Origin of the sequence: Roseomonas elaeocarpi, assembly GCF_042433915.1 — a bacterium.
GTDB lineage: Bacteria > Pseudomonadota > Alphaproteobacteria > Acetobacterales > Acetobacteraceae > Roseomonas > Roseomonas elaeocarpi.
In genome coordinates this window covers 112,097-167,600 of record NZ_JBHLUN010000014.1, presented here as the reverse complement: position 1 = coordinate 167,600, position 55,504 = coordinate 112,097, and the positions used below count along the sequence as shown (strand labels likewise).

General features: G+C 71.8%; 51 protein-coding genes (2 of these 51 cut by a window edge). 21 read left to right on the top strand and 30 right to left on the bottom strand.

Annotation, left to right across the window (positions count from 1 at the left end; translation table 11 throughout):
* Both ACFFGY_RS19065 and ACFFGY_RS19060 read left to right on the top strand, forming a co-directional pair.
* Positions 1–697, top strand: the 3' portion of a protein-coding gene (locus ACFFGY_RS19065; protein WP_377046112.1) for an SDR family oxidoreductase. It extends 353 nt beyond the left edge of the window; 697 of the gene's 1,050 nt are visible here — the last part of the coding sequence; its start codon lies beyond the left edge, outside the window; its stop codon occupies positions 695–697.
* Between the two features lie 91 nt (positions 698–788).
* A complete protein-coding gene (locus ACFFGY_RS19060; RefSeq protein WP_377046111.1) occupies positions 789–983 on the top strand; it encodes a hypothetical protein in 195 nt (64 codons plus the stop codon).
* A 104-nt stretch (positions 984–1,087) separates the two neighbouring features.
* On the opposite strand, the gene ACFFGY_RS19055 is transcribed toward ACFFGY_RS19060, so the two are convergent.
* Genes ACFFGY_RS19055 through ACFFGY_RS19045 form a run of 3 tightly spaced genes read right to left on the bottom strand, consistent with a single transcriptional unit; the run spans position 1,088 to position 3,131 of the window.
* Positions 1,088–1,915, bottom strand: a complete 828-nt coding sequence (locus ACFFGY_RS19055; protein WP_377046110.1) for an alpha/beta fold hydrolase — start codon at positions 1,913–1,915, stop codon at positions 1,088–1,090.
* 48 nt (positions 1,916–1,963) lie between these two features.
* The gene (locus ACFFGY_RS19050; protein ID WP_377046109.1) at positions 1,964–2,341 is read right to left on the bottom strand and encodes a nuclear transport factor 2 family protein; all 378 of its coding nucleotides are present in this window, start codon (positions 2,339–2,341) and stop codon (positions 1,964–1,966) included.
* Between the two features lie 37 nt (positions 2,342–2,378).
* Positions 2,379–3,131, bottom strand: coding sequence for an SDR family NAD(P)-dependent oxidoreductase (locus tag ACFFGY_RS19045; protein WP_377046108.1), 753 nt, complete (start codon positions 3,129–3,131; stop codon positions 2,379–2,381).
* 112 nt (positions 3,132–3,243) lie between these two features.
* On the opposite strand from ACFFGY_RS19045, the gene ACFFGY_RS19040 reads away from it, so the two are divergent.
* The 4 genes from ACFFGY_RS19040 (at position 3,244) to ACFFGY_RS19025 (ending at position 9,707) form a co-directional block, all read left to right on the top strand.
* Complete coding sequence (locus tag ACFFGY_RS19040) at positions 3,244–4,167, top strand: LysR family transcriptional regulator (RefSeq protein ID WP_377046107.1); 924 nt, start codon at positions 3,244–3,246, stop codon at positions 4,165–4,167.
* Between the two features lie 196 nt (positions 4,168–4,363).
* Complete coding sequence (locus tag ACFFGY_RS19035; RefSeq protein WP_377046118.1) at positions 4,364–6,406, top strand: hydantoinase/oxoprolinase family protein; 2,043 nt, start codon at positions 4,364–4,366, stop codon at positions 6,404–6,406.
* Positions 6,406–8,394, top strand: a complete 1,989-nt coding sequence (locus ACFFGY_RS19030) for a hydantoinase B/oxoprolinase family protein (RefSeq protein WP_377046106.1) — start codon at positions 6,406–6,408, stop codon at positions 8,392–8,394. The genes ACFFGY_RS19035 and ACFFGY_RS19030 overlap by 1 nt, the downstream gene beginning before the upstream one ends.
* Complete coding sequence (locus tag ACFFGY_RS19025; protein ID WP_377046105.1) at positions 8,391–9,707, top strand: NAD(P)/FAD-dependent oxidoreductase; 1,317 nt, start codon at positions 8,391–8,393, stop codon at positions 9,705–9,707. Before ACFFGY_RS19030 ends, ACFFGY_RS19025 begins: the two co-directional genes overlap by 4 nt.
* Here ACFFGY_RS19025 and ACFFGY_RS19020 read toward each other — a convergent pair.
* The gene (locus tag ACFFGY_RS19020) at positions 9,646–10,665 is read right to left on the bottom strand and encodes a LysR family transcriptional regulator (protein ID WP_377046104.1); all 1,020 of its coding nucleotides are present in this window, start codon (positions 10,663–10,665) and stop codon (positions 9,646–9,648) included. The two genes, ACFFGY_RS19025 and ACFFGY_RS19020, sit on opposite strands and share 62 nt — an antisense overlap.
* A gap of 120 nt (positions 10,666–10,785) precedes the next feature.
* Here ACFFGY_RS19020 and ACFFGY_RS19015 point away from each other — a divergent pair, with 120 nt between their 5' ends.
* The gene (locus tag ACFFGY_RS19015) at positions 10,786–12,357 is read left to right on the top strand and encodes an ABC transporter substrate-binding protein (protein ID WP_377046103.1); all 1,572 of its coding nucleotides are present in this window, start codon (positions 10,786–10,788) and stop codon (positions 12,355–12,357) included.
* Positions 12,358–12,591: 234 nt separating this feature from the next.
* Here ACFFGY_RS19015 and ACFFGY_RS19010 read toward each other — a convergent pair whose 3' ends face one another.
* Both ACFFGY_RS19010 and ACFFGY_RS19005 read right to left on the bottom strand, forming a co-directional pair.
* On the bottom strand, positions 12,592–13,464 hold the full coding sequence (locus ACFFGY_RS19010; RefSeq protein WP_377046102.1) for a GNAT family N-acetyltransferase: 873 nt from the start codon (positions 13,462–13,464) through the stop codon (positions 12,592–12,594).
* Between the two features lie 36 nt (positions 13,465–13,500).
* Positions 13,501–14,544 carry a tartrate dehydrogenase gene (locus tag ACFFGY_RS19005; RefSeq protein ID WP_377046101.1) on the bottom strand — a complete coding sequence of 348 codons (1,044 nt, stop codon included), beginning with the start codon at positions 14,542–14,544 and terminating at the stop codon, positions 13,501–13,503.
* A 230-nt stretch (positions 14,545–14,774) separates the two neighbouring features.
* Here ACFFGY_RS19005 and ACFFGY_RS19000 point away from each other — a divergent pair, with 230 nt between their 5' ends.
* The 3 genes from ACFFGY_RS19000 (at position 14,775) to ACFFGY_RS18990 (ending at position 17,963) form a co-directional block, all read left to right on the top strand.
* Positions 14,775–15,443, top strand: coding sequence for a septal ring lytic transglycosylase RlpA family protein (locus tag ACFFGY_RS19000; RefSeq protein ID WP_377046100.1), 669 nt, complete (start codon positions 14,775–14,777; stop codon positions 15,441–15,443).
* A 353-nt stretch (positions 15,444–15,796) separates the two neighbouring features.
* Positions 15,797–16,150, top strand: coding sequence for a DUF6481 family protein (locus ACFFGY_RS18995; protein ID WP_377046099.1), 354 nt, complete (start codon positions 15,797–15,799; stop codon positions 16,148–16,150).
* A gap of 256 nt (positions 16,151–16,406) precedes the next feature.
* A complete protein-coding gene (locus tag ACFFGY_RS18990; RefSeq protein ID WP_377046098.1) occupies positions 16,407–17,963 on the top strand; it encodes a serine hydrolase domain-containing protein in 1,557 nt (518 codons plus the stop codon).
* A gap of 90 nt (positions 17,964–18,053) precedes the next feature.
* Here the strand turns inward: ACFFGY_RS18990 and aroQ are convergent, their stop codons facing one another.
* From aroQ to ACFFGY_RS18975, 3 genes are all read right to left on the bottom strand, one after another.
* A complete protein-coding gene (gene aroQ, locus ACFFGY_RS18985; RefSeq protein WP_377046097.1) occupies positions 18,054–18,500 on the bottom strand; it encodes a type II 3-dehydroquinate dehydratase in 447 nt (148 codons plus the stop codon).
* Positions 18,497–19,621: a UDP-galactopyranose mutase gene (gene glf, locus ACFFGY_RS18980; protein WP_377046096.1), complete on the bottom strand. Its 1,125-nt coding sequence runs from the start codon at positions 19,619–19,621 to the stop codon at positions 18,497–18,499. The genes aroQ and glf overlap by 4 nt, the downstream gene beginning before the upstream one ends.
* Before the next feature lie 258 nt (positions 19,622–19,879).
* Positions 19,880–20,554, bottom strand: a complete 675-nt coding sequence (locus ACFFGY_RS18975; protein WP_377046095.1) for a Crp/Fnr family transcriptional regulator — start codon at positions 20,552–20,554, stop codon at positions 19,880–19,882.
* Positions 20,555–21,750: 1,196 nt separating this feature from the next.
* Between ACFFGY_RS18975 and galE the strand changes: the two genes are divergently transcribed.
* A complete protein-coding gene (gene galE / locus ACFFGY_RS18970; protein WP_377046094.1) occupies positions 21,751–22,767 on the top strand; it encodes a UDP-glucose 4-epimerase GalE in 1,017 nt (338 codons plus the stop codon).
* Positions 22,768–22,851: 84 nt separating this feature from the next.
* Here the strand turns inward: galE and ACFFGY_RS18965 are convergent, their stop codons facing one another.
* The 6 genes from ACFFGY_RS18965 to ACFFGY_RS18940 all read right to left on the bottom strand — a co-directional run bounded on the left by ACFFGY_RS18965 (position 22,852) and on the right by ACFFGY_RS18940 (position 28,757).
* The gene (locus tag ACFFGY_RS18965) at positions 22,852–23,160 is read right to left on the bottom strand and encodes a hypothetical protein (protein WP_377046093.1); all 309 of its coding nucleotides are present in this window, start codon (positions 23,158–23,160) and stop codon (positions 22,852–22,854) included.
* A gap of 163 nt (positions 23,161–23,323) precedes the next feature.
* A complete protein-coding gene (locus ACFFGY_RS18960; protein ID WP_377046092.1) occupies positions 23,324–24,460 on the bottom strand; it encodes a glycosyltransferase in 1,137 nt (378 codons plus the stop codon).
* Positions 24,461–24,781: 321 nt separating this feature from the next.
* A complete protein-coding gene (locus ACFFGY_RS18955) occupies positions 24,782–25,648 on the bottom strand; it encodes an SDR family NAD(P)-dependent oxidoreductase (RefSeq protein WP_377046091.1) in 867 nt (288 codons plus the stop codon).
* Positions 25,648–26,481: an aldo/keto reductase gene (locus ACFFGY_RS18950; RefSeq protein ID WP_377046090.1), complete on the bottom strand. Its 834-nt coding sequence runs from the start codon at positions 26,479–26,481 to the stop codon at positions 25,648–25,650. The genes ACFFGY_RS18955 and ACFFGY_RS18950 overlap by 1 nt, the downstream gene beginning before the upstream one ends.
* 210 nt (positions 26,482–26,691) lie before the next feature.
* Positions 26,692–27,765, bottom strand: coding sequence for a WD40 repeat domain-containing protein (locus ACFFGY_RS18945; protein WP_377046089.1), 1,074 nt, complete (start codon positions 27,763–27,765; stop codon positions 26,692–26,694).
* The gene (locus tag ACFFGY_RS18940; RefSeq protein ID WP_377046088.1) at positions 27,765–28,757 is read right to left on the bottom strand and encodes a CobW family GTP-binding protein; all 993 of its coding nucleotides are present in this window, start codon (positions 28,755–28,757) and stop codon (positions 27,765–27,767) included. The genes ACFFGY_RS18945 and ACFFGY_RS18940 overlap by 1 nt, the downstream gene beginning before the upstream one ends.
* Before the next feature lie 696 nt (positions 28,758–29,453).
* Between ACFFGY_RS18940 and ACFFGY_RS18935 the strand changes: the two genes are divergently transcribed.
* Positions 29,454–30,422: a DMT family transporter gene (locus ACFFGY_RS18935; protein WP_377046087.1), complete on the top strand. Its 969-nt coding sequence runs from the start codon at positions 29,454–29,456 to the stop codon at positions 30,420–30,422.
* Positions 30,423–30,611: 189 nt separating this feature from the next.
* Here ACFFGY_RS18935 and ACFFGY_RS18930 read toward each other — a convergent pair whose 3' ends face one another.
* Positions 30,612–31,208: a GNAT family N-acetyltransferase gene (locus ACFFGY_RS18930; protein ID WP_377046086.1), complete on the bottom strand. Its 597-nt coding sequence runs from the start codon at positions 31,206–31,208 to the stop codon at positions 30,612–30,614.
* A 325-nt stretch (positions 31,209–31,533) separates the two neighbouring features.
* Between ACFFGY_RS18930 and ACFFGY_RS18925 the strand changes: the two genes are divergently transcribed.
* Positions 31,534–31,974: a DMT family transporter gene (locus ACFFGY_RS18925; RefSeq protein WP_377046085.1), complete on the top strand. Its 441-nt coding sequence runs from the start codon at positions 31,534–31,536 to the stop codon at positions 31,972–31,974.
* A gap of 33 nt (positions 31,975–32,007) precedes the next feature.
* Here the strand turns inward: ACFFGY_RS18925 and ACFFGY_RS18920 are convergent, their stop codons facing one another.
* The 4 genes from ACFFGY_RS18920 to ACFFGY_RS18905 all read right to left on the bottom strand — a co-directional run bounded on the left by ACFFGY_RS18920 (position 32,008) and on the right by ACFFGY_RS18905 (position 35,350).
* Positions 32,008–32,493 carry an opioid growth factor receptor-related protein gene (locus ACFFGY_RS18920; protein ID WP_377046084.1) on the bottom strand — a complete coding sequence of 162 codons (486 nt, stop codon included), beginning with the start codon at positions 32,491–32,493 and terminating at the stop codon, positions 32,008–32,010.
* Between the two features lie 120 nt (positions 32,494–32,613).
* Complete coding sequence (gene yghU / locus ACFFGY_RS18915; RefSeq protein WP_377046083.1) at positions 32,614–33,480, bottom strand: glutathione-dependent disulfide-bond oxidoreductase; 867 nt, start codon at positions 33,478–33,480, stop codon at positions 32,614–32,616.
* Positions 33,481–33,739: 259 nt separating this feature from the next.
* On the bottom strand, positions 33,740–34,720 hold the full coding sequence (locus ACFFGY_RS18910; protein ID WP_377046082.1) for a 2-keto-3-deoxygluconate permease: 981 nt from the start codon (positions 34,718–34,720) through the stop codon (positions 33,740–33,742).
* A gap of 213 nt (positions 34,721–34,933) precedes the next feature.
* Positions 34,934–35,350: a winged helix-turn-helix transcriptional regulator gene (locus ACFFGY_RS18905; protein ID WP_456316175.1), complete on the bottom strand. Its 417-nt coding sequence runs from the start codon at positions 35,348–35,350 to the stop codon at positions 34,934–34,936.
* A gap of 84 nt (positions 35,351–35,434) precedes the next feature.
* On the opposite strand from ACFFGY_RS18905, the gene ACFFGY_RS18900 reads away from it, so the two are divergent.
* Complete coding sequence (locus ACFFGY_RS18900) at positions 35,435–36,046, top strand: FMN-dependent NADH-azoreductase (protein ID WP_377046081.1); 612 nt, start codon at positions 35,435–35,437, stop codon at positions 36,044–36,046.
* A gap of 316 nt (positions 36,047–36,362) precedes the next feature.
* On the opposite strand, the gene ACFFGY_RS18895 is transcribed toward ACFFGY_RS18900, so the two are convergent.
* Complete coding sequence (locus ACFFGY_RS18895; protein WP_377046080.1) at positions 36,363–37,427, bottom strand: glycosyltransferase family 4 protein; 1,065 nt, start codon at positions 37,425–37,427, stop codon at positions 36,363–36,365.
* A gap of 470 nt (positions 37,428–37,897) precedes the next feature.
* Here ACFFGY_RS18895 and ACFFGY_RS18890 point away from each other — a divergent pair, with 470 nt between their 5' ends.
* Complete coding sequence (locus ACFFGY_RS18890) at positions 37,898–38,116, top strand: hypothetical protein (protein ID WP_377046079.1); 219 nt, start codon at positions 37,898–37,900, stop codon at positions 38,114–38,116.
* 148 nt (positions 38,117–38,264) lie between these two features.
* Here the strand turns inward: ACFFGY_RS18890 and ACFFGY_RS18885 are convergent, their stop codons facing one another.
* The 6 genes from ACFFGY_RS18885 to ACFFGY_RS18860 all read right to left on the bottom strand — a co-directional run bounded on the left by ACFFGY_RS18885 (position 38,265) and on the right by ACFFGY_RS18860 (position 45,249).
* The gene (locus ACFFGY_RS18885) at positions 38,265–38,891 is read right to left on the bottom strand and encodes a flavin reductase family protein (protein WP_377046078.1); all 627 of its coding nucleotides are present in this window, start codon (positions 38,889–38,891) and stop codon (positions 38,265–38,267) included.
* 552 nt (positions 38,892–39,443) lie between these two features.
* Positions 39,444–40,694, bottom strand: a complete 1,251-nt coding sequence (locus ACFFGY_RS18880; RefSeq protein WP_377046077.1) for a YeeE/YedE family protein — start codon at positions 40,692–40,694, stop codon at positions 39,444–39,446.
* Between the two features lie 265 nt (positions 40,695–40,959).
* Positions 40,960–42,666, bottom strand: a complete 1,707-nt coding sequence (locus ACFFGY_RS18875; RefSeq protein ID WP_377046076.1) for a Na/Pi cotransporter family protein — start codon at positions 42,664–42,666, stop codon at positions 40,960–40,962.
* 97 nt (positions 42,667–42,763) lie between these two features.
* A complete protein-coding gene (locus ACFFGY_RS18870) occupies positions 42,764–43,417 on the bottom strand; it encodes a Maf family protein (RefSeq protein ID WP_377046075.1) in 654 nt (217 codons plus the stop codon).
* Positions 43,418–43,809: 392 nt separating this feature from the next.
* Positions 43,810–44,229 (bottom strand): hypothetical protein, encoded by a 420-nt coding sequence (locus ACFFGY_RS18865; RefSeq protein WP_377046074.1) that lies wholly within the window; start codon positions 44,227–44,229, stop codon positions 43,810–43,812.
* 99 nt (positions 44,230–44,328) lie between these two features.
* On the bottom strand, positions 44,329–45,249 hold the full coding sequence (locus ACFFGY_RS18860) for a pyruvate, water dikinase regulatory protein (protein ID WP_377046073.1): 921 nt from the start codon (positions 45,247–45,249) through the stop codon (positions 44,329–44,331).
* A 782-nt stretch (positions 45,250–46,031) separates the two neighbouring features.
* On the opposite strand from ACFFGY_RS18860, the gene hemE reads away from it, so the two are divergent.
* From hemE to poxB, 5 genes are all read left to right on the top strand, one after another.
* On the top strand, positions 46,032–47,078 hold the full coding sequence (hemE, locus tag ACFFGY_RS18855) for a uroporphyrinogen decarboxylase (protein WP_377046072.1): 1,047 nt from the start codon (positions 46,032–46,034) through the stop codon (positions 47,076–47,078).
* Between the two features lie 180 nt (positions 47,079–47,258).
* Complete coding sequence (locus ACFFGY_RS18850; RefSeq protein WP_377046071.1) at positions 47,259–48,407, top strand: trypsin-like peptidase domain-containing protein; 1,149 nt, start codon at positions 47,259–47,261, stop codon at positions 48,405–48,407.
* An 18-nt stretch (positions 48,408–48,425) separates the two neighbouring features.
* Complete coding sequence (locus tag ACFFGY_RS18845) at positions 48,426–49,409, top strand: hydroxyacid dehydrogenase (protein WP_377046070.1); 984 nt, start codon at positions 48,426–48,428, stop codon at positions 49,407–49,409.
* 365 nt (positions 49,410–49,774) lie between these two features.
* Positions 49,775–50,050: a hypothetical protein gene (locus ACFFGY_RS18840; RefSeq protein ID WP_377046069.1), complete on the top strand. Its 276-nt coding sequence runs from the start codon at positions 49,775–49,777 to the stop codon at positions 50,048–50,050.
* Positions 50,051–50,073: 23 nt separating this feature from the next.
* Positions 50,074–51,801, top strand: a complete 1,728-nt coding sequence (poxB, locus tag ACFFGY_RS18835) for a ubiquinone-dependent pyruvate dehydrogenase (protein WP_377046068.1) — start codon at positions 50,074–50,076, stop codon at positions 51,799–51,801.
* An 86-nt stretch (positions 51,802–51,887) separates the two neighbouring features.
* Here poxB and ACFFGY_RS18830 read toward each other — a convergent pair whose 3' ends face one another.
* Positions 51,888–52,601, bottom strand: a complete 714-nt coding sequence (locus ACFFGY_RS18830) for a class I SAM-dependent methyltransferase (protein WP_377046067.1) — start codon at positions 52,599–52,601, stop codon at positions 51,888–51,890.
* Positions 52,602–52,975: 374 nt separating this feature from the next.
* Between ACFFGY_RS18830 and ACFFGY_RS18825 the strand changes: the two genes are divergently transcribed.
* Complete coding sequence (locus tag ACFFGY_RS18825) at positions 52,976–53,488, top strand: YciE/YciF ferroxidase family protein (protein ID WP_377046066.1); 513 nt, start codon at positions 52,976–52,978, stop codon at positions 53,486–53,488.
* Positions 53,489–53,667: 179 nt separating this feature from the next.
* Here the strand turns inward: ACFFGY_RS18825 and pyk are convergent, their stop codons facing one another.
* Both pyk and ACFFGY_RS18815 read right to left on the bottom strand, forming a co-directional pair.
* Positions 53,668–55,113, bottom strand: a complete 1,446-nt coding sequence (pyk, locus tag ACFFGY_RS18820; protein WP_377046065.1) for a pyruvate kinase — start codon at positions 55,111–55,113, stop codon at positions 53,668–53,670.
* A 149-nt stretch (positions 55,114–55,262) separates the two neighbouring features.
* Positions 55,263–55,504, bottom strand: partial view of a glycerate kinase type-2 family protein gene (locus ACFFGY_RS18815; protein WP_377046064.1) — the end only. It continues 1,048 nt past the right edge of the window; 242 of the gene's 1,290 nt are visible here — the last part of the coding sequence; its start codon lies off the right edge, out of view; its stop codon occupies positions 55,263–55,265.

Below are 55,504 nucleotides of genomic sequence, written 5' to 3'. Positions count from 1 at the left end.
CCACCTGGGCCCCGTGCCCAGCCCCTTCTACGAGGACGACAACCCCACGCATCTGGGGCCGAACTTCTACCAGACGCAGGAAGCCGAGTTGCGATCCCGCCAAGCGCAGGGCCGCTACGACTGGTCGATCCTGCGCCCCGACGTGGTGGTCGGCGATGCCGCCGGCAACGCCATGAACATCGCCACGGTGATCGGTGCCTACGCCGCGCTGTGCCGCGCGCGAGGCGCCGCCTTCCGCTTTCCCGGCAGCGAGCATGTTTACCGCGGCGTGCTCGCGCAGGTGACGGACGCGCATGCGCTGGCGCGTGCCAGCCTCTGGGCGGCCACCGCCGGGGCGGCGCGGAACCAGGCCTTCAACTACGTCCACGAACCGTTCCGCTGGGAAAGGATCTGGACGGGGATCGGCGCCGCCCTCGACCTGCCGCCCGGCCCGCCGCTGCCGATCACCCTCGCCCGGCACATGCCGCATCAGGCCCCGGTGTGGGACCGGCTGCGCGCGGAACAGGGCCTGCCCCCCGTGCCGCTGGAGCGGGCCGTCGGCTGGGGCTTCGGCGACTTCGTGTTCAAGTCCGAGTTCGACGTGATCTCCGACATGGGAAAGATCCGACGCGCGGGCTTCACCGAAACCGTGGACACGGAGGCCGCGCTGCTGGCCGCGATAGGTCGACAGCAGGATGCGGGTGTCCTGCCGCGCTGAGACTGCCGCCGCCTCCCCGATGGCATCACGAGGCACGCGAAACCTGCCTCGCGCCATCAGCGCATCATCGTGACATCCGAAAGGTAGCCGAGTGACAGAGCCGACGACCGCCGCCAATCCCAACGAGATGACCGCGCAGGTGGACCTGCAGATCGGCAGCAGCGTCGTGCTGCAGGCCAGGGCACGGGCCACGCCGGCGGGGCTGATGGCCATCGGCGTGCTGGTCTCGTCGATCATCCTTTCCGTCGCGCCGCTGGTGTGGTCGGCGCGACGGCGGCCCTACTGACCGGATTGCTTCTCGGGTGGCCTCGGTGACGAGGCACACCCGATGAACGACCCGATGCGGCCCAACGCGCCCCTTCGAGCGGAGACGCGTCGGTCGCGCGCCGCTCACCCGCGGGCGAAGTCCAGCAGATCGGCGTTGAGCTGATCCTGGTGTGTGGCGGCGAGGCCGTGCGGCGCGCCCGCGTAGACCTTCAGCGTCGCACCCGGCACGATCTTCGCGGTGAGCGCGCCCGCATGGCCGATCGGCACGATCTGATCGTCGTCGCCGTGGATCACCAGCGTGGGCACGTCGATCCGCCGCAGGTCCGCGGTGTAGTCCACCTCGGAGAACTCGCGGATGCAGGCGTACTGGCCGACGATCGAGCCCATCATGCCCTGGCTCCAGAAGCTCTGCCGCAGCCCTTCGTTCACCGCCACGCCCTCGCGGTTCATGCCGAAGAAGGGAATGGCCAGCTGCAGAAAGAAGTCGGAGCGGTTGTCGGCCACGCCCTTCCTGATCCCATCGAACACCGAGATGTCGAGGCCACCCGGCCACTCGGCGGTCGACGCCATGATCGGCGGCACCGCGCCCACCAGCACCACCTTGCGCACCCGGCCCGTCCCGTGCCGGCCGATGTAGTGGGCGACCTCGCCGCCGCCGGTGGAATGACCCACCATCACCGCGCCCCGCAGGTCCAGCGCCTCCATCACCGCCGCGAGGTCGTCGGCGTAGGTGTCCATGTCGTTGCCCTGGCCGGGCTGGTCGGAGCGCCCGTGCCCGCGCCGGTCATGCGCGACCACGCGAAAGCCATGCTGCAACAGGAACAGCATCTGCCCGTCCCAGGCATCCGAGCTCAGCGGCCAGCCGTGGCTGAACACCACCACCGGCGCCTCCTTCGGCCCCCAGTCCTTGAAGAAAATGCGCGTGCCGTCCGCAGCAGTGACGTGGCTCATGGGCGTAGGCTCCTTCATCAACGGGATGGAAAAGGTGGCGAGGCTGGATCAGCCAGGACCGGCGTCAGGCTTGTCGAAGAATAAGTAGAGGGCAGTGATTCGGCCATCGCGGGCGACGATGATGTCGGTCCCGGCATAGGCCGGCGCCGCGTCCGGCGGGCCGGAAACCCAGCGGAGGCGACCGGCCGCGTCCTGAAGTTCCTCCGGCTCACCCAGCGGCGTGTAGCGGAACTCCGGATGGGTGGCGCGGATGACGCCGGCGATGCGCGCGATCTCGTCGGGCCCGCGATAGATGCCGCTCGGCTCAAAGAACGCGGCATCCTCGGTGAAGATCTCGGCCGCCGCCGCCCGCCGACGGTCGGGGTCATTTTCCCCGAACACGTCGTGCAGGTTGCGGATCAGCAGCGTGGCGATGCTGTAGGGCATGGTGGGTTCCTCCGTTGGATCCGCAACCGGCGGGCGTTCAGATCTGGGCCTGCCCGCCATCGACGAAGAGTTCGACGCCGTTGACGAAGCTTGCCTCATCGGAGGCGAGGAACAACACCGCCTTCGCGATCTCCTCGGGCTGCCCGACGCGGCCGGCGGGGATCAGGCTGGCCAGGTAGTCCTTGGTGCCCTTGGCCTGCTCGCCGCCGCCGAACAGCTCGTTCAGCCCGGCCGTTTCGGTGACGCCGGGGCTCACCGCGTTGACACGGATGCGGCGGTCCTTCAGGTCCAGGATCCAGTTGCGGGCGAAGTTGCGCACCGCCGCCTTGGTGGCGGAATAAACGCTGAAGGCGGGCGTGCCGGAGATGCCCGTGGTGGAACCCGTCAGGATCACCGAGGCACCGTCCTTGAGCAGCGGCAGCGCCTTCTGCACGGTGAAGAGCACGCCCTTCACGTTGGTGTCGAAGGTGCGCTGGTAGTGTTCCTCGGTGATGCTGCCCAGCGGCGCGAACTCGCCGCCGCCGGCATTGGCGAAGACCACGTCGATCTGCGCGTGCTGCTGCTGGACCGCGTCGTACAGCCGGTCGATGTCCGCCAGCTTGGCCATGTCGCCGCGCACCGCCGTCACGCGCCCGCCGATCCGCTTCACCGCGGCATCCAGCGCTTCCTGCCGGCGGCCGGTGATGAACACCGAGGCACCCTCGGCCGCGAAGGCCTGGGCGGTGGCGAGGCCGATGCCGCTCGTGCCGCCGGTCACCACCACCACCTTGTTGTTGAACCTGTTGGTCATGATCGCTGCTCCTTCTTCTTCGGCTCGATGCCGTCGGGAAGAGGATGTCGGCAGGACGATGATGCGGGTAGCCAGCAATCATGGCACTCAGCGTTCCACCAGGGGAACGCTGATGCAGATCGACCTCAACGACTACCGCTACTTCGCCGAGGTGGTGGCCCAGGGTGGCTTCGCCGCCGCCGGCAGGGTGCTGCGGCAGCCCAAGTCCAAGCTCAGCCGGCGCGTGGCCGGGCTGGAGGCACGGCTGGGGGTGCGGCTGATCGAGCGTTCCAGCCGCCGCTTCCGGGTGACCGAGGTGGGGCAGGCCTTCTACGCCCGCTGCCGCGCCATGCTGCTGGAAGCGGAGCGGGCGGAGGCAGTGGTGGCCGAGGCGCAGGCCGAGCCGCACGGCCGCATCCGCTTCAGCTGCCCCACCGGCCTGGTGGAGGTCATCTCCGGCCCCGTTTCCGCCTTCCTGGAGCGCTTCCCCAAGGTGCGTCTGCAGATCCTCGCGGTCGACCGCCCGGTGGACCTGATCGAGGAACGGATCGACGTCGCGCTGCGCGTGCGGGCGACGCTCACCAGCGATGCGGCGCTGACCATGCGCTCGCTCGGCTACTCACGGCGCATCCTGGTGGCGGCTCCGCAGGTCGCGAGCCGGCTGGGCAGCGACATCACGTCGCTCGCCACCCTTCCCACGCTCGGCACCAGCGACGAGGTGGGCGAGATCGAATGGCATCTCCAGGGCGAGGGCGACGCCGCGCACGTCCTGCGCCACGAGCCACGGATGAGCTGCGGCGACTTCTCGGCCGTGCGCCAAGCCGCCACCGCCGGCCTCGGCGTGGCCCTGCTGCCCGACCACGTCTGCGCGGAAGCGCTGGCGAAGGGGCAGCTCGTTCACCTTCTGCCAACCTGGTCCGGACACCGGGGGATCGTGCACCTCGTGTTCACGACCCGCCGCGGCCTGCCGCCGGCGGTGCGGGCGCTGATCGACCACCTGGCGGCCTGCTTTCCCAGGGACGGTGCCCCCAGGGTAGGCACTCCCAACCACGGCTGACCTTCCGGCGCGGCCGGGCGCCGCGGCCCGAACCTCCGCGCCGGACCGGCCGGCAACCGTCGGGCAGCAGGTCGGTGCCCTGCCCGCGCGGCGGCGCCGGGCCATAACTTCATGTCATGGCCTCCGCCCATGACCGCTGTGGACGGGCATTCCGGCCAGTGCGCAAATCCCTCGCGTGTCTGGAGACTGCGTGCCCATGATGGTCGGGGTGGATATCGGCGGCACTTTTGCCGACTTCGTGGCGCTGGAGCCCGGCAGCGGGCGGGTGCGGACGCTCAAGGTCCTCACCACGCCGCTGACGCCGGGCCGCGACGTGGCGGCCGGCCTCGACCGCCTCGCATCCGAAGGGGTCGATCCCGCCGACGTCACGCGCTTCGTCCACGGCACCACGGTGGGCGTGAACACGATCATTCAGCGTCGCGGCGCCCGGCTGGCGCTGTTCACCACGGCCGGCTTCACCGACATGCTGGAACTGGCGCGGCTGCGCATGGCCGATCCCTACAGCCTGTTCTGCGAACGCCCGGCACCGCTGATCCCGCGCGAGCACGTCTTCGGCATCGTTGAGCGCATGGGCGCCGACGGCACCGTGCTGCAAAGCCCCGGAGAGGCCGACGTGGCGGCGGCGCTGGCGGCGGCACAGCGGGCCGGCTGCGAAGCGGTCGTGGTGTCCTTCCTCCACGCCTGGCGCAATTCGCGGCACGAGGAGCTGGTGGCCGACACCATTGCGCGGCTGGCGCCCGGCATGATGGTGTTCCGCGGCAGCGAGGTCTGGCCCGCCATCCGCGAGTACGAGCGCACCACCACGGCGGTGCTCAACGCCTACGTCCATCCGCGCATCTCCCACTACCTCGACCGCGTGGCGGCGGAGCTGCGCGAGGCCGGCATCCCGGCGCCGCTGCTGCTGACCACCTCGGCCGGCGGCACCATGACGGCCGCGGCCGGGCGCCGGGACTGTGTCGGCATGCTGCTCTCGGGCACGGCCTCGGGCGTGGTGGGCGCGGGCGTGGTGGCCAAGGCGGCCGGCGAGGCGGCGGTGCTGACGCTCGATATCGGCGGCACCAGCGCCGACATCGCCCTGCTGGAGGACGGGCAGCCCTCCTTCGCCACCGGCCACGCGATCGGCGAGTTCCCGCTGGCCACCACCACGGTGGCCGTCACCTCCTCCGGCCAGGGCGGCGGCTCGGTGGTGCGGGTGGACGCGCAGGGCGTGCTGCAGGTGGGGCCGGAAAGCGCCGGCTCGACGCCGGGGCCGGCCTGCTTCGGGCGCGGCGGCACGCGGCTGACGGTGACCGACGCCGCGCTGCTCTGCGGCATCCTGGGCCATGGCGACCTGGGCTTCGGCGCCATCCGCCCCGACATCGCCCTGGCCGAGGCGGCGGCGCGGCCGCTGGCGGAGCAGCTGGGCCTCGACATCCCGACCCTGGCCGAAGGCGTGCTGAGCGTGGCGATCAGCGGCATGCTGGTGCCGGTGGAACAGCTCCTGGCCCGCGCCGGCCTCCATGCCAGCGAGCTGACGCTGATGCCCTTCGGCGGCGCCGGGCCGATGCTGGGCGCGCTGACGGCGGATGCCGCCGGCATGAACCGCGTGCTGGTGCCGGCGGTGCCGGGCACGCTCTGCGCCCTGGGCGCGCTGGCGGCGGCCATCCGGCGCGACACGATGCGCACGGTGCTGCTGCCGCTGGATGAGCACAACTGGGCGGCGATGCAGACGGTGCTGGAGGATCTGGCGCGCGAAGCCTCGGACGCCGTCGAGGCGATGGCGGGCCCCGGCGAGACCGCGGTGCTGCGCGCGGTCGACGTGCGCTATCGCGGCCAGTCCTTCGAGCTGACGGTGCCGGTCGAGGCCGGCGCGGATGCGGACACGGTGACGCGGCTCTTCCACGCGGCGCACGAGCGCAACTTCGGCCATGCCGAGGAAGGCGCGCCCGTGCAGGTCGTCAGCCTGCGTGCCTCCGCCTCCCGCGCCGCGCCGCCCATCGCCATGCCGCGCGAGGAGGCGGTGCCGCACGTGGTGGAACCGCAGGCACGCGGTCGGCTCTTCACCGGCGGGCGCTGGCAGGATGCCGCGCTGTTTGACCGCGCGGCGCTCGACCCCGGCGCGGGTTTCGCGGGGCCGGCGGTGGTCACGCAGTCCGACTGTACCATCCTGGTGCCACCCGGCTGGTGGGCCGAAGTGGACGGGTTGCGAAACCTCGTCCTGCAACGCGACGTGCCGGCCGCTGCCGGGGAGCAAGGCTGATGCGCACCAATCCCGTCATGCTGCAGGTTCTGCGCAACCATGCCCGCGCGGCCGCAGAAAGCATGGCCACCACGCTCTACCGCACCGCGCATTCCACCTTCGTCAAGGAAACCGAGGACTTCACCATCCAGCTGCTGGATGCGCACGGAAAGTCCTGCGCCGTGCCGATCGACCTCGGCGCCACCTGGTATCCGGGGCTGGACTACGAGGCGGCGCTGGCGCTGGTACCCGGCGGCTACGAGCCCGGCGACATCGCCATGACCAACGACCCGTATTCCGGTCACCTGGCGACGCATTCGCCCGACATCGTCATGTGGAAGCCGGTCTTCCACGAGGGGCGGATCATCGCCTTTGCCGGCGGCCACATCCACAACGTCGACGTGGGCGGCGCCGTGCCGGCCAGCCTGTCGCGCACCCTGACCGAGGTGCACCAGGAAGGCATCCGCATCCCGCCCGCCAAGCTTTACCGCGCCGGCGTGCTGGATGAAGGGCTGGTGCGCCTGATGCTGGCCAATGTCCGCGTGCCCGAGCAGAACTGGGGCGACCTCAAGGCGCTGGTGGCCGCCGTCAATACCGGCGAGCGCCGCGTGCTCGACCTCGTGCGGCGCTTCGGCGTGGACACGGTGGTGGACGGGCTGGCCGACCTGCTCGATTACGCCGAGGCGCAGGCCCGCGCCGTGCTGGCCGGCATCCCCGACGGCGAATACGAGTTCACCGAGTACGCCGACGAGGACGCGGCCGGCGGCAACCCGCTGCGGCTCTGCCTGAAGCTCACGATCCGCGGCGACGCGGCGGAGCTCGACTTCAGCGGCACCGATCCGCAAACGCTGTCCTCGCTGAACGTGCCGACCGGCGGGCATCCGCGCCACTCGCTGCTGCTGGTGGGCGCCTATTACGTCCTGTCGGCGCTGCACCCGGGGATCACGCTGAACTTCGGCACCACGCGCGCCTTCACCTGCCACGTGCCGGAAGGCAGCGTGCTCAACCCGCGCTTCCCGGCGGCGGTGGGGATGCGCTCGCTCACCTGCGGGCGGCTGCGCAGCCTGATCTTCGGCGCCTTCGTGCGCGCGGCCCCCGACCGGCTGCCGGCGGCCCCGGCCGGGGCCACCTGCATCGTGAACATGGCGGCCGAGAACCCGCGCACCGGCCAGCGGAGCATCTCCGCCATCGCGCCGATCGTGGGCGGCGGCGGCGGCATGCCGCACCGCGACGGCACGGACGGCGCCGGCGCGGATGCGGCCTACCTCAAGAACAGCCCGATCGAGATCACCGAGGCCGAGGCGCCGGTGCGCATCCTGCGCTACGGTCTGATGCCCGATACCGGCGGCCCCGGCGCGCATCGCGGCGGCATGGCGCAGGTGATGGAATTCCGCACCACCGCGCCGGACGCCTTCGTCACCGCCCGCAACCGCGACCGCTCGCTGTTTCAGCCCTGGGGCGTGGGCGGCGGCCAGCCCGGCTCGGCCGGCAGCTTCACGCTGAACCCCGGCACCCCGCAGCAACAGGACCTGGGCAACACCGACGCGCTCCGCCTCACCTCGGGCGATACGCTGCGCATCGTCTCGCCCGCCGGCGGCGGCCGGGGTGATCCCTTCATCCGCGACCCGGTGGCGGTGCTGCGCGACGTGCGGGCCGGGCTGGTGAGCGTGGAGGGCGCCGCGCGCGACTACGGCGTGGCCATCGCGGACGATGCCGTGGAGGCGGACCGCACCGCCGCGCTGCGGGCCGGCCGTCGCGCGCCGCCGAACTTCACGCCGGGACGCTTCCGCACCGAGCACGAGGCGCGCTGGACGCCCGCGGCCTACGCCACGATGCACGAGCTGCTGCGCACCCTGCCGGCGAGCTGGCGCCCGCCGATGAAGTCCGCCTTCTTCGCCGCCGTGCGCGCGGAGCCGGACCGTCCGGCCGAGGAGGTCATCCGCGACGCCTTTGCCCGCCAGACCGCGGGCGAGGCGCGGAGCCAAGCGCAGCGGCAGGCCGCGGAATGACGATCTTCACCGAGGATTTCTCCACCGAACCCTGGTGGTGGCAGGGTTTTCGCCCACCCGAAGCGGCGGGCGGAGAGCTGCCCGCGCGGGCCGGCACGCTGGTGATAGGCGCGGGCTATGCCGGCACCGCCTGCGCGCTGCGGCTCGCCGAGGCGGGCGAGGACGTCGTGGTGCTCGAGGCCGGGGCGCTGGGCCAGGGGGCGAGCACGCGCTCCGGCGGGCAGGTGTCGGGCGGCGTCAACGTGGGCAAGAGCGCTTCGCGGCAGCCCATCCCGGCGCACCGCAAGGCGGCGCTGCTGCGCGACGCGGCGGCCGGCTTCACCCTGTTCGAAACCCTGCTGGAGCGGCATGGGATCCGCTGCGGCTATCATCGCACCGGCCGGGTCAACGGGCTCTGGTCCCCCGCCCACGCGGCGGGCTGGGCCAAGCGCCTGCCGGAGCTGAACGAGCACGCGCGCTCCGAGGCCCGGCTGATCGACCGTGACGAGGTGCGCGCCGAACTCGGCACGAGCTTCTATCACGGCGGCGTGGCCATCGACCGCGCCGGGCATGTCCAGCCGGCGGAGTTCTACGGCGGGCTGCTCCAGGCGGCGCAGCGGGCCGGGGCGCGCTTCATCGGCACCACCCCGGTGCGCCGGCTGACCTGCCTGCCGGCCGGCTTCCGGGCCGAAACGTCCCGCGGCACCGTCACGGCGGACCGCGTGGTCTTCGCCACCAACGCCTATACCGCCGAGGTGGCACGCGGGCTGGAGCCCGCGCTGCGGCGCGGCCTGGTGCCCGTCACCACCCACATGATCGCCACCGAGGAAATGCCGGAGGACCTCGCGCGCACGGTGCTGCCGACCAACCGCGGCGTGTCGGAAACGCGGCGGGTGATCAGCCATTACCGCCTCTCCCCCGACGGCCGGCGGCTGCTGTTCGGCGGCCGCGCCAGCTTCTTTCCCCTGGAGGAACGCCGCACCGCCGCCATGCTCCACCGCGCCATGGTGGCCCGCTTCCCGCAGCTGGCGGGCTTGCGGATCAGCAACAGCTGGGGCGGGCGCGTGGCGATGACGCTGGACCGCCTGCCGCATATCGGCGGTGGCGAGGGCCGCTACTTCGTGGCCGGTTGCCAGGGCAGCGGCGTGACCATGATGACCTACCTGGGCCACAGCCTCGCGGAGAAGATCCTGCGCGGCAGCGCGGAGCCGGTGAACAGCTACGACGACGGGCTGCCGCCGCACCACCCGCTGTACGACGGCACGCCCTGGTTCATGCCCGCGCTCGGGAGCTGGTACCAGTTCCTGGACCGGCGGGAGCGCGTGGCGGCCTGATCGCCTCCGCCCCGGCCGAATGGGTCCCGGGCGGATGGGTCCCGGCCGGATGGGTCCCGACTTGGTGCGCCCCGGCTCCCTGGGCCTGCAGCGCCGCGTTGACCTGCGCGACGAAGCGGTTCGCCAGCCGTGAGGCGGGCCGCGTCGTCGAGGTGACGATGTTCACCGGCAGCAGCACCTGCGGCGCGAAGGGACGCCAGGCGAGCCCGGGAAAGCCCGCCTCTTCCATGTAGCCGTCGACCAGCGCCACCCCGGCTCCCTGGAGAACCAGCGCCGGCGCCTGGATCGCGGTCGCCAGCTCCACCGCGATGCGCCGCTCCGATCCTTCCCGCGCGAAGGCGTCGTCCAGCAGCTGGCCGAAATAGGTGCCCGAGCCGAAGGAGATGAGCCGCGCCGCCGCGAGGTCGCGCGGGCGGATGACCTCGCGGCCCGCCAGCGGATCGTCGGGATGCAGCGCGCAAACCATCGGCACCGTGCCCAGGCTCTGCGTGACGGTGCCGGGATTGCTGACCGGCGACAGGCACAGCGCGAGGTCGACGTGGTTGCGCGCCACGAGCTGCGCGCCGGCGCTGGCGCGAACGAAGTGCGACACGACCTTCACCCTGGGGAAGGCCCGCATGAACGCCGCCACGGCGGCGGGCACCACCGAGATGCCGAGCGAGGAGGAGGCCGCCACGCGCAGCAGCCCGCTCTCGCCGTCGCGCAGCTCCGCCGCGGTGTTGCTGAGCCGGGCGATCTCCCCCATCAGCCGGGCGCTCTCCGGAAACAGGCTTTCCGCCTCGGTGGTGGGGTGCAGCCGCCCCTTGATGCGGCGGAACAGCGGCATGCGCAGCTTGTCCTCCAGCCGCTTCAGCGCCTTGCTCAGCGCCGGCTGCGACACGCCCAGCGAGGCCGCCGCCTCGGTGAGCGAGCGCGACGACATGACGGCATGGAAGATCTCGAGCTCGCGCGATGTCACCGGATGCAGCCCTCCGGCGGAAAGCATAACCGCATGTTATGGGCGGGCGAAGCATCGTTGCTCGACAGCGGTTGCGCGGGCGCCGGAGACTGCCACGATTCAGCAACGGAAATCCCGCGCATGCCGATCCGTCCTTCCCGTCTCGTTCTGCTCGCGATGCTCGGACTCTCGGCCGGGATGGCCGCCGCTGGCCCGGCACGGGCCGCCGACCTCAGGATCGGGACGCAGAACGTCGCCACGCTCGACCCGCACTTCCTGCTGCTGGACTCCAACATCGCCTACAACCAGCACATCTACGGCGCGCTCACCGACACCGACGAGCACGGCAAGCTGGTGCCCGACCTGGCCACCGCCTGGACCTCGGACGGGGTGAACACCTGGCGCTTCACCCTGCGGCAGGGCGTCACCTTCCACGACGGCACGCCCTTCACCGCGGACGACGTGGTGTTCAGCCTGAACCGGGTGCCCAACGTTCCCAACAACCCCTCGCCCTATAGCGGCCAGCTGCTGGGCGTCACCGAGGTCCGCAAGATCGACGACCACACGGTCGACATCGTCACCGACGGCTTCCTGCCGCTGCTGCCGGCGCAGATCGCCAAGCTGTCGATCCTTTCGGCCCGCGCCATGGCCGGACGCTCCACCGAGGATCTCAACGCCGGACGGGCCGCCATCGGCACGGGCCCCTACCGGGTGGTGCAGGTGCAGGGCAAGGAGCGCATCCTGCTCAGCCGCTTCGACAACTACTGGGGCAAGAAGCCGGACTGGGAAAAGGTCGAGTTCCGCATCCTGCCCACCGAGAGCGCCCGCAGCGCCGCGCTGCTGTCGGGCGACGTCGACCTGATCGAGTTCGTTCCCCTGCAGGACGCCGCGCGGCTGGCCAAGACGCCGGGCATCGCGGTGCACAGCGGCGGCTCGGCGCGCGTCATGTACCTGGGCGTCAACGTCGATCCGAAGCTGGAGGTGCCCGGCGGCCGCAACCCCATGCAGGACCCCAAGGTGCGCCAGGCGGTCTCGATGGCGATCAACCGCGACGGGCTGGTGCGCAGCACGCTGGAAGGCTACGGCCGGGTCGCCACGCAGATCGGCGTTCCCGGGATGCTCGGCTACCTCGACGACGTGCGGCCCGATGCCTTCAGCCCCGACGCGGCGCGCAAGCTGCTGGCCGAGGCGGGCTATCCTGACGGCTTCTCCACCAGCCTCGTCTGTCCCAACGGCCGCTACGTCGCGGATGCGCAGACCTGCCAGGCGGTCGGGCAGATGCTGGCGCGGGTCGGCATCAAGACGGGCGTGGAAACGCTGCCGGCCTCGGTCTTCTTCAGCCGCATCCGCACCGGCGCCAACCCGGCACCGCTGTTCCTGACAGCCTGGAGCAACGTGATGGGTGACGGCGGCTACACGCTGAACAACCTGTTCCACAGCTTCAACCGCGACACCAAGATGGGCAGCACCAACCGCTCCGGCTACTCGGATGCCGAAACGGACCGGCTGATCGACGCCGCGCTGCACGAACCGGACGCGGAGCGCCGCCTCGGCCTGCTGCAGGCGGGGAACCGGCGCGGGCTCGAGGCGCGGGTGCTGCTGCCGCTGTTCACCGCGCCCGTCGTGCTCGCCTCCCGCGCCGACATCCGCTACGACGTCGGCGACAGCGGAAGCTCCGAGATGACCTCGGCGATGCGCGCCCACCCCCGGTAAGCGGGCACCCTCCAGCAGCGCGTCACGCCGGGTCGCACGGCCGGTGCCGGCCCGGTTCCGCGGGCGCGGCATTCACCACCCGGACGCCACGTTGCCGGGTCAACTCCCCCGGGTGGGCCCGGTCGGGCCTGCTGCCAGGACACCTCGCACGGTGCTCCCCGGGCTGGCTTCCCCGAGCCAAGTCCCCCCGGGTTGTTCCCTGGGACCAGCTTCTCCGAGTCAGGCTTCCCTGGGCTAGCCCAGCGCCTGGCTGGCCAGCGCGAAGACCTGGAAGGCAGGGGTGCCGGCCGGTGTCGAGGGATCGGGGTACGAAGACACAGGGTCCGAACCCGGGCGACGCATGGCGACGCCGCCATCGACCTCCACGAGGCCCCGCTCCGCGAGCCAGGGCCCGAGCGTCGGATAAGCCGGCGTGTCGACGCGCACGAAAGCACCCGCGCGGGCATCGATCAGAAATCCCAGGATCGCGCGCGCCACGCCCTCGTTCGCCGCGACCACCGGCCCCACCACCTCGCCCCGCCCGAAGGGGCGGAGCGCGCCGTAGCCCAGCACCCGCCCGCCACGCCGCAGCACCGCGATCCGGCCGTCGCGCGCCAGCACCTGCAACAGCGCCGCGCGGTCCAGCTCCAGCGCCGCGGCATCGGTGGCGCCGATCGCGGCGAGATCGCCCTCCCCCGCCCATTCCACCCCGGCCTCAGCCCTGGCCCCGCTGGCGGGGCTCACGATGCCCTGGTGCTGCCGGACCTCGTGCGTGTCCCGGAAGCCGAGCTTGCGATACAGCGGCAGCCCCTCGGGCGTGGCGATCAGCCGGGCTTCGCGCGCCCCGCAGGCGGCGATCGCCGCCTCCATCAGCCGCCGGCCGAGGCCGTGCCCGCGCAGCGCGGCGTCCACGATCACCAGGCTGACCGTCGCGCCCCGGCCGAGGGGCGTCACCATCACGGTTCCGGCCACCCTGCCCTCCCGCAGCGCCACCGTGCCCTGCCCGAGTGAGAGCACGGTCGCCCAGTCTTCCCGCCGGTGCGGCCAGCCGGCCTCGCGCGACAGGCGGTGCGCGCCGTCGAGGTGGGACGGCTCGAAGGGGGTGAGCCCGATTGCGCCCGGAACCATCGCGCCGCCGCCCTTCCCGCCCCGGACGGCCTCTCCTCAGCCCATGGCCTGGAGCACGGCGCGGGTGATCTCGTCGGTCTTGTGCCGGCCCGGCACCGCGCCGATGCCCTGCGCAGTGGTGCGCTCCACCGCGCGCAGCACCGCCGCGGCGGCCTCCGCCTCGCCCAGGTGGTCGAGCATCATGGCGCCCGACCAGATCGCGGCGATGGGGTTGGCGATGCCCAGGTGCGCGATGTCGGGGGCGGAACCGTGCACCGGCTCGAACATCGAAGGCGCGGAGCGGTCGGGGTTGATGTTGGCCGAGGCCGCGAAGCCCAGCCCGCCCTGGATCGCCGCACCGAGGTCGGTGAGGATGTCGCCGAACAGGTTGGACGCCACCACCACGTCCAGGCTTTCGGGCGCCATCACCATGCGCGCGGCCATGGCGTCGATGTGGTAGCGGGTGACCTCGACATCCCCGTACTCGGCCGCCAGCTGCTCGGTGACCTCGTCCCAGAACACCATCGAGTGCTTCTGGGCATTGGACTTGGTGACCGAGGCGAGCTTGCCGCGACGCCGCCGCGCCTGCTCGAAGCCGAAGCGCAGGATGCGCTCCACGCCCTTGCGCGTGAAGATCGAGGTTTCCACCGCCACCTCGTCCGCCGTGCCGCCGTGCACGCGCCCGCCGGCGCCGGAATACTCGCCCTCGGTGTTCTCGCGGATGCACAGGATGTCGAACTCGGTGGCGCGCAGCGGCCCCTCGACACCGGGCAGCAGGCGGTGCGGGCGGATGTTGGCGTACTGCACGAAGTTCTTGCGGATCGGCAGCAGCAGCCCGTGCAGCGACACGGAATCCGGCACCTCGGCCGGCCAGCCCACCGCGCCCAGCAGGATCGCGTCGAAGCGGCGCAGCGTCGCGATGCCGTCGGCCGGCATCATCGCGCCGGTCTCCCGGTAGAAGGCGCAGGACCACGGGAAGCGCGTGCCCTCCAGCGTGAAGCCCCCCTGCCGCGCCGCGGCGCCCAGCACCTCCCAGGTGGCGTCCACCACGGGGCCGCCGATGCCGTCACCGGGGATCAGGGCGATCTGGTAGGATGTCATGCTGGTGTCTTCCTCCATACGGCGAGCGGCACGCTCTTGCGGCGGTACTGTGCCACGAACGCCCCGTCAGCCCAGCCCCTGCCGGAGCGCCCGCGGGCGGGTGGTTCCCGCCGGCCGCAGCCCGGTTGGAAGCGGCAGGCTGGCCGATCCGCCGCCGGCTCCCCAGATACCACCCCGCAACGTCGTTCGGCAAAGGAGGGGGAAGATTGCGCAAGGGCTGGAAGCGGAGATTGCTGGGAACGATGCTGAGCCTGTGCCTCGCCCAGGCCGAGGACGCGCTGGCCCGGGGAGCGGACGGTCACGGCCGGCCGGCACGGGTCGCGGCCGCGCATCACGGCACCGGCCCGGCGGCGCGGCACCGCGCCCCTTCCCGCGCCGCGCATAAGTCTCTGGCCGCCGCCCCGCGCCGCGCGCGCGTTCAGCCCGGGCGCGCGGCGCGCGCCGCCACCGTCCGGCACGCCCGTGAACAGCATGGGCGCGCCTCGATCTATTCCCGCCGCTTCACGGGGCGCCGCATGGCCGATGGCGGACGCTTCGATCCCCGCTCCGACAGCGCCGCCAGCCGGACGCTGCCGCTGGGCACGCGCGCCCGGGTCACCAACCTGCGCAACGGCCGTACCGCGATCGTGCAGGTGCGCGACCGCGGGCCGCATACCGGGGGCCGCATCCTCGATGTCAGCCCCGGCACGGCCGAGCGCCTCGGAATGGCCGAGGCCGGCATCGCGCCGATCCGCATCGTGGCCCTGTCTCCGGTGGCGGAGGCCGCCCCCGCACCGGCCGCCTCCGCGCGCGCCAGCGCCGCGCACATCAGCTCCTCGAGGGCCCGTTCCGCGCGAGCCTCTTCCGGGCGCGCGGCAACCACGCGCCGCACGGTTCACGGGCGGCCAGGGCGGTACTGAGGGGCGGCGCTTCGCCGCTCGGCTCCGGCACCGCGCAGCCGCCACGCCGACCGCGTGAGGCAAGGCTTTCGCGAACCGGTTGACGGGGCGGTGGCCGGAGGTCGTCGCACTTCCCTGCAGCGGCGGAATCCTCGCGAAAGCCGGGGGCCGCAGGGCATGATCCGCAGGGCCGCGAGGCGATTCCCGAAAGCTTCATGCGCGCCTCGCAACGAAGCGATGCAACATCGGCTGACATCTGCGAAATTTGCACCATTTACAGGAGGCGCGGACGGACCGAAGAGGCGTTTGCGCGTTCGACTCGCCGCGCGATGCGGCAGCGCACCCACACAGAACCGAAGGCCTGACCGTCAAGCATGAGCAGACATAACCCCGGAAACTTCGCTGATCGCCTGGAGAACGCCGCCAAGGCGAAGCAGGCGCTGATGGAAAGCTTCCGCAGCAAGCCGGACCTGAACGACCCCGAGGTCGCGGCCCGGCTGGCGGAGCGGAAGGCCGCGGCCGAAGCCCGGGAAGCCCGTGAAGCCGCCAAGCGCGAGGCCAAGCACGCGGAGATCGCGCGCCTCAAGGCCGAGAAGCTGGCCGCCGCGGAAGCCAAGGCCGCCAAGCTGCGCGAGGAAGCGGCGCGCAAGCCCGCCGGCCGCGCGCGGCTGAGCTCGATCCTGGCCAGCCACCAGGCGATGCGTGAGGCCCGCAAGGGCCGCGCCTGAAGCACCCGGCCTTCCCGCGGGAAGGCCGTTCCGGTCGCAAGACACCGGAACATGGAGGGCCGGTCCGTGACCGGCCCTTTTCCGTTGCGCGGGCTCCAGGCCCCGTCGCTCCGCTCACCGACGGCCGTCCTCCCCGCCCCAAGGCGTGCGCCCACGCCGCGCACCGTTCCCCCTCCTCTCCTCCCCTGCCTCCCGAGATTGACAGCGCCGGGCGAATACGGCTGAGCGGAAGGGAGGATCGAAGGGGAACGGGCGGATGGAGCAGCGAGTGGGCGAGCCCGACTGGCAGCGGGCACGGGACGCGGCGCTGGCGCTGCTGGCACCCTGGCAGGCGAGCGAGCCGGGCGGCACGATCCTGGGCTTCGACACCGGCGACGCGCGGCTGAGCCTTTCCGCCGGCCTCGCCAGCCTGGAGCACGGCATCGCCTGGGGGCCGGACACGCGCACCCGCTACGCCTCCATCACCAAGCAGTTCCTGTGCACCGCCGTGCTGCGCGCGGGCCTGCCGCTCGAGGCGCCGCTGGGCAGCCTCGTGCCCGGGTTGCAGGCCGTCGGCGCGGTGCCGCTGGCGCGGGCGCTGGGCATGACGGGCGGGCTGCCGGACCTGGGCGAGACGCTCTCGACCCTGGGCCTGCCCACCACCAGCCAGTACGGGCGCGACGCGCTGTTCGCGCTGGCGGCGGCGCTGCCGGCGCTGAACTTCCGGCCGGGCACCGAGATCTCCTACACCAACACCGGCTACCGCCTGGCGGAAACCGCCCTGCCCGCCCCGCTGCTGGAATCGCTGGCGCAACACCTGCCGGGCCTCGACCTCCACTACCCCGAGGACGAGACGGAACCGGTGCCCGGCCTTTGCACGGGCTACTGGCTATCCGAGGGGCACGACGGCGAGCGGGGCTGGCGGCGCGGGCGCTACGGGCTGCACTACTCGGCCTCGGGCGGGCTGGCGGGCTCGGCCACGGCGCTGATGCATTGGGGGCAGCGGCTGCTGGGTGGCCGCGACGGCGCCGAGGGCCTGCTGCCGCTGCTGGCGCGCCCGGCACGGCTCGAGGACGGCACCGAGGTCGGCTACGGGCTGGGCCTCAGCCGATCCCGCCTCCGGACGCCGGGTGGCGTGCTGGAACTCTGGGGCCATGGCGGCTCCCTGCCCGGCTACCGCAACTACCTCCTCTTCGCCCCATCCCTGGGCGCCGGCGTGGTGGTGCTGAGCAACCGCGACGAGGCCGAGGCCTATCCCATGGCGCTGCGGGTCATGGCGGCGCTGGCCGGCGCCGAGATGCCCGTGCCCGCCACGCTGCCGCCCGGCCTCTACGCCGAGACAGGCGGGCCCTTCTGGGCCGAAAGCACCGGCGGCACCCTGTTCGCGCTGGGCAGCGGCGAGGCGCTGTTCCGCGGCGACGCCGACGGGACGCCGGCCCCGGGCGGTGAATGGGCCGTCAGCCTCGCCTCGCACCAGCCGATACGGTTGCGGGCCACGGCGGAGGGCGCGCTGGAAGGCTCGCTCGGCGGTCGTCGCTGCCGGCTGGAGCGGGTGTCCGGCGACGCACCGCTCGACCCTGCCCTGCACGGGCACTGGCGTGCCGAACTGGCCGGGCTGCGGGCGGCACTGCGCGTGGATGTGGACGGGCTGCTGCACCCGCCGGGGCAGCCGGCACCCGCGCCGGTGCGACTCAGGTCACTGGGCAGCGGACGGGCGCTGGCGGAAACCGGCCATGGGCCCACGAAGCGCCGCACGGCGCTGTGGCTGCAGGCACCGGGCGAGCTGTGCCTGGTGGGGCAGCGCAGCCGGACCGTGGTGTTCCACCCGGCCTGAACCCTTCCCGGTGAAGCGGCGCAACCGAGGCGCACGCATTCAGGCATCCCGGCCGGAACCCCCAGCCAGGATGCCCCGGGTCAGGCCGCCTCAGCCCAGCAGCTGCGCCGCGCGCCGGAGGGCGAAGTCATAGCCCTGCGTGCCGAAGCCCGCGATGATCCCCGTCGCCATCGCCGACACGTAGGAATGGTGACGGAAGCTTTCGCGCGCGTGGATGTTGCTGATGTGGACTTCAAACACCGGAAGTTCCGCCGCCTTCAGCGCATCCAGGATCGCCACCGAGGTGTGCGAGAAGGCGGCCGGATTGATCACGATGGCCGCCGCGGTCTCGCGCGCCTCGTGGATCCAGTCGATGATCTCGTACTCGCGGTTGCTCTGATGCCAGCGCAGCGCGAAGCCCAGCCGCGTGGCGAGCGCCGTGCAGCGCTCCTCCACGTCGCGCAGTGTTTCGTGCCCGTAGATCTCCGGCTCGCGCTTTCCCAGCAGGTTCAGGTTGGGACCGTTGAGCACGAAGACCGTGCGGGGCGCGTCGCTCATTCCGCGGCCTTCACCGACGGCACGGCGTCCTCGATACGGCGGAAGGTGCTCAGCGCCTGCGCCACCACCTGGTCCATGTTGTAGTAGCGATAGGTCGCGAGCCGGCCCACGAACCAAGTGTCGGGCGTGGCGTCGGCCAGCGCCTCGTACTGCTTGTACAGCGCCGCGTTCTCAGGCCGCGGGATCGGATAGTAAGGGTCGCCCTCGGCCGCCGGGTATTCCCGGGTGATCGTGGTCTTCGGATGCACCTGGCCCGTCAGGTACTTGTACTCGGTGATGCGCGTATAGGGCACGTCCTCGGCCGGGTAGTTCAGCGTGCCCACCGGCTGGAACCATTCCTGCTCCAGCGTCTGGTGGTCGAAGCGCAGCGAGCGGTAGGGCAGCTTGCCGAAGCGGAAGCCGAAGAACTCGTCCACCGGGCCGGTCCAGATCAGGCGCCGATGCGGGTGCCGGTCCTTGACCTCGGCGTAGTCCGTGCCGGTCATCACCGTGATGTTGGGATGGTCCAGCATCTTGCGGAACATCTCGGTGTAGCCGTCGCGCGGCATGAACTGGAAGCTGTCGGTGAAGTAGCGGTCGTCGTCGTCGGCGCGCGTCGGCACGCGCGAGGTGACGGACTTGTCGAGCTCGCTCGGATCGAGGCCCCACTGCTTGCGCGTGTAGCCGCGGAAGAAGGTCTCGTAGAGCTCACGTCCCACGCGGCCGACCACCACGTCCTCGCTGGTGCGCACCGGCGAAGCGGGCTCGGCGCGCGCCTGGAAGAAGTTCTCGACCTCTTCCTCGGTGGTGAAGGACAGGTCGTAGAGCCGGTTCACCGTGGTGCGGTTGATCGGCATCGGCACCAGCTTGCCATCCTGCACCTTGGCCAGCACGCGGTGCTGATAGGCGCGCCAGGCGGTGAACTGCGACAGGTGGCGGAACACCTGCTCGCTGTTGGTGTGAAAGATGTGCGGGCCGTAGCGATGCATCAGCACGCCGGCCGCGTCGTACTCGTCGAAGGCATTGCCGCCGATATGGTCGCGACGGTCGATCACCAGGACCTTCTCGCCGCGCTGGCTCGCCAGGCGTTCCGCCAGAACGGCGCCGGCGAAGCCGGCACCCACCACGAGCCAGTCAAACATGCGCGTCGCTCCGCCGGGTCTTCAGGCGAATCACGGTGCCGGCGCCGCGCGATGCGCGCCCGGGCGGGACTTCAACGGAGTGCATCGCGGAGTGTCGTTTCCTGATCCGAGGTGCGCCCGCGAGGGCGCGTTCCGGACGGTCGCACTAAGCGGCGGCAGCGGCAATGGTGCGCAGCGGCAACGCACGCAGAGATGAAGGCACCACGGCTTGGCAAGCGCGAAACCTGCACGGCGCTTCGTTCAAACTCCCGCTCCGCGTTAAACGAAGTGCAACGCTCCCCGCCTGGCGGACATCGGACCGATCAGCCGCTCGTACTCGGCCTCCGCCACGCCGTAGCCCGTTCCCGCCGCGGCTTCCAGCGCCGGGCGGTTCAGGATGGTGATCAGGCTGCGACGCGCGCGTATGAGGCCGGCACCTTCCAGCACGTGTACCGCGAGGGTGACGCCCGGCCGGCGCACGCCCAGCATCAGGGACAGGAAGGTGTGGGTCAGCGGCAGTTCGTCGCCGTCCAGCCGGTCATGCGCCATCAGCAGCCAGCGCGCGAGGCGTTCCTCGATCGTGTTGCGGTTGTTGGACAGGGCCGTGCAGGTGATGCTGACCATGAAGCAGTGGACGTAGCGCAGGAGAACCGTGCGCAGCCCAGGCAGTTGCTCAACCGCGTCGCGCAGCGCCGGAGCCTCGATCCGCAGCCAGGAACCGCCCACCTGCATCAGGGTCTTGTGCGGCGTCTGCCCGGCGCCGAGCACCACCGCGAGGCTGCCGACCCCTTCATTACCGTAAAGCCCGACTTCCTGCTGCCGCCCGTCATCCGTGCTGGCGATCACCGAGGCGATGCCGCTTTCGGGAAACCAGGCCTGCGTCAGTGGCGTGTGGGCCGGGATCACCACCTGACCCTGGCGCAGTGACACGCGCTCGAGCTTCGGAAGCAGCACCTCCAGCTCCTCGGCTGGCAGGCTGCGGAGAAGCTGGTTGCGAATGCCTCGAGCCGTGCCTCCCAAAGAGGTTTGCCTTTCCGACAAGCCCGAAGGGTCGCCACACCGTGCGGGGCCGCGATGCGCCTGCGGTCTGATGCGCCAAGGGTGAACAGGCAGCACGGATGCTGACTGACGATGCAAACAGGTTATCCGCCGGATGCAGCGTTTACATTTACATGGATCAACACCACGCGTGACGTCGCGGGAGCGGCCGCTTCCTTTATCGTCGCGGTTTCAGCGAAGCGTTCCGCGGGCTCTCCTTCCGCGCAACGCGGCGCGGAGAAGTTCCTTGTTCCGACCCGCGGGTTCCGGCAACCGCTTTCGGTCCGTGACGGTCCCGCTTCAGCTCGGGCCGGAGGCGGAGCGCATTCGCGACCTGCGGGTGCGGCGCTGTCCGGACGCGTGCCGGATGGCCGGCTGGCTCACCTGCGCGTCGCGGCCGGGCGCTGAATGCCCGCTTCCCGGCATGCCCGTCGGTGTTGCGCAGATCCCGCCGCCGCTCAGGATCCCGGCTGACCGCCCGCGACGCAGCCGGCGTGCTGCCGGAACTGCGCGGTTGTGCACGGAAGCATCGTGACCTCCGCCGCGCCCGGATAGGTTGTCGTCGCAGCCGGGCTCGCAGCGGCAGGAGAACCCGCTGTCTCCAGCGGCGTCACCACCCTGCTCCTCAGCAGCACCCGCGCGGGGAAGTAATCCCGGCCAGCGATGCGCTCGATCTTTGACACCGTTCCATACCCCGACGGAGAAGCCACAGCATAGCGGTGCAAGTTATGCTGAATCGTGAATCGGCAAGCATCGCGGACGCGCTGCTTTTTCAGGAGCCCTGCTCCGGCGCGGGCAACGTGAACGCCAGGTCACGCGCCGCGCAACGTGCTGCGCGGCGCCGCGATACGAACGCGTCAGGAAGCGTGACACATCGTCCGGCAACGTCATGCCGTGAACGTGTGTGTGCCAGGCACTTGTTCTCGTATTTGTGCGAACGGAACGATGACAATACCCCGTATAGCGTTGCTGTACTTGAACAGTCCGCCGCCATTCGCTTCCGTGCCGGAGAGTGTGCCTGACGCGAAGATAAGGGTTCACGCCGCTGCTCTCGCATCAGCCGCTGACACGGGTTGGAAGCGGATCTGTCCCAAGCAAGGAGAAGACGCAGCATGGCCCGCTTTCTAGTGACCGGAGGCGCCGGCTACGTCGGGAGCCACACGGTGCTCGCCCTGCGCGATCGCGGCGACGACGTCGTGGTGGTGGACAATCTGCGGCAGGGGCATCGCCGCGCCGTGCCGCGCGGCGTGGACCTGATCGTCGAGGATGTCGGTGACCGCCGGCGCATGGATGAGGTTTTCGCGTCCTGGCGCTTCGACGGCGTGCTGCACTTCGCCGCGCTGTCGATCGTGGGCGAGAGCATGCGCGAGCCGATGCACTACATCACCCAGAATCTCGGCAACACGCTGTGCGTGGCGGATGCGGCGGTGAAGGCGGGATGCCGCCGCTTCGTGCTGTCCTCGACCGCGGCGCTGTTCGGTTGCCCGCAAAGCCTGCCGATCGACGAGGCCGCCACGCTCTGCCCCGTTTCGCCCTACGGCGAGTCCAAGCTGATGGCCGAGCGCGGGCTGGAATGGATGGAGCAGGCGCACGGGCTGCGCTCGGCAGCACTTCGCTACTTCAACGCCGCCGGCGCCGATCCCGGCGGCCGCCTGGGCGAGGACCACGATCCCGAAACGCACCTGATCCCGCTCGCCATCGACGCCGCGCTGGGCCTGCGGCCGGAGCTGGTGGTGTACGGGCAGGACTACGACACGCCCGACGGCACCTGCGTGCGCGACTACGTGCACGTGAGCGACCTGGCCGCGGCGCACCTCCATGTGCTCGACGCGCTCGATCGCACCGGGTCCTGCCGCTACAACGTCGGCAACGGCACGGGCCACAGCGTGCGCGAGGTGATCGCCGCGGTGGAGCGCGTGAGCGGCCGCCGCGTGCCGCATCGCTACGGCGACCGTCGTCCCGGCGACCCGGCGGCGCTGGTGGCGTCGAGCCGCCGCCTGCGCGAGGAAACCGGCTGGACGCCGCGCTACGCCGCGCTGGACGAAATCGTGCGCACTGCCTGGAACTGGCGCAGCCAGCATCCCGCGGGCTACGGCGAGCTGAGCGTCACGCGCGCGCTGGCTTCCTGACACGAAAATGCCGGAGCCCTTCTCAGAGCTCCGGCACGGATATCCGGCGATGCGGTGACGACGGCGCCTTGACGCCGCGCGTCGTCAGACGCCGTGCTTGCCCATTCCCGTGGCGCGTTCCCGCGAATGCTCGTCGACGCCGGCATCGGTGGGTGCCTGATCCTGGTTCTCGCCACCGCCCTTGACGCGGATGTTGACCGGGCCGCCGGGGGCGTCGGGGTCCGTGCGGTTGTTGTTGTCGCCGGGCCGCGGCTTGTACTGGTGCTCGGGCGACTTGTCGCGCGGCAGCGGGTAGGGACCTTCCGGCCCCGTGGCGCTGGAAACGGCGTTTTCCTCGGGGATGATGTTGCTGGTCGTGCTGACGGGCACGGACTTGTCGGCTCGGTCGGACATGATTCTGCCCCCTGTTCTGAACAGAGGGGAAACGCCCGGCCCCGCCGCAAGGTTCAGCGGCCGCCGCCAGTGTTTACCCACGTACCGCCCGGCGGGTGCCGCCGCGCCGGTGCGAAACGGGGCGCGGGGACACCCGGCGTGAACCCGCGCGGGGCAGGGTGGTTCAGGCGTGCCCTTGTTGGGCCGCCGCCTGCTGGATCAGCGACTGCATCTCCGCCCAGGTCTTGTCCCAGGACTGGTGGCGCAGCGTCTCGTCCACCCGGGCGAGCCAGGCGGGATCGCGGCGGTGCGCGGCGGCACGGTCCAGCGCCGCGGCCGCTTCCTCGGCACTGCCCGCGATCTCCACCAGCCCGTCCTCGCCCCAGGGGCGCACCACGTCGGTGATGGGGGTGGAAACCGGCGGCACGCCGGCGGCCAGGTATTCCGGTGTCTTTGTGGGGCTGATGAAGCGTGTCGCCTCGTTCAGCGCGAAGGGCATGAAGCCCGCATCCCAGCCGGCGAGGTAGGCCGGCAGCTCGTTGTAGTGCTTGCCGCCCAGCCAGTGGATGTTGTGCGGGCGGGGCAGCGTTTCCGGGTCGATCTTCACCACCGGCCCGATCATCACGAAGTGCCAGTCCGGCCGCAGCGCCGCCACCTGCCGCAGCAGGTCGAGGTTCATGCGCTCATCCACCACGCCGAAGAAGCCGAGCTGCGGCCGGGGGATCGGCGCCTGGTCGGGCGGCATCGGCTGCTCGGCGCGGGCGCGGCTGAAATGCGCCGTGTCGATCGAGGAGGGGAAGCAGTGGACGCTGCGGTGACGCTCGCGCTTGGCCTCGTAGAGCGAGCGCCCGCCGGTGAAGACGAGGTCGGCGCGCCGGAACAGCTCGGCCTCGCGCGGCAGCAGCGTGGGCGGGGCGCCCAGGAAGCCGCTCAGCTCGTCCATGCAGTCGTAGACTGTGATCCGGCCCTGCACCTCATCGGCGAAGCCCAGCGCCATGGGGGTGTAGAACCAGGTGACGGCGGGCTGCTCGCCGCCGAGGAAATCCTTCAGCAGCTGCCGCTGGGTCGCCTCGAAAGCGGCCTCGTCCATCCCGTGCGGCAGCTTCGGCACGACCACCGTGACGTCGCTGTCGCCCTGCGGGAACTGGTCGAGGCGCGGCTCGACGTGGTCGTCCAGCAGGGGCTCCTCCCAGTACACCACGTGGTACTGGGCGGCGGCGCGGCGCAGCAGGTGCTGCGGCCGCTGCGTCACGAACCCCCAGCGCAGGTGGGAGAAGCAGAGCAGCAGCGGCTTATCGCCGGGGGCGGAGCGATGGCTCAAGCGAGGTCCTCTCATCACGTTGCCCCCGGGAACGAGACGTTCTTCGCGGGAAGAACGGGGCCGCAACGGGCAGGGCAGGGCAGGCGACCGCGCGGAACCCCCATCCCGCCCTGGCTCCACCCCCCGCGGCACGCCTGGCGGCGACCCGGGAGGGAGCAGGAAGAGAGCATGGAAAGGACGGCGGTGCTGCCTTCCCGTCCTGTAACATGCTCCGCAAGAGCTTGCTCGCGCCCGCCGGGCGCCTCGTCATCACAGCTTCGACAGCAGCGCCACCCCGCCGGCGCCGATGTGGCCGCCGCCGATGGGTCTCTGAGCGGCCCTTCAGTCCTTCCGGCCGGCCATGAAGCGCGCGAAGGCCTTCGCGTGGTCGGGGTGCCAGCGCGACAGGGCAGGGCGGTCGGCCACGATGTCGCCCGCGGCCCAGAGGATGCGGCGCTCGTCCATCTCGCGCGTGACGTCGTTGTCGGGGCACAGGACGTAGAAGCTGCCGCGCCCCATCCCCTCCAGCAGGAAGTCCGCCACCTGCTCCGCCGTCCAGGCAGCGGCGGGCTTCTTGTGGACCTGGCGCCGGCGGGTGAAGCCGGTGAAGGTGAAGCCGGGGATCAGCAGGTGCGCCGTCACCTGGCAGCCGGGGATGTTGCGCAGCTCATGCGCCAGCGCCTCGGTGGCGAGCTTCAGCGCCCCCTTGGACACGTTGTAGGCGGCATCGCCCGGCGGCGCGGTGATGCCCTGCTTGGAGCCGGTGTTGACGATCGCCCCGGGCCTGCCCGAAGCCGCCATCGCCGGCCCGAAGAGCTGCATCCCGTGCACCGCGCCGAACAGGTTGGTGTCGAGCGTCGCCGTCCACACCGCCGGGTCGCCGTTCAGCAGCGCGCCGCCGCCCTCGCGCCCGGCATTGTTCATCAGGAAGGCGACCTCGCCGAAGGCCTCCAGGGCACGGTCGCGCAGGGCTTGCACCGCCTCTCGCCGGGACACGTCGGTGGGCACCGCGATCACCTCCGCGCCCGTGGCGGCGAGCTGCCCGCGCGCCGCCTCCAGCGCCGCGGCGTCGCGGTCGGCCAGGCACAGGCGCATCCCGATCGCCGCCAGCCGCTCCGCCACCGCGAGGCCGATGCCGCTGGCAGCCCCGGTGATCACCGCCGCGCGGCCGCGCTCCAGCGCCGGGTGGCGCATCGCATCCTCCGGCATCAGCTGTTCCAGTCCGGGGCGAAGGCCGGGTTCACCAGCCGGTTGTTGCCGGGCAGGCGGGCGATCGCCGCCACGTCCTCCTCGGTCAGCTTGGCCGCCAGGGGCAGGGCGTCGAGGTTGGCACGCTGGCTCGACTCCCGCGCGGCCTTGGGGATGGCCACCACCGCGTCCTGCCGCAGCAGCCAGGCCAGCGCGACCTGGGCCGGGGACGCGCCGTGGCGCTCGGCCACCTGCCGCAGCACCGGCTCCTCCAGGATCTCGCCGCGTCCCAGCGGGGAATAGGCTTCCAGCACCATGCCGGCCGGCCGCACCACCTCGAGCAGCCGGTCCTGCGACAGGCCGATGTGGTATTCCACCTGCACCGCGGCCAGCGGCACGCCGGTGTCGAGGGCGCGCCGCAGCATGCCGGCGGGGAAGTTCGACACGCCCACCGCCTTTGCCTTGCCGCTCTCGCGCAAACCGTTCAGCGCCTTCAGCGCCGAGTCGAGGTCCATCTCCGGCGAGGGCCAGTGGATCAGGTACAGGTCCAGGTAGTCGGTCTTCAGTGCACGGAGCGAGGCGTCGATCGCCCGCCCCATGGCGTCGGGCGCCAGGTTCTCGTGCCAGACCTTGCTTGTGATGAAGAGGCTGTCGCGCCGCTTGCCCGAGGCCGCCACCGCCGCGCCGACCTCGGCCTCGTTCTTGTACATCTCGGCCGTGTCGAGATGGTCGTAGCCCAGCGCCAGGGCGCTCTCGACCGAGCGCTGGCCTTCCGCGCCGCTCAGCCTCCAGGTGCCATAGCCCAGGCGCGGGATGCTGAGGTGCTGGGTGTCGATGCGCGGAATGGTGGGCATGGAGCGTGTCCTTGTTCGGCAGCCGCCCCGCACGATGCCGCCGCGCCCCGAAAGAGGGCAAGGCGGGCAGCGCGAGGCGCCAGGCTGGGGTGCCAACCCTGGCGGGGCCGGCCAAGGCTGCCACCAGGGGACGGCGCCACCGCCCGCCCAACCCCCATGCGTCCACCGGGATCATCCGGATGGGTCCGCCGGGGGCGGGGCGGCCTCGCGTCAGCGCCGCGTCAGGTCGATCAACGCGGCGAAGCCGGTTTCGCTGCCGAAGGCCAGGTGCGAGCCCGTGTGGTTCCAGGCCAGCGCCGACACCGCGCCGCGCCCGGGGGCCGCCAGCGGTACGATCCGGCCCGAGGCGATCTCGGCCATCAGCACCAGCCCGTCCGAGAAGCCGGCGGCGAAGACCTCCTGCGACGGGTGGCAGGCCACCGCGGTGCACAGCACGCCGTCGCCGCCCGCGATCTCCTCGGGCGCCTTGCCCATCGGGCCGCCGCCGAAGAAGGGCCAGCACACCACCGCCTCGCTCCCCGATGTCGCCAGCCAGCGGCCCTTGGGCGTGAAGCTCAGGAACTTGGTCTTGGCCGGGTAGCCCGCCATGCGCATGTGCTGCCCGTCGGTCAGGCGCCAGCCGTGCAGCGCGGCCTCCTGCATCGCCGTCACGACGTGCGTCCCGTCCGGCGAGAAGGCCACCGCGTGGTGGCTGCCCTTCCATTCCAGCACGCGCGGCGCGCCTTCCTTGGCCGCCACGAACCAGATCGAGGCGCCGTTGTAGTGGCTGGCCACCACCCGCTTGCCCTTGGCATCCAGCGCCACGCCGCCGATCGTGCTGGGGGTGGTGAGCGTCTTGAGCGTGGCGCCCTGCTTGTCCATCAGGTGCAGCGCCTTGCCCACCGCCACGGCGCGCAGGCCCGAGGGATGGGTGGCCAGGTGCTCCACCCACTTCATCATGCCGAAGGATGCGACCTGCTCGACCGTGCCGTCCGGCGCCGTGCGGACGAGGCGCCCGTCATCGCCGCCCGACAGGACGCCGTCGGCAACATCGGGCACCAGCGACAGCGCGGCGCCGTCATGCGCCTCGATCCGCCGCCAGTCCCCCTTGGGGGCCGCCGGGTCGGCCAGGTGGATCGTGCCGTCGCCCAGCGCGAAGGCGGCGCTGCGCCCTTCGCGCCCGAAGCCCACGCCCACCACCCAGGCACCGAGCTCCTGCCCCGCGCCGCGGCTGTCGAGGATGAAGTCGACCTCACCCGTTCCCGTGGGACCGGCCGGCCCGGCAGGGTTCGTCACCTCGGACATCAGCTGGCGACCGTGGCTTCGAAGCCGCGGCGCAGGCGCGGGCGGTTGATGTTGCGGCCGATAAACACGATGCGCGACTTGCCCGGCCCCGTCTCGTCCTTCGCGGCCGGGATGAAGTCCCCGTCGGCGATCATGTGCACCGCCTGGAAGGCGAAGCGACGATCCTCCTGGCCCTTGTAGTAGAGGATGCCCTTGGTGCGCAGCAGGTCCTGCCCCTGCGTCTGCAGCACCTCGCTGATCCAGGCGTTGAACTTCGCCTCGTCGATCGGCTTGTCCACCTCGAAGGACACGCTCAGCACCTCGTTGTCGTGGCTGTGCGTGTCGTCGCCATCGAGGAAGTCCGGCTCGCGCGCCAGGATGCGCTCGAGGTTGAAGGCGTCGCGGCCGATCACCGCGTCGATCGGCACGTCGGACTTGGTGGCGCGGCGGATCTCGACGGTCGGGTTGATGGCGCGGATGCGACGCTCAACCTCGTCGGCCTGCTCGGGCGACACCAGGTCCATCTTGTTCAGCACGATCAGGTCGGCAAACGCCACCTGCTCCTCGGCCTCCGGGCTGTCGCCCAGCCGCTGCGCGAGGTTGAGCGCGTCCACCACGGTGACGATGGCATCGAGCCGCGTGGCGCGCTTCACGTCCTCGTCGACGAAGAAGGTCTGCGCCACCGGCGCCGGATTGGCGAGGCCGGTGGTCTCCACGATAATGCCGTCGAACTTGTCGCGGCGCTTCATCAGCCCGCCCAGGATGCGGATCAGGTCGCCGCGCACGGTGCAGCAGATGCAGCCGTTGTTCATCTCGAACACTTCTTCGTCGGCGTCGATCACCAGATCCTGGTCCACGCCGAGCTCACCGAACTCGTTGATCACCACGGCGAACTTCTGGCCGTGATTCTCGGTGAGGATGCGGTTGAGCAGCGTGGTCTTGCCGGCACCGAGGTAGCCGGTCAGCACGGTAACGGGAACGGTGTCGGGCAGGTCACCCTGAACGTCGGACATGAGGCTTGGCTCCTCGGATAGGGGGCGGGCCGGGCGGTGGAGCGGGGCCCGGCGAAACGGGTCAGAGCGTTATATGGTACGGTCCGGGCGCAAGGTCACGGGGGGCGGTTGCTGCGGTTGCACCCGGCCTCCCCGGGGGATGGCTCCGCCTTCCCCCGGAACCCCCAGCCGCCAGGAACCTGAGGTTCCTGGACCTCCCGGGAGTTGGCGCCTCCACGATCAGGCGCTTGCCCGTTCCCCGGTCGGCTCACGCCGGAGAGCTTGGCTCTCCGGCGACTGCCAGGGCAGCCCGCGTGGCCTCATAGATTCTTTCCTGGCCCTTTGCCGGCAGCGTTTCGCCCGCTTCCGGATTGGCACACGCGTTTACGGCGCAGCGCGCTTCACGGCCCTGCCTGAACACGCGCATCACCCGATCGGACCGCAGCGCCTCCGGCTGCCACGCGGCACCAAACCCCCGGCGGGGTCTCGGGGTGGCCCGGCCACCCTGAGCCGAGAGGGTCCGGGAGAGGCAGAGCCTCTCCTGGCCACGGCGCAACGGCGCAACGCCACCGCCGCGCCACCCTGCACCCGCCCCCATGTTCTGCCCAACACTCACCGGTGATACCGCCCCCGGTCGACTTGCCCTAGTCTCCCGCCGCCCGCCGGCCCGAACCTGCCGCGACGGGCCAAAAACGCCCACGGCCAGCGAGTTCTTCAGTGTCAGACCTGTCTTCCACCCTTCCCGCCCGGCGCGAGCGGGGGGCCATCGCCCATGATGCGGACCGGGCGCGGTCCGGGGCTGCCGCGCGGGCGGCCAATCTCGCCGGCGTGGGGATGATGCTGGCGGGCGTGCTGCTGTTCGCGGTGAACGACACGCTGGGCAAGTGGCTGGTGGGCAGCTTCGGCGTCGGGCAGCTGATGCTGATGCGCTCGATCGCGGGGCTTTGCGCGCTGTCGCCCTTTATCGCCCGCACCGGCGCGCCCGCCTTCCGCGAGGGCACGCAGCGGCCCTGGCTGCAGCTGCTGCGGGTGGCCTGCTCCACCGGCGAAAGCTCGCTGTTCTTCTGGGCGCTGACCACGCTGCCGCTGGCGGAGGTGATGACCTACTACATGGCCGGCCCGATCTACGTCACCGCGATGTCGCCCTTCCTGCTGGGGGAGCGCGTGGGCTGGCGGCGCTGGCTGGCGGTGGCGGTGGGCTTCGTGGGCGTGGTGCTGGCGCTGCACCCCTCGCCCAGCTCGTTTTCCTGGGGTTCGGTCTGCGCGTTGGCGGGCAGCCTGGGCTACGCGCTGTTCATGGTCACGACGCGCCGGCTGGCGGGCACGGCGGGCACGGTGCTGATGACCTGGCAGCTGACCGGGGCGCTCGCCTTCGGCACGGTGCTGGTGCTGTGGAACGGCTGGACGCCGACCGGCCTGGTGGACTTCGTGCTGATGCTGTTTCTCGGGCTCGGCTCGCTGGGCGGCAACATGCTGGTGACGCAGTCGCTGCGGCGGGCCGCGGCCTCGGTGGTGGTGCCCTACCAGTACACGCTGATCCTGTGGGGCATGCTGTTCGGCTGGCTGATCTTCGGCGAGGTGGTGGACACCCTCACGCTGCTGGGTGCCGCGGTGATCGTGGCGGCGGGGCTGTTCATCTTCCTGCGCGAGCAGACGCTGCAGCGGCGCGAAGCGCTCACCGGCTGAACCGCGCCCGGAGGCCTCGCCGGGCTCCCGGGGCCCCGACAGGTGGGGCGTGCCACCAGCGCCGCCAGGGGTTCCGGCGTGGTTCGCGGCCGCTGCGTCACGAGGAATCCCGGCGGCCGCGCTGGCTTCGTTCCAGACTTCGGGAAAAACCTGGCTTCCTTCGGGAAGGCGCCCGACGCTCAGCCGGGCTCAGGAGGGGGGCAGGGCAGGGGTGGGGATGCGGAAGCGCAGCGCCTCGGCCCCGCCATGGGACGCGGTCTTGCGGAACCGCTCCACCAGGATGCCGCCGCAGCGCCCGATCACGCGCTGCGAGGCGAGGTTCCCCGGGTCGGTGACCAGCTCCACCCAGCGCAGCCCGCGACGCCGGGCTTCCGGCAGCAGCGCCCGCAGCGCCACCGTGGCATGGCCCAGCCCGCGCCGCTCCGGCACGAGCACGTAGCCGACATGGCCCAGAACGTGCGGCGGCAGCACCTCGGTGCCCGCCTGCCAGCGCAGGCTGATCGTGCCGCAGAAGCCGTCCTCGCCGGCGGCCGCGTCCCAGATCCAGCGGGTGATCCCGGGCAGGCGCGGCACGGCCGTGCCGTCGGGCAGCACCACGGGCGGCCCCGATCCGTCCGGGTCCTCCATCTCGCGCAGCACAGCCTCCGCATCCTCCGCCAGCCGGCGCAGCAGCGCCTGCCGCGCGGGCTCGGCACGCACCGTGGTGGGCGACCAGCCGCGCTCCAGCGCGGCGCGGAAGGCCGGCAGCGCCGCGGGGCAGGGGAGGATCAGGACGGCATCCGGCATGGTGGCGCGATCCTGCGCGGGGCTTGGCGGCGCGTCCATGCCGCAGAGGGCAGGGGGGCGGGCAGGGGGCGGGTTGCCACCCGGGACCGCGGATCATCTTCGCCACGCCCGCGCCCGGTGCGCCGGCGCCGCGCGGCCGGGGAATTCGGGAGTGCAGGAGGGGCGAGGACGCGGGTGCGGGAACCGGGGACGCCACGGAACGCTGTGTTCCCGGCGGGCTCCCACCGCCCTTCCGATGCACGGGTCCGCGACCGAGAGGCCCGGGCAGCCGGGCGCGTCTTCCTGGCCCTGCCATCCCGGCGCGGCCGACCACGATGGAACCGCAATGGCCTACCTCCTCGCGATCCTGGCCGGCATCCTCAACATGCTGCAGTCGGGCAGCAACGCCACGCTGGCGCAGAAGCTGAACGTCGGCCCGGTGGTGCCGGCGCTGATCACCTACAGCGGTGGTATCCTGGCGGTGCTGGTCGCCTCGCCCTGGATCGGCAGGTCGCTGGACGGGCTGGGGCGCAACGCCGCCACGGTACCGTGGTGGGGCTGGATCGGCGGGCTGATGGCCTCGGTCTACGTGGTCGCTACGCTGACGGTGGCCAAGGGCATGGGGGCAGGCGTGTTCACCGCGATCACGCTGACCGCCGCCATCATCACCTCGCTGGTGCTGGACCATTACGGGCTGATGGGTTTCGAGGTGCGGCAGATCTCCACCTGGCGCGTGGTGGGCGGGCTGCTGATGGTGGCGGGCGTCGGGCTGATCGCGCGGTTCTGAGCGGCGGCCCCGCCCGCCACCCGCGCGGGAGGTTCAGCGCAGCGCGGCCTGCCAGTGGCGCAAACTATTGTCATTGATCGGCGCGCCGGCTGCCTGGTTGCGCGCCGCGACCGCCGCGTGAAAAGCCCGCGCGGCCTCCTGCCCCAGGATCGCCCGCGTGGCGCGCAGGATGCGGCTGATGCGGAGGTGGTTGTGGTCGAAGCGCACCAGCCAGCCGTCGGTGTCGCCGTAGAAGCGGCCCATGCGCTCCAGCCCGGCGCGGAAGCCCTCGACCGCCCGCGCGTCGCCACGGATCGCCTCCGCCTCACCCGGCTGCAGCACCGGGGAGCCGGGCACGGCGCGGCTGGGCTCAGGCAGGGGAAAGAGCCACTGGATGAAGTCGTGCACCCCCTCGATCGCCCTGTCGTCGAAGCTGAGGACCTCCGCCAGCAAGCGCCCCCGGCCGTCGCGGCCCTCGCCGCGCAGGAAGCTGTGGATCGCGCCGCGCTTCGGCGCACCGCTCGGAAGGGTGTGGGACATGGGGTTCTGCGCTCCGCTCCAGCAGGACAACGCGGCAGGCGCCCCGCGGTGGCGTGCCGGGTCGGGTAGGGATGGCGGCAGTGGCTCCGTGCCGGAAAGGCCGCCGCCCGCCGCCGCGGCCTACTGACCGCTGCCGATCTTGTCCTGCGTGCGCGTTTCGAAATCCGCCGCGTCGTGGCGCTCGTGCAGCTGCTCCGACGGGTCGCCGTTCACGCGGTTGACCATGCGGCCCCGCTTCACCGCCGGCCGCTGCGCGATCGCCTCGGCCCAGCGCAGGACGTTGCGGTACTCGCCCACCGACAGGAACTCCGCCGCGCCGTAGAGCTGCCCGCGCACCAGCCCGCCGTACCAGGGCCAGACCGCGATGTCGGCGACCGTGTAGTCCGCGCCGCCCAGGTACTCGCTCTCGCCCAGGTGGCGGTCCAGCACGTCGAGCTGCCGCTTGGCCTCCATCGCGAAGCGGTCGATGGCGTACTCGATCTTGGTGGGCGCGTAGGCGTAGAAATGCCCGAAGCCGCCGCCGAGATAGGGCGCGCTGCCCATCTGCCAGAACAGCCAGCTCAGGACCTCGGCCCGCCGCGCCGGGTCGGTGGGCAGGAAGGCGCCGAACTTCTCGGCCAGGTATACCAGGATCGCGCCGCTCTCGAACACCCGCACCGGCGTGGGGCCGGAGCGGTCCAGCAGCGCCGGGATCTTGCTGTTGGGGTTCACCGCCACGAAGCCGCTGCCGAACTGCTCGCCCTGGCCGATCCGGATCAGCCAGGCATCGTATTCCGCGCCCGCGTGCCCCAGCGCCAGCAGCTCCTCCAGCAGGATCGTCACCTTCTGCCCGTTGGGTGTGGCCAGCGAGTAGAGTTGCAACGGGTGCACCCCGACCGGCAGTTCCTTGTCATGCGTCGGGCCGGCGATGGGGCGGTTGATGCTGGCGAACTGGCCGCCGCTTTCCTTGTTCCACTGCCACACGGCGGGCGGGGTGTAGTCGGTCATCGCGAAATCTCCCGTTGGAGGATGTCGCGCGCAGCCTCGCACGACCATGCGCAATGCGCAGGGGGGCAAAGCATCAAGCAGCCGCGCGCTGCCCCGCACCGAGGCAGGAACCGGCCCCGAACCTGTTCCCGCCTCTGACGCAGCCCGCGCGGGGGCCGGTCACGGGCTGCCCGCCCCGTGACCGGCAGGACGGCGCCGCGGCGGGTGCTGCGATGCGCGCCGTGCGATGCCTTGCCGGAGCCAGGACAGGCAGGCGGCCTCAGCCGCGCGCCGTGTCCTCCGCCACGCGGCCGGGCGCCCGGCGTCGCGCGACCCAGGCGGTCAGCAGCGGCACCAGCACCGTGGTCACGATCACCGCCGCCGCCACCAGGATCGTGGCCGGTGCCGCGGCGGGGGCGTAGGCCGGGTTGGCCGCCGCCACGATGGCCGGAACCGCCGCGGCGTTGCCGGCGGTGGAAGCCGCCGCAACGCCCGCCACGCCCGTGCCGCCCGTCGCCCGGTCCGCGAGGTAGAGTGGAATGCCGGTGACCACCACCACCGCCACGCCGAGACCCAGGCCCAGCAGCCCCGCCTGCCACACGCGGCTGAGGTCCAGCCCGGCGCCCAGCGCGAAGGCGAAGAAGGGGATCATCACCGGGATGGCGCGGCTGAGAAAGGCGCGCATCTCGCGGTCGAGGTTGCCGATGATCATGCCCGCCAGCAGCGGCAGCACCGCGCCCACCAGCGCCTGCCACGGAAAGGCGGACAGGCCGGCGATGCCCAGCGTCAGCATGGTTAGGAAGGGGCCAGATTCCAGCGTCATCACCGTATAGGCGCCGACGTCCCGCGGCTCCCCGTACTGGCCCATCAGCGCCATGTAGAGGCCGCCATTGGTGTCGTTCATCGCCGCCACGATGGCCAGCGTCGACAGGCCCGCGAACATGCCGCCGCTGACCGGCAGCTCTCCCAGGATCTGGCCGGAAACGATGCCCAGCACTGCCGCGACGGCGATCTTCACGAAGAGCAGCGTGCCGCCCTTCTTCAGGATATAGGGCGTCGCGCGCACGTCGATGCTGGCGCCCATGCAAACGTAGAACACGGCGAGCACCGTCAGGGCACCGCTGAACAGCGCCCCCGTGAAGGAGCCGAAGAACTGCGGCGTACCCGGTGCGAAGGTGGCGAAAAGCGCGCCGATCAGCAGCGGAACCACCATCATGCCGCCGGGAACGCGCTCGATGGCGCGCTTGATGGGAATTTGCACGGGTGTTCCTTCAGGAGAGTCGATAGGCCGCTCTCCTAAAGGCTGGCCCCGCATCCGACGACCCCGACCCGGCCGCGCCGGACGCGGGCATGCTCCGCTCCGGCGATATGGCCGTGCGGAGCGCCGGACATCCGGTCGGACCCGGACGACCTTCGCCCATCGGTGTTGGCTTCCTTCCGGAACCTCGTCCGGAGCGGCACCCGAAGGCCAGCGCTACCCGCCGCCTTCCTCCCGCACCTCGTCGAAAGCCTTCTGCGCCGCCTCGATCCGGCGGTAGTTCTCCATGGCCCAGCCGCCCAGCGCCTCGACCGGCTGGCGCAGCGAGTGCCCCAGCTCGGTCAGCTCGTAATCCACCCGCGGCGGCACCGTGGGCGTCACCGTGCGCAGCACCAGCCCGTCGCGCTCCAGCCCGCGCAGCGTCAAGGTCAGCATCCGCTGCGACACGCTGCCGATCGAACGCTTGAGCGCGCTGAAGCGCTTCGGCCCCCCGCTCAGCTGCATCACCACCAGGACCGACCACTTGTCGCCGATGCGCGACAGCACGCCGCCCACCGCCCGGCAGCGGTCGGGCAGGTGAAGCACCTGCTGGGTCACCTCGGTGAAGGTGACATCGGTGTTCCCGGGTATCACGGCTGTGCCTCCTTGCGGCTGCCTGCGGCGGCTATCTAATGCGCGGCGGTATCAAATCCATACCACCCGTACGAAGGCACTCCCATGAAGCTCCTCCACCTCGACTCCAGCATCCTGGGCGAGAACTCCGTCAGCCGCGCCCTGTCCCATGCCGCCGTCGAGCGCCTGAAGAACGAGATCCCCGGCCTCGAGGTCACCTATCATGACCTGGTGGCCAACCCGATCGCTCACCTGACCGGCCGCTACCTCGCGGGGCAGAGCGCCGACGTGCAGCACGACCAGGCGCTGCAGGAAGACCTGTCGCTGGGTGGGCGCGTGCTGGAGGAATTCCTGGCCGCCGACATCGTGGTGATCGGCGTCGCCCTGTACAACTTCGGCGTTCCCAGCCAGCTGAAGGCCTGGATCGACCGCGTCACGGTGGCGGGCAAGACCTTCCGCTACACCGAGAAGGGTCCTGAGGGCTTGGCCGGCAACAAGCGGGTGATCCTCACGGTCTCGCGCGGCGGCTTCTACGGCCCCGGCACGCCGGCCGCCCCCTTCGAGCACGCGGAACACTACCTGCGCGCGGTGCTGGCCTTCCTCGGCATCACCCAGCCGGAGGTGATCGTCGCCGAGGGCGTGGCCACCGGCGCGGAGCAGCGTGAGAAGGCGAAGCAGGACGCACTGGCCGAAATCGCCACGCTGAAGGCGGCCTGATCCGGCGGAGGGCGCGTGTCACGGGGGAGAGAAGGAGTTCTCTCCCCCGGACCCCCACTCATCTCTTTCTGGGACGCTGCCGCAGGGCGGTGGAAGCCGGTCGCGGAACGGCCGCCGCCGGTGCTGCCAGAAAACCAGGACTTCCTGTCAGCCCTGACCGACACGTCCCTCGCTCCGGCTCCGTGAGCCGGAGCGCACAGCACCAGCCACGTTCCTGCGGCAGCGTTTCAAAGAAAGATGAGGGTGGAGGGGTCCGGGGAGGCGGGAGAATTCCTTCTCCCGCCTCCCCGAAACGCCGCCCCACCGGAGCGCGACGCTACCGCGCCACCTCGCGGTAAACCTCCAGCATCGCCGCCGCCATGCGCTCCGCCGTGTAGCGCCCGGCCCGCTCGCGCGCCGCCGCGACGACGGCCTCGCGCCGCGCCTCATCCGCGCACAACGCGTCCACCGCGGCGGCGATCGCGGCGGCATCGCCGGGCGGCACGAACACCGCCGCGTCCCCCCAGATCTCGCGAAAGCTCGCGATGTCCGACAACACCGGCGCGCAGCCGGCGCGCACCGCTTCCAGCACCGCGAAGCCGAAGGGCTCGTACAGCGCGGTGGACACGAAGACCGACGCCGCCGTCATCCAGCCGCCCAGCACCGCCTCGGGCATCCGGCCCAGCAGCTGCAGGTGCGGCAGCACCGCGCGCGTGCCGTTGGGGCCTTCCGCAGCACCCGCTGCCAGCACCGGCACGCGGCAGAGCGCGGCCGCCGTGTCCAGCGCCGCCATACCCTTGCCCTCGTCCCACAATCGCCCCGCGGTCAGCGCGAAGCGCGCCGGCGCCCCGTCCGCAGGCGCGCGCACGGGCAGGAGGCGCCGCCCGTTATGCACCGCCACCGGCCGCCGCGGCAGCGCGTAGACCCGCGCCGTGTCCGCCCCGAAGGCGTCGCTCGGCACCACCAGCCGGTCCACCGCGCGATAGCCTTCGGCCGTCAGTGCCGCGCGCCAGCGGAAATCTTCCGGCAGCGGCCCTTCCTTCACGGCGTCCCACCAGGTCGCCACGCAGGAATGCGCGACCCCCACCACCGGCACGGGCCAGCGCACCCCCGCCGCGTTGGCCGGGCTGTTGAGATGGACCACCTCCGCACCCGCGTCAGCCGCCAGACCCGCCAGCGCCTCGCCCGCCGCGCGGATCGAGCCGGCATCCTCGGCCAGCCAGTCCAGCGGCAGCGCCGTGCGCAGCACCCGCAGCCCCGGCACGGCGAGGGCTTCGGCCTCCTGATCCGGGGCGGGCGGCGGGCCCATCACCGCCAGCGTGGTGTCCACCCCCAGCGGCGCCAGCGCCCCGGCCAGGTCCAGCACGTAGGGCCAGACGCCGCCCACGGCGTCGGTGGTCATGAACAGCCGCATCCCGAACCCTCTTTTCCACCCGCGACGCCGGGAGGCCCGGCCCGCGGCGCCGTGGCGCAACCCCGCGAGCCTATCCCAGCTTGGTGCCCTGCTGACCAGGGCAGGAAGCCGGGAACTGGGCCCGGCACGGCTGGTCATGGCCGTTCGCAAGCGGCACGGGCGTTCAGGGCCATGAGCGGACAACGGCGGGGCGGGCCCGTCCGGTCAGGAGCAGTCGGGGGCCAGCACGTACCGCACCGGCACGGAACCGGCCTTGCCCGGACAAACCCTTTCGCCCAGCCCCTCGGCCTGGCACCCCTCGCACCACCCACCCGGCAGCCAAGCCTTTCGCAACGTTCCACGGGAAACAGTTCGCTCCCGATGCCGTGCGGATCACGCGGGCATGGAACCCGAACCCCCGATGCTCGCTTTCAAGGAACAGCAACGCACCGCGGGTGCCGCAGCAGGGACGGGACGAGATGAAACAGCCGGACAAGCCCATCGAAGGCGACAAGAAGGACTGGGACCACGTTGCGAAGAAGTCGGACCAGGACTGGCACACGCCACCCACCGGCAGCCAGGGCGACGTGCCCGAGGAAACGATGGACCGCATGCGCGAAGGCTACGGCATCGGCAAGGACGGCGCCGACCCCGCGAATGACAAGGCGGGCCGCCATCCGGACAAGCCCGCCGGCTGAACCGGCGCCCCAGGACCGGCGGTCGCGGCATGCCTCCAACACGGTGACCCTGCCGCGCCCGGCGCGACCCGGCGGAAAGCCGGACCGCCCTTTCCCGCGCGCCCGGTCCCGAACTATCCCCCGGGACGGCCGCCGGGAGGGATCACCCTCAACCCGGGCGGCGCATGTCGAAGCGCGTGGCCGGGCCGATCTCGGCGTAGGCCGTGGGCCCGCCGGCCCGCAGCACGATCCCGGCGCCGAAGGTGTCGAAGATGCCGTCCTTCAGCAGGTCGCGCCGGATATGCACCGCCACCACCTCGCCCAGCACCAGCGAGGCCGGCGTCGCCGCGCCGTCGGCGCCGCGCAGCGCCACGATCTCGGTGACGCGGCACTCGAAATGCACCGGGCTCTCGGCCACGCGCGGCGGTGACACGAGGCGCGAGGGCAGGGCCCCCAGGCCCGCCAGCCCGAACTCGTCGGTGCCGTAGGAGACCGGCGCGCAGGTCTCGTTCATCGGCGCCGCGATCTCGCGCGTCACCAGGTTCCACACGAACTCGCCCGTCTCGCGCGCGTTGCGCAGGCTGTCCTTCTCGCCGGTCGAGGAAAAGCCGATGATCGGCGGCGTGTAGTTGAAGGCGTTGAAGAAGCTATAAGGCGCCAGGTTCACCGAACCGTTCCGCCCGCGCGTCGACACCCAGCCGATCGGCCGCGGCCCCACGATGGCGTTGAACGGGTCGTGCGGCAGCCCGTGCCCGTGCCGCGGCTCATAGAAATGCGTGCTGCTCTCGTCGCTCATCGGGCATCCTTCAGGTCATGGGGCACCGCACGGCCTGAACCGCCACGGCGCCGTTGCCGGCAACTTGCGACGGATCGCGCGGCGTGGCGATCACCCGGGGGCGTATCGGTGGTGCGTGGTCGGGCGTTGCGCTGTGTCGGGGGATGGCTCCGCCTTCCCCCGGAACCCCCATCCGCCAGGAACCTGAGGTTCCTGGACCTCCCGGGAAGGGGTGCCTCCGCGATCAGGCGCTTGCCCTTTTCCCGGTTGGCTCGCGCCGGAGAGCCATGCTCTCCGGCGACTGCCAGGGCAGCCCGCGCGGCCTCATAGATTCTTTTCACTACCCTGTTTGAACAGCCGCACGGCCGGATCGGTGTTGAACACCTTGCCTGACTGGCACCACCAGTCACCTGAACACGCGCACGGCCCAATCGACCCGCAGCGCTTCTGGCAGCCAAGCGGCACCAAACTCCCGGCGGGGTCTCGGGGTGGCCCTGCCACCCTGAGCGGAGAGGGTCCGGGAGAGGCAGCGCCTCTCCCGGCCACCACGCAACGCCGAACTAACCACCCCCCTCAGCAGGCCGTCTCGCGCGGCGTGCGCTCCACCTCCAGCCCGAAGAGCGGCCGCAGGCGCGTGCCGACGAGGTTGCCCGCGAAGGCCGCCGCCATCCACACCCAGCCATGCAGGCTGCCCGACGCGATGCCGGAGAAGTAGGCGCCGATGTTGCAGCCGTAGGCCAGCCGGGCACCGTAGCCCAGCAGCAGCCCGCCGAGCACCGCCGCGACCGCCGAGCGCAGCGGCACGCGCCAGCCCGGGCTCCAGCGGCCGGCCAGGGCGGCCGCCAGCAGGGCGCCCACGATGATGCCGAAGTCCATCACCGAGGTGACGTCGCGGAACACGCTGCCCTCCAGCGAGGCGCGGGCCGCCGGCGAGGACCAGTAGGGCCAGCTCGCCACGTCCAGGCCGAGGCCGGCCGCGATCTTGGAGCCCCACAGCGCGAAGGCCGAGGTGATGCCCCAGGGCCGGCCCGACAGCGCCAGCGTGGCGAAGTTCAGCACCGCCAGCGCCACCGCGCCCGCGACCACCGGCCAAGGGCCCTGCAGCAGACGATCCCACCCCTGCCGGGCCGAGGCCGGGCGGGTGAGCAGCCGCCCGTGCCGACGGCGCTCCAGCACCACCGTCACGGCGGCGATCAGCGCGAAGACCACGAGTTGCACCGCGATGCCACCCCAGGCGCCGAAGCTTTCCACGGCCGAGATGCGTGGAAGCGACGGCAGCGCCGCCCACCAGTGCAGGTGCGCCGCCCCCAGCGCCGAGCCGGCGATAAAGGCCGCCAGCGTCAGCAGCATCCGGGTCGATCCGCCGCCCACGGTGTAGAGCGTGCCCGAGGCGCAGCCACCGCCGGTCTGCATGCCGATGCCGAAGATAAAGGCGCCGAACACCACCGACACGCCTGCCGGCTGCACCAGCCCCGCCACCGGCTGCCCCCACAGCGAGCCCGCGGCCAGCACCGGGAAGAACAGCACCGTGGCGATGGCCAACATCAGCATCTGCGCGCGCAGGCCCTCGCCCCGGCGGTCGCTGATGAAGACCCGCCAGGCGGAGGTGAAGCCGAAGCTCGCGTGGTACAGCACCAGCCCCAGCGCCCCACCCAGTGCGTAGAGCGCCCCCTGGCGCGGACTGACGGCGGCACCGATGAGCACGATGCCCAGGATCAGCAGCGCCCCGGCCGCGGCGGTGATACCGCCCTGGATGCCCGGTGGCGCAGCAGGGCGGAACGGAAGCCCCGGCGAGGCCGAGGGCGGAAGGGTGGTTGCGGACATCGGGGGGCTCCGTCGGAAGGATCACACGGCGCGCGATCGTGCTTTCGCGCATTAGGCGTTGTTGCCGTGTTATATGGCGCCCCCGCACCACCGATCCATGTGCGGCGAAACCGTGCGTCACATGGCGGCCACGCCCTGTTCGCGGCCCTCAAGGGCGACGCGCCCGGAATGTGCCAGGCCTGTTTCAGATGGCGGTGGCGTCACCATGGTCCGCAAACAACCAGCCCGCCCTCGCCTGCGCCGTTCCGCGTCGGCGGAGCCCGGCCTAACGCCCCGCAGGCACCGGTTGTTCCCCGGGCTTTTCCCCATGCGCCGCCACCGGCCGCAACCGGCTGGTCCGCAGCGCACCCTGACGCTCCAGCAACGGGTAGGCCACCGCCGCGACATGCGCCGCCACGCGTTTGAGGTCGCGCGTCACGTCCAGCATCAGCCCGGCGCCGGCGGCACCGTCCGCGCCGCTGGCCATGCCCCCCGCCTCACCCAGCGCCTCGGCCGCCTCGCGTTCGGCCTCGCGCCAGGATTCCTTTTCCAGCACCAGCTGCCGCGCCGCCTGCCCGTCGTCGCTCATGAACACCGCGACCGCGAGGCGCAGCTGCCCGCGCAGCCGCTCGGTCAGCGCATCGAGCTGCGACAGCGCCGCGGGCGATAGCGCGATCCCGCGCCGGGCGCGGCGCGCGGCGTACTTGGCCAGGCCGCGCGACACCGCGTCGCCCGCGTGCTCGAGCGAAATCAGGAACAGCCGGATCTCCGCCAGCCGCTGCGCCTCGGCCTCACCCACCCCGTCGCGCGGCAGGCGCGCCAGGTAGGCGTGCACCGCGGCATGGAGGCGGTCCACCACGTCGTCCCGCCGCCCCACCGCGCGCGCGGCGTCGCGGTCCGCTTCGCGCAGCGCCGCGGCCGTGTCGCGCAGCATCGTGTCCAGGGTGTCCACCACGCGCAGCACCTCGCGCGTCGCATTGGCCAGCGCCACCGCCGGAACGTTCAGCGACGCGTCGTCGAGGTAGCGCGGCGCGCCCGGGTCCGCCTCGGGCGGCAGTCCGGGCAGCAGGCGCCGCAGCAGCGCGGCCACCGGGTTCAGGACGGGCAGCGTCAGCACCGCCATCACGAGGTTGAAGCCCAGATGCGCGTCCGCCACCAGCCGCCCGGGATGCGCCGACAGCAGCCCGGCCAGCTGCGGCAAGGCCGCCAGCACGATCCCTGTGCCGATCAGCCGGTTGATCAGGTTGCCCACCGGCAGCCGCAGCCGCGCCGGGTCCACCAATCCCTTACCGGCATGCCGCGCCGCCAGCAGCGGCGGCAGCGCGCCGCCGAGATTGGCACCCGCCACCATGGCCAGTGCCACCTCCGGCCCTGCGGCGCCCGAGGCCGCGAGCGAGCCCACCAGCAGCACCGCCGCCAGCGAGGAATGCGTCCCCCAGGCCAGCGCCGCCGCCAGGATCACCGCCAGCGCCGGGGCGCCGTCGAGCAGGTGCAGGATTTCGCGCAGCGCCGGCGCGTGCTCCACCGGCCCCATCGAGCCCACCAAGAGGTAGAGCGCACACAGCATCACCCCCAGCCCGATCACCGCCCGGCCGAGGTCGCGCGTCCGCGCGCGCCTGCCCCGCCGGAACGCCGTCCAGCCCAGCAGGATCAGCAACGGAAACACCGGCCTGAGGTCGAAGCTCAGCGCCTGGGCGATCACCGCGGTGCCGACATTGGCCCCCAGCATCGCCGCCATCGCCGGCACCAGTGCGAGCGAACCGTTGCTGTTCAGCCCGCCCAGCATCAGCGCCGTCGCGGTCGAGGATTGCAGCGCCGTCGTGGCCACCAGCCCCGCCGCAGCCGCCCGCCAGCGGTCGCGCAGCGCCCGTCCCAGAACCTCGCGCAGCCGGGCGCCGTAGGCCCGCTCCACCCCTCGCTGCACGAGGCTCAGGCCAAACAGCAGCATCGCCGCCTCGCCCGCCACCTGGATCAACACGCTCAGCCAGTTCAACGCGCTTCGTCCGACCTCACCCTTGTTCGGGCGCCATGCTGGCCCTCCGCGCGGCGCCTGTCATGTCGCGCCGCAGCAGAGGGGAACGGGCGACCCTTCAGCCCTCCAGAACGCCGTGCTGCCGCAGGAAACCCAGCAGCGGCAGCAGCGGCAGGCCCAGCACCGCCGCGTGGTCGCCCTCCACCCGCTCGAACAGCTGCACGCCGGGGCCTTCGAGGCGATAGCAGCCGACGCAGCCCAGGATCGCCTCGCCTTCCTCGGCCAGGTAGCGGTCCAGGAAGTTGTCCGAGAAGCGGCGCATCACCAGCCTCGGCGCCGCGAGGTGCTGCCAGACCCGCGCACCGTCGCGCCAGCACAGCACCGCCGTGTGCAGCACGTGCTCGCGCCCTCGCAGCGCCAGCAGGTGTTCCCGCGCCTCGGCCAGGTCGCGCGGCTTGTCGAACCAGCGCAACTCGCCCGCGTCGGTGCGGCAGGTGAGCAGCTGGTCGGCGCCGATCACCAGCGCTCCCGCCCGGCCGCCCTCGGCCTCCGCCAGCCGGTCCAGCCGCGTGGCGACGCGGCGCGCCTTGGCTTCCGCCAGCATGGTCGCGACCTCGCCGGGCGGCATCCCCTCGGCACGGCCGCTCTCCTTGATGCTGTCCTCGTCCACCGCCGCCGCGACCGCCTCGAAGCGCAGCCCCGCCGCGCTCAACAGGCTGCGCCGGGCGCTCGAGGCGCTGGCCAGCACCAGTGCCGGAGTGTCGCGCTGCATGGTCCCGTGTCCTTCGCTGCCAACCGTGTCCCGTCGCCCTGTTCTGGGGCTGCCCCCGCCTTGCGGGAAGGGGCTGGGCGCTCTTGGCGGCACCCCTGGGGAGGGGGAGAAGGTGTTCTCCCCCTCCCCAGACCCCTCAACCCTCATCTTTTCAGGACGCTGCCGCGGGAACGTGGCTGACGCCGTGCGCTCCGGTTCGATGAGCCGGAGCGAGGGACGTCACAGCCCGTGCTGAAAAGAAGTTTTGTCGGTTTCAGCAGCGCCAGCGGCCGCCGTGCCGCGACCGGCTCACACCCGCCGCGCGGCAGCGTCCCGGAAAAAGATGAGTGGGGGTCCGGGGGAGAGAATTCCTTCTCTCCCCCGGGACAGCGCCACGCAGGATCAGCGCAGCCTCACAGCGGCCCCGGCATATCCGCACCCGGCGGCCCGCCCTCCGCCGTGGGGTTCATCACCCCGGGCATCGGACCGCCCGGCGGCACCGCCTCGGGCGAGGAGGGGGAGGACGGCACTTCCGGCGTGGTGGGCGCGATCGCCGGCGACACGCGGCCGGGTGAGGTCGGGTCCGGGTTGGCTGGGTCGGGCGGCACCGGGTCCGGCGGCGACACGCCGGGCGAGGGGTTGCCGGGCGGGATCTCGGGCCGCGTCGGCACGTCCGGCGTCACCCCGGGGGAAGGATTGTTCGGGATCTGCGGCGTGGGCGCCGGGGGCGCGGCCGGGACCTCGGGCGCGCCGGGCGTCTCGGCCGGGTTCGGGCTGCCCGGATCGGCCGGGTTGTCGGGCAGGGTCGGCGTCGGCTGCGTCGGATCGGACATGCGCGCATCTCCTTGGCGTCTTGGGCACCGCTGGGGACAGCGGGCCGGGCTTTCCGGCTGATCCGCCGGAACGCACGACCGGTGACGTTCCCCGCCGGTTCAGCTCCGGCCGCTCAGCACCTCCGCCGCCGGGTCCATCGGGCTGGACCGGGGCGGCGCCGACGCGGCGGCCTTAAGCTGACGGACGTGCCAGGCCTCCTTGAGTTGCAGCACTGTCGCCGCGGTCTCCTCGATCGAGCGCCGCGTCACGTCGATCACCGGCCACCCGCGCGAGGTGCAAAGCCGCCGCGCCGCCAGGATTTCCGCCTTCACCGCGTCCTCGTCGATGTAGTCGGTCACGTCCTGCCGCACCCCGCCCGGCCCGATCAGCTTGAGGCGGTGGCGGCGGATCTCGATCAACGCGCCCACGTCGATCGTCAGCCCGATCACCGGGCAGGGCGGGCTGTCGAGCTCGGTCGGCAGCGGCGCGCCCGGCACGATCGGCACGTTGGCCGCCTTGATGCCGCGGTTCGCCAGGTAGAAGCAGGTCGGCGTCTTGCTCGACCGCGACACGCCGACGAGGCAGACGTCCGCTTCGTTGATCCCGGCCGTGCCCTGCCCGTCGTCATGCGCCAGCACGTAATGCATCGCGTCGATGCGCCGGAAATAATCGGCGTCGAGCACGTGCTGCGCCGCGCGCTTCTCCTTGGCGGCCGCGCCGATCTCGCGCTGCAACAGCTCCAGCGTCTGGTCCAGCACCGACAGGAAGGTCACGCCGAGCTTGGTGCAGAACTCCTCCAGGCTGTGCCGGATGGAATGGTCGGCAATGGTGGCCAGCACCGGCCCGGGCTCCGCCTGGATACCCTCCAGCACCTGTTCGAGCTGAAAGCGTGATCGCACCAAGAACCAGCGGTGCTGCACCGCGTGCGGGTCCTCGAAGCGCGCCAGCGTCGCGCGCGCCATCGAGGCCAGGGTCTCCCCGGTGCTGTCGGACACGAGGTGCAGGTTGACGTGACGGTGCTGCGACATGCGCGCCAGCATGACGCCGCATCCGTGGCGGGGGAAGTCCGGAGCAGCTCCGGGCACGGTCGGACAGCCAATCGTGTTCCGGGCTGGGGGCGTTGCTTCGCGTGGCGCTGTTCCGGGGGAGAGAAAGAATTCTCTCCCCCGGACCCCCACTCATCTTCTTTCGGGACGCTGCCGCGGGAAGGGTGCGAGCCGATCGCGGTACGGCCACCGTCGGCGCTGCTGAAATGAAGAAGACTTCGTGTCAGCCCTGGCTGAACCGTCCCTCGCCCCGGCTCCGTGAGCCGGAGCGCACCGCGTCAGCCGCGTTCCCGCGGCAGCGTCCGGAAAAAAGATGAGGGGTGAGGGGTCCGGGGAGGGGGAGGGGGAGAATTCCTTCTCCCCCTCCCTGGGAGCAGCCTCGGCGGCAGCGCCGCCGCCAGCCATCCAGTGCCTTCCTGACGACGTTGCCGCTGCGGAAATCGGCTCGCGACCCGCGCGGCCGGCTGGTGGATAAGCGGTGCGCCCGCCGGACCCCTCCTGTGGCACCCGGGGATAAGTTCCGGCCCCGGACAGCTGCCTGGGAGAACCGGGGACCGTGAGTCACGACTCATGCCATCCGGGACAACCCTGCCCCTCGGTCGGCTATGACTCGGGACTGAGTCAGCGACTCGCCCTGACTCCGCGAGTCACGCCGACTCACGACCTGTGGACAACTCGGGCGTGAGTCAGTGGACGGGCTGCGTCCTCGTTATCCACAGGCCCTACAAGCCACCACAAGACTTCTCTGACTCAAGTTTTTAAGTGAAAGAGGCGCCATGGACATGCCGGACAAGCCCTTCCTCCGCGCCCTGGCCGGCGAGGCCGTCTGGCCGCCGCCGGTCTGGCTGATGCGCCAGGCCGGGCGCTACCTGCCGGAATACCGGATCGTGCGGGCCCAGGCGGGCGACTTCATCTCGCTCTGCACCGATCCGGAGCTCGCCACCGAGGTGACGCTGCAGCCGCTGCGCCGCTACGGCTTCGACGCCGCGATCCTGTTCAGCGACATCCTGATGGTGCCCTGGGCCATGGGGCAGCCGCTGCGCTTCGCGGAAGGCGAGGGCCCGCTGCTGGAACCCTTGCGTGACTCCGCCGCGATCGGGGCGCTGGAGGTGGACCGGGTGGTGGAGCGCGCTGCCCCGATCCTGGAAACCGTGCGGCGCCTGTCCGCGACGCTGGCGGTGCAGCACCAGCGCACGGCGCTGATCGGCTTCGCGGGCGCCCCCTGGACGGTGGCCTGCTACATGGTGGACGGCCGCGGCGGGGGCGAGTTCCCCCATACCCGGCGCCTGAGCTACGCCGACCCGGCGCTGTTCGCGCGACTCATCCGCACCGTGTCCGACGCCACGGTGGAATACCTGCTGGCGCAGGCGGAAAACGGGGCCGAGGCGCTGATGATCTTCGACAGCTGGGCCGGCCTGCTGCCGCCGGCGGGCTTTCGCCGCTGGGTGATCGAGCCCACGGCCGAACTGGTGCGCCGCCTGCGCAAGCGCCTGCCCGAGGGCTTCCCGATCATCGGCTTCCCGCGCCTGGCCGGCCCGATGCTGGTGGAATACGTGGCGCGCACCGGCATTCAGGCGGTGGGCATGGACACCGCCATGGACCCGCGCTGGGCCGCCGCCAACATCCCGGCCAAGGTGGCGCTGCAGGGCAACCTCGACCCGCAGGCGCTGGTGGCCGGCGGCCCGGGGCTCGAGGCCGAGGCGCGGGCGCTGCTGGCTGCGATGCGCGGCCGTCCCTTCGTGTTCAACCTCGGCCACGGCATCGTGCCGCAAACCCCGCCCGAGCACGTCGCAGCCCTGGTGCGGACGGTGCGGGCGGGCTGAACGGCGCGTCCGGCGGCCGGGACGGCCGGTCACGCCGTGACGCCCTGGGATTCCCTGGGACACCGCGCCCGTCCTGGCCGCACGGCGCCCACCATATTGGCCCAGCATGTTGGCCCATCACGGTGGCTCCGGGCAGGTGGATTGACCGTGGCGCTGCGGCGGTTGACACCTTCGCGCATCATGCGACCCGCCCTCTTCCCGGTTCCCACCCCTGAGGCCGCTTCCCCGGTCCGCTCCCCCCGGTCCCGCCGTGGCACCGCCCCGCTCCTTCTCGGGGCCGCGCTGCTGCTGGCGGGCACCGGGGTCGCCCCCGCGCAGACCACCCCCGCCCAGCCGCCCGCGGCCGCGAACCGGGACGGTGCCGCGGCGGCCAATGTTTTCCGCATCCGCAACAACACCGGCAGCGCGGCGAGCGGCTTCTTCGCCGTTCGTACCGGCCGCACGGACTGGGGCAGCAACCTCCTCACCGAAGGGCCGCTCGCCGATGACGGCACCTTCGTGCTGCGCACCCGGCCCGAAACCGGCTGCCGCTTCGACCTGCGCCTGCTGCTGGCCGATGGGCGCGAAAGCATCCGCCGCGACCAGGAGATCTGCGGCCGCCCGACGATCGCCTTCACCACGGTGACCGCGCCCGCCGCCGGCCCCGCCCCCGGTGCCGCGGCGGCGCCCACGCCGCCCTCGGCGCAGCCCAACCCGCGCGCCCAGGCCTCCTCGGGCACCGGCTTCGCGGTGGCGCCGGGCCGCTTCCTGACCAACTTCCACGTCATCGGGCAGTGCAACCGCGTCCTGGTGCGCGCCCCCGACGGGCGCTCCTTTGCCGCGACGCCCGACAAGTCGGACCCCAAGCTCGACCTCGGGCTAGTGGACGTGGCCGGGCTGACGCTGCCGCCGCTCGCCTTTCGCACCAACCCGGTGCGGCGCGGCGATACGGTGGTGACCTACGGCTTCCCGCTGACGGGCCTGCTCAGCCAGGACCCCAAGCTCACCACCGGCGTGGTCAACGGCCTGGCCGGCCTGCGCAACGACCCGGACGAGTTCCAGATCAGCGCCCCCGTGCAGCCCGGCAATTCCGGCGGCCCGCTGCTCGACGGCCAGGGCAACGTGGTGGGCGTGGTGGTGAGCAAGCTCAACGCCGAGGCGGTGTCGCGCCGCACCGGCGACATCGCGCAGAACGTCAACTTCGCGGTGAAGGGCGAACGCGCCGGCGCCTTCCTGGAGGCCGCCGGCATCAAGCCCATGCAGGCCACCAGCAGCGGCCCCGACCGCCCCGCCGCCGACGTGGGCGAGGTCGCCAACCGCTCCACCGTTTTCATCCGCTGCGAACGCTAAACAAGGAAGCCGCGCTCCGTGCCCAACGTCCTGATCATGCGTCCCATCCACGATGACGCCATCGCCCTGCTCCGGGCGGCACCCGGCGTCACGGTGGAGGTCGTGCCCAAGCTGACGCCCGAGGCGATGGCCGATGCCCTGCCGCGCGCCGACGGCATCATCGTGCGCACCAACGTGGTGGACGCGGCCATGGCGGCGCAGGCGCCCAACCTGCAGATCGTGGCGCGCCACGGCGTCGGCTACGACCTGATCGACATCCCCGGCATGACCGAGCGCGGCGTCTTCGTCACCATCACGCCGGAAGCCAATGCGGGCTCGGTGGCCGAGCACGCGCTGATGCTGATGCTCGCCTGCGCGCGCCGCACCGTGCAGTATGATCAGCGCGTGCGTGCCATGGGCTGGGGCGTGACGCCGGAACTGCCCACCCGCGACATCGCCGGCATGACGGTGCTGATCCTGGGCTTCGGCCGCATCGGCACGCGCGTGGCGCGCCTCTGTGCCGCCTTCGGTCTGCGGGTGACCGTGTACGATCCCTTCATCCCCGTGGGCACCATCCGCGGCTCCGGCTACGAGGCGGTGGTGGACCTCAACGAGGCGCTGGGCCAGGCCGACATCGTGACGCTGCACTGCCCGTCGAGCGAAGCCACGCGCGGCACCGTCAACGCAGGCTTCCTCGGCGCCATGAAGCGCGGCGCCTTCTTCATCAACACCGCCCGCGGCAAGCTGGTGGACGAGGACGCGCTGGCCGACGCGCTGCGCTCCGGCCAGGTGGGCATGGCCGGCATCGACGTGGTGGTGCAGGAACCCGCCGTGGCCAGCAACCCGCTGTTGACCGCGCCCAACTGCATCCTGGCGCCGCACATCGCCGCCAGCACCGACGAGGGCACCCGCCGCATGGCGATGTCGGCCGCGCAGAGCGTGCTCGACTGCTTCAACGGCGTGCTGCCCGCCGACGTGATCGTGAACCCCGAGGCGCGCCAGCACCCCCGTCACCGCGCGTAAAAGGGCCGACCCCGGCGGCGTCCGCCCGGTTTCTCCCGCGCACGCGCGGGAGAAGCGCTGGAGGCGCAGCTCCGCACCCCGGCTTCCGAGCTTCTCCCCGCAGGCACGGGGGAGGCGGGTGGTGCCGTGACGACACGGCTTGCCGACCTCCGCCGCGCCGCGGTGGCCGCGCGCGGCGTGAACACGTCTCCCCTTGCCGGCACCCCGTTGTCTCGGGCGGTGAACCGGCCCGGCCCGGCGCCCCGGCGAAGCGGGTCGCGCGTGATATTACGGCGTAGCAATCATTCGCCGCCGCCGATCATCTACCCACTCAGTATTATAAATGACAGTAAAGATACGGCGCGCCCGCAGAACCGATCGGGATCGTGCTGCCGCAACCCAGTAATGGGTGCCGTGTTTCCCACCGGGTGCCGTTCGCGAAAACACGCCATGCCCCGATCCTCGCCACCGATCCTCCGCTGATCGCGACGCGGACCGCCGAAGCCATCCCCGAGCGAGGCCATGCCATGGTGGAGCAGCCGATCGATCTTCGCGCCAGTCCCGCGCGATGCCGCCTCCGGGCCGAACAAGGGCAGGAAAATGCGGTTTCGCAGGCATCCGACCGGCGCAGCATGGCTGGCCACCGCCTGACCCGCGCCTGAACCCCAGAACCGGAGTGCATCGCATGAGCAAGCAGAGCGTCGCCGACCTCGTGATCCAGGCCCTGCACGGGGCCGGTGTCCGGCGGGTCTACGGCATCGTCGGCGACAGCCTGAACGGGTTTACCGAGGCCCTGCGCAAGCAGGAGGACATGGACTGGATCCACACCCGGCACGAGGAAGTGGCCGCCTTCGCCGCCGGCGGGGAAGCGCACCTCACCGGCGAACTCGCGGTCTGCGCCGGCTCCTGCGGGCCAGGCAACCTCCACCTGATCAACGGCCTCTACGACTGCCAGCGCTCCCGCGTGCCGGTGCTGGCGATCGCCGCGCATATTCCCAGCGCCGAGGTCGGCCGCAACTACTTCCAGGAAACCCACCCGCAGAACCTGTTCGCCGAGTGCAGCCATTACTGCGAACTGGTGAGCAGCCCCGCACAGTTGCCGGGCGTGCTGGAAACCGCGATGCGCGTCGCGGTCGCCGAGCGCGGCGTGGCCGTGGTGGTGATCCCGGGTGACATCGCCACGCAGGACATGCCCAAGGGCGCACGCCTTTCCACCGCGCCGCTGCCGGCCAGGCCCGTGGTGCGCCCGGCGGAGCCGGAGCTCGACGCCCTGGCCCGGCTGCTCAACGAGGGCGAGCGCGTGACCCTGCTGTGCGGCCGCGGCTGCGCCGGCGCCCACGCGCCGCTGATGCAGCTGGCCGAGGCGCTGCAGTCGCCGATCGTCCACGCGCTGGGCGGCAAGGAAAGCGTGGAGTGGGACAACCCCTACGACGTGGGCATGACCGGGCTGATCGGCTTTTCCTCGGGCTACCACGCCATGGAAAGCTGCGACACGCTGCTGATGCTGGGCACCGACTTCCCCTACCGGCAATTCTATCCGGAGGGCGCCAAGGTGGCGCAGCTGGACCTGCGCGCCAGCAACCTCGGCCGCCGCTGTCCGATCGATCTCGGGCTGGTGGGCGATGTCGGGGAAACCATCGCGGCGCTGCTGCCGCGCCTGAAACCCAAGACCGATAAGCGCCACCTTTCCACCAGCCTCGAGCGCTATCGCAAGGCGCGCGAAGGGCTGGACGACCTGGCCGTGGGCAGGCCCGGGCACAAGATCCACCCGCAGCACGTCGCCCGCGTGATGAGCGAGGCGGCCGCCGCCGACGCGGTCTTCACCTTCGACGTCGGCACCCCGACGATCTGGGCGGCGCGCTACCTTCGGATGAACGGCCGGCGCCGGCTGATCGGCTCGCTCAATCACGGCTCCATGGCCAACGCGCTGCCGCAGGCCATCGGCGCGCAGGCGAGCTTTCCCGACCGGCAGGTGATCTCCTTCTCGGGCGATGGCGGCTTCACCATGCTGATGGGCGACCTGCTGACGCTGCGGCAGCACGGGCTGCCGGTGAAGGTGGTGGTGCTGAACAACGGCACGCTGGGTTTCGTGGAGATGGAGATGAAGTCGGCCGGCTACCTCGACACCGGGGTGGCCCTGGACAACCCCGATTTCGCCGCGGTGGCCAAGGCGGCCGGGATCTTCGCGATCCGCGTGGAAGACCCGGGCGAGCTGGAGCAGGCGATGCGCTCGGTGCTGTCGCATCCGGGCCCGGCGCTGCTCGACGTGGTGTCGGCCCGGCAGGAACTCGCCATGCCGCCCAAGCTCGAGGTCGAGCAGGTCGCGGGCTTCAGCTTCTGGCTTGCCCGCGCGGTGCTCGACGGCCGGGGCAGTCAGATCCTGGACCTGGCGAAAACCAACCTGCTCCGCTGACGGACCGGTGCGTGCCGGTTCGCACGGGTTGGGCCGCGCAGGCCGGAACGCGCGGCGCGTTCCTGCCGGCGCGACGGCGGCGCCCGTCAGGCGCCGATCGTCTGCCCGCGATAGGGCACGAGGAAGCTCGGGTTGTGGCGCAGGAACTCGGCCTCGTCGCTGCCCCGCAGCGCGTTGCGCAGCGCCGCCTCCGTCATGCCGTCGCGCATCGCGGCCGCGAAGCCCGCAAGGCCCGCGGCATCGGCCGGGCGGTGCAGCTCCTCGAAGTAGCACTGCCCCACCACCTCCTCCGGCACCGTCAGCGCGGCGGCCTTGCGCGCGCGCAGCTCGAACAGCCAGCCGTCGCGCACCCGCGCCTCGCACACCAGCAGCCCGGCATCGCCCAGCAGCTTGACCAGCAGCGCCGGCGTGTAGCCCGACAGGTGGTAGTCGCCGTTATAGGCCTGGCTGCCGAACATCAGGTGCGTCACCTCGGCCGCCTTCTCGGGCGTTCGCCATTCCGGCGAGGCCAGCATGGCCATCAGGTGCAGCAGGCTCGGCATCCGCAGCTCGATCACCCCGCCGGGCGCCAGCAGCCGCGACCATTCCGCGATCGCGCCGGGAACCTTGCCGCGCTCCAGGTGCTCCAGCACGTCCTGCGCCACCAGCGCCTCGAAATGGCCCGACGGCAGCTGCGGCAGGTCGGTGATGTCGCCCACCAAGTCGGGCTTGTGGAAGCCGTGCAGGTCGATGTTGAGGAAGCCCGGGCGGATGTCCCAGCCGCAACCGAGATTGGCGCGACGCGGCAGGAGATCGGGCAAGGGGCGGGCAGCACCCCGGCGGGCACCGCGGCCGGGGGGTATCGCCCGTCGGCGTTTCGTCGGTAATCGGCGTGGCAGGAGCCCTCCGGAAGGGCGCTGGATTCTATCCTACGGAATTTCAGGCGCAACAAGGCTCCCGCTCGTTCGCAACCTGCTGCCGTTCAGCCCGCCCGCGCCGTGGTTTCGCCGGCATGCAGCATCGGGGCGAGTGCCGCCGTCACGTGGGCCACGCCGTCCCTGCTCAGCCAGGTGGTGCGCAGGGGCGCGCCGGCCCCCGAAATCCGTGACCTTCGCGTGAACCTCACGGCGGCCGGAAACATCCGCTCCCGCACCGGGTTCACCTGCGTAACGTCACCCAGCTGAGGAGGCAGCGCATGTCCGCACCCGACACCCTCATGGACGTCTACACCGACGAGCTCAAGGACCTCTGGTCCGCCAACGACCAGATGCGCCAGGTCCTCGGCAAGCTGTCCGGCCAGGCGCACGACAGCAAGCTGAAGTCGCTGCTGGAAGAATCGCTCGGCGGCATCACCAAGCACACGGACACCATCAGGTCCCTGCTGGAAGCCAGCGGCGGTGAGGTCGAGAAGGAGCACTGCAAGGGCATGGAAGGGCTGGTCAAGGAAGCCCTCAAGCATGGCCTGCAGGAAGCGCCCGAGGATGGCGATCTCCGCGACATCGTGCTGATCGCCCAGTACCAGCGCATGTCGCACTACGGCATTACCGGCTTCGGCTCGGCCGCCGCCTATGCCCAGGCGCTCGGCCGCAAGGACGACGCCAAGCAGCTCAAGTCCATCGTGTCCGACATCTACAAGGCCGACGAGTACACCAGCAAGCTGGGCGAGAAGCTGGCGAAGCTGGCCGCCAAGCACGAGAAGGCGGACTAGAACTTCCGCCGCCCTCCGGCCCGGCGAAGGACGCGGGGCCGGAGGGATCGGCCATGTCGGCCCAACCCAGCGGCCCCGCTCGCCGGCCCGACTCCCCCGGCGACCCAAGTCACTGGCCCGGCACGCCGGACCGCATGGCTGAAGCGTGCCGCCATCGCGCGCCAGCCCGCGCGCAGCCGTCAGCCCGTCTTGTCGCCCACCACGGCGACGCGCAGGGCGTTGGTGGTTCCTGGCTGGCCGAAGGGCACGCCGGCGGTGACCACGATCTCGTCGCCCCGGTTGGCGAAGCCCTCGGTGCTGGCCGCGCGCGTGGCGCGGCTGACCATCTCGGTCATGGAGTGCGGCGTGGCGGTGACCAGCGAATGCGCCCCCCAGACCACGGCCAGGCGCCGCGCGGTGGCTTCTTCCGGCGTGAGTGCCAGGATCGGCGCGCTCGGCCGCTCGCGCGCCACGCGCAGCGTGGTCGAGCCGGTGGAGGTGAAGGTCGCGATGGCCTCCGCCCCGATGGTGGAGGCAACCTGCCGCGCCGCGGTGGCGATGGCGCCGGACGCCGTGGCCTCCGGCGCGGGCCGGGCCGCGTCCGTGGCGGCGCGCCAACCGGGATCGCTTTCCACCCGGTTGAGGATGCGGTCCATCATGTTGACCGCCTCGAAGGGGAACTGACCCGCGGCACTCTCGGCCGAGAGCATCACCGCGTCGGCGCCGTCGAACACGGCCGTGGCCACGTCCGACGCCTCGGCCCGGGTGGGCGAGGGGGAGGTGATCATGCTCTCCAGCATCTGGGTTGCCACCACCACCGGCAGGCCGCGGCTCCGGGCGGAGCGGACGATGCGCTTCTGGATCAGCGGCACTTCCTCGGGCGGGCACTCCACGCCGAGGTCGCCGCGCGCCACCATCACGCAGTCGGTCAGCGCCAGGATGGAGTCGAGGTTCTCCACCGCCTGCGGCTTCTCCATCTTCACCATGATCCAGGCGCGCCCGGCCGCGATCGCCTTGGCCTCGGCCACGTCCTCGGGCCGCTGAACGAAGCTCAGGCCGATATACTCGACGCCCAGCGGCAAGACGAAGTCGAGGTCGGCGCGGTCCTTCTCCGTCAGCGCCGGGATCGGCAGCACCACGTCGGGCACGTTCACGCCCTTGCGGTCGCTCAGCGCCCCACCCACCACCACCTCGGTTTCCAGGTGATCCTCGCGCGCCCGCGTCACGCGCAGGCGCAGCTTGCCGTCGTCGAGCAGCAGCGTGGTGCCGATGGTGGCGGCGCCGAGGATCTCGGGGTGCGGCAGCTGCACGCGCCGCGCGTCGCCCGGCACCGGCGACATGTCGAGGCGGAAGCCCTGGCCGGTCTGCAGCTGCACCCGCCCGGCGGCGAACTTGCCCACCCGCAGCTTCGGGCCCTGCACGTCGGCCAGGATGCCGATGGGACGGCCCACCTTGCTTTCCAGCGCGCGGATCGTCGCGATGTTGGCAGCGTGGCCCTCGTGCGTGCCGTGGCTGAAGTTCAGCCGGAACACGTCGGCGCCGGCGCGGAACAGCCGCTCGATCATCTCCGGCGTGGAGCTGGCGGGGCCCAGCGTGGCCACGACCTTGGTCCGTCGCCGGCGGCGCAGCGGAATCCTTTGCGGCACGGTTCGCCTCCCTGAATGTCCGGCCGGGCGCGGTGGCGGCGAAGCGCGCCCCGCGCCGGGCGCCGCGGTCATCCCACGCCCGGCGCGGGCTGCAAAGCGGGGGTGCCCTCAAACCCCGCGCACCAGCGGCACGGAAACCCGAGCGCCGTTCAGCGCAGCAGCACGATCCGCAGGTCGTTCACGTTGGTCAGGGTCGGCCCGGTGACCACCAGGTTTCCCAGGGCCCCGAACAGCCCGGTGGCATCGTGCCGCCGCAAGGCCTCGCGCGGGTCGAGCCCGGCCGCCCTGGCGCGCGCGAGGCTGTCGGGCGTTGCCATGGCGCCGGCCGCCGCCTCCACGCCGTCGATGCCGTCGGTATCGGCCATCAGCGCCCAGGTGCCGGGCCGCCCCG

What these genes read in the sequence shown, in the direction of transcription:
- ACFFGY_RS19055 (WP_377046110.1), bottom strand. Translation starts at nt 1,915, where the DNA reads ATGAGCCACGTCACTGCTGCGGACGGCACGCGCATTTTCTTCAAGGAC.
- ACFFGY_RS19050 (WP_377046109.1), bottom strand. Translation starts at nt 2,341, where the DNA reads ATGCCCTACAGCATCGCCACGCTGCTGATCCGCAACCTGCACGACGTG.
- ACFFGY_RS19045 (WP_377046108.1), bottom strand. Translation starts at nt 3,131, where the DNA reads ATGACCAACAGGTTCAACAACAAGGTGGTGGTGGTGACCGGCGGCACG.
- ACFFGY_RS19040 (WP_377046107.1), top strand. Translation starts at nt 3,244, where the DNA reads ATGCAGATCGACCTCAACGACTACCGCTACTTCGCCGAGGTGGTGGCC.
- ACFFGY_RS19035 (WP_377046118.1), top strand. Translation starts at nt 4,364, where the DNA reads ATGATGGTCGGGGTGGATATCGGCGGCACTTTTGCCGACTTCGTGGCG.
- ACFFGY_RS19030 (WP_377046106.1), top strand. Translation starts at nt 6,406, where the DNA reads ATGCGCACCAATCCCGTCATGCTGCAGGTTCTGCGCAACCATGCCCGC.
- ACFFGY_RS19025 (WP_377046105.1), top strand. Translation starts at nt 8,391, where the DNA reads ATGACGATCTTCACCGAGGATTTCTCCACCGAACCCTGGTGGTGGCAG.
- ACFFGY_RS19015 (WP_377046103.1), top strand. Translation starts at nt 10,786, where the DNA reads ATGCCGATCCGTCCTTCCCGTCTCGTTCTGCTCGCGATGCTCGGACTC.
- ACFFGY_RS19010 (WP_377046102.1), bottom strand. Translation starts at nt 13,464, where the DNA reads ATGGTTCCGGGCGCAATCGGGCTCACCCCCTTCGAGCCGTCCCACCTC.
- ACFFGY_RS19005 (WP_377046101.1), bottom strand. Translation starts at nt 14,544, where the DNA reads ATGACATCCTACCAGATCGCCCTGATCCCCGGTGACGGCATCGGCGGC.
- ACFFGY_RS18995 (WP_377046099.1), top strand. Translation starts at nt 15,797, where the DNA reads ATGAGCAGACATAACCCCGGAAACTTCGCTGATCGCCTGGAGAACGCC.
- ACFFGY_RS18990 (WP_377046098.1), top strand. Translation starts at nt 16,407, where the DNA reads ATGGAGCAGCGAGTGGGCGAGCCCGACTGGCAGCGGGCACGGGACGCG.
- aroQ (WP_377046097.1), bottom strand. Translation starts at nt 18,500, where the DNA reads ATGAGCGACGCGCCCCGCACGGTCTTCGTGCTCAACGGTCCCAACCTG.
- glf (WP_377046096.1), bottom strand. Translation starts at nt 19,621, where the DNA reads ATGTTTGACTGGCTCGTGGTGGGTGCCGGCTTCGCCGGCGCCGTTCTG.
- galE (WP_377046094.1), top strand. Translation starts at nt 21,751, where the DNA reads ATGGCCCGCTTTCTAGTGACCGGAGGCGCCGGCTACGTCGGGAGCCAC.
- ACFFGY_RS18965 (WP_377046093.1), bottom strand. Translation starts at nt 23,160, where the DNA reads ATGTCCGACCGAGCCGACAAGTCCGTGCCCGTCAGCACGACCAGCAAC.
- ACFFGY_RS18955 (WP_377046091.1), bottom strand. Translation starts at nt 25,648, where the DNA reads ATGCCGGAGGATGCGATGCGCCACCCGGCGCTGGAGCGCGGCCGCGCG.
- ACFFGY_RS18950 (WP_377046090.1), bottom strand. Translation starts at nt 26,481, where the DNA reads ATGCCCACCATTCCGCGCATCGACACCCAGCACCTCAGCATCCCGCGC.
- ACFFGY_RS18945 (WP_377046089.1), bottom strand. Translation starts at nt 27,765, where the DNA reads ATGTCCGAGGTGACGAACCCTGCCGGGCCGGCCGGTCCCACGGGAACG.
- ACFFGY_RS18940 (WP_377046088.1), bottom strand. Translation starts at nt 28,757, where the DNA reads ATGTCCGACGTTCAGGGTGACCTGCCCGACACCGTTCCCGTTACCGTG.
- ACFFGY_RS18930 (WP_377046086.1), bottom strand. Translation starts at nt 31,208, where the DNA reads ATGCCGGATGCCGTCCTGATCCTCCCCTGCCCCGCGGCGCTGCCGGCC.
- ACFFGY_RS18925 (WP_377046085.1), top strand. Translation starts at nt 31,534, where the DNA reads ATGGCCTACCTCCTCGCGATCCTGGCCGGCATCCTCAACATGCTGCAG.
- ACFFGY_RS18920 (WP_377046084.1), bottom strand. Translation starts at nt 32,493, where the DNA reads ATGTCCCACACCCTTCCGAGCGGTGCGCCGAAGCGCGGCGCGATCCAC.
- yghU (WP_377046083.1), bottom strand. Translation starts at nt 33,480, where the DNA reads ATGACCGACTACACCCCGCCCGCCGTGTGGCAGTGGAACAAGGAAAGC.
- ACFFGY_RS18900 (WP_377046081.1), top strand. Translation starts at nt 35,435, where the DNA reads ATGAAGCTCCTCCACCTCGACTCCAGCATCCTGGGCGAGAACTCCGTC.
- ACFFGY_RS18895 (WP_377046080.1), bottom strand. Translation starts at nt 37,427, where the DNA reads ATGACCACCGACGCCGTGGGCGGCGTCTGGCCCTACGTGCTGGACCTG.
- ACFFGY_RS18890 (WP_377046079.1), top strand. Translation starts at nt 37,898, where the DNA reads ATGAAACAGCCGGACAAGCCCATCGAAGGCGACAAGAAGGACTGGGAC.
- ACFFGY_RS18885 (WP_377046078.1), bottom strand. Translation starts at nt 38,891, where the DNA reads ATGAGCGACGAGAGCAGCACGCATTTCTATGAGCCGCGGCACGGGCAC.
- ACFFGY_RS18880 (WP_377046077.1), bottom strand. Translation starts at nt 40,694, where the DNA reads ATGTCCGCAACCACCCTTCCGCCCTCGGCCTCGCCGGGGCTTCCGTTC.
- ACFFGY_RS18870 (WP_377046075.1), bottom strand. Translation starts at nt 43,417, where the DNA reads ATGCAGCGCGACACTCCGGCACTGGTGCTGGCCAGCGCCTCGAGCGCC.
- ACFFGY_RS18865 (WP_377046074.1), bottom strand. Translation starts at nt 44,229, where the DNA reads ATGTCCGATCCGACGCAGCCGACGCCGACCCTGCCCGACAACCCGGCC.
- ACFFGY_RS18860 (WP_377046073.1), bottom strand. Translation starts at nt 45,249, where the DNA reads ATGCTGGCGCGCATGTCGCAGCACCGTCACGTCAACCTGCACCTCGTG.
- hemE (WP_377046072.1), top strand. Translation starts at nt 46,032, where the DNA reads ATGGACATGCCGGACAAGCCCTTCCTCCGCGCCCTGGCCGGCGAGGCC.
- ACFFGY_RS18850 (WP_377046071.1), top strand. Translation starts at nt 47,259, where the DNA reads ATGCGACCCGCCCTCTTCCCGGTTCCCACCCCTGAGGCCGCTTCCCCG.
- poxB (WP_377046068.1), top strand. Translation starts at nt 50,074, where the DNA reads ATGAGCAAGCAGAGCGTCGCCGACCTCGTGATCCAGGCCCTGCACGGG.
- ACFFGY_RS18825 (WP_377046066.1), top strand. Translation starts at nt 52,976, where the DNA reads ATGTCCGCACCCGACACCCTCATGGACGTCTACACCGACGAGCTCAAG.